At 42.0% G+C, this 57671-nt stretch carries 50 protein-coding genes (2 of these 50 cut by a window edge); 35 read left to right on the forward strand and 15 right to left on the reverse strand.

Features of this window, described 5'->3' with window-relative positions; translation table 11 throughout:
- On the forward strand, positions 1-1442 hold the 3' portion of the coding sequence (locus KO530_RS16800; RefSeq protein WP_216049614.1) for an MFS transporter. 19 nt of this gene lie to the left of the window's left edge; 1442 of the gene's 1461 nt are visible here — the last part of the coding sequence; its start codon lies off the left edge, out of view; the stop codon is at positions 1440-1442.
- 13 nt (positions 1443-1455) lie between these two features.
- On the opposite strand, the gene KO530_RS16805 is transcribed toward KO530_RS16800, so the two are convergent.
- The 5 genes from KO530_RS16805 to KO530_RS16825 all read right to left on the reverse strand — a co-directional run bounded on the left by KO530_RS16805 (position 1456) and on the right by KO530_RS16825 (position 10615).
- Complete coding sequence (locus KO530_RS16805) at positions 1456-2472, reverse strand: cupin-like domain-containing protein (protein ID WP_216049615.1); 1017 nt, start codon at positions 2470-2472, stop codon at positions 1456-1458.
- 5 nt (positions 2473-2477) lie between these two features.
- Positions 2478-3200 (reverse strand): SapC family protein, encoded by a 723-nt coding sequence (locus tag KO530_RS16810; protein ID WP_216049616.1) that lies wholly within the window; start codon positions 3198-3200, stop codon positions 2478-2480.
- 60 nt (positions 3201-3260) lie between these two features.
- Positions 3261-4820: a tryptophan halogenase family protein gene (locus KO530_RS16815; protein ID WP_216049617.1), complete on the reverse strand. Its 1560-nt coding sequence runs from the start codon at positions 4818-4820 to the stop codon at positions 3261-3263.
- 105 nt (positions 4821-4925) lie between these two features.
- Positions 4926-7892: a TonB-dependent receptor gene (locus tag KO530_RS16820; RefSeq protein ID WP_216049618.1), complete on the reverse strand. Its 2967-nt coding sequence runs from the start codon at positions 7890-7892 to the stop codon at positions 4926-4928.
- 107 nt (positions 7893-7999) lie between these two features.
- Complete coding sequence (locus KO530_RS16825; RefSeq protein ID WP_216049619.1) at positions 8000-10615, reverse strand: glycoside hydrolase family 16 protein; 2616 nt, start codon at positions 10613-10615, stop codon at positions 8000-8002.
- A gap of 406 nt (positions 10616-11021) precedes the next feature.
- On the opposite strand from KO530_RS16825, the gene KO530_RS16830 reads away from it, so the two are divergent.
- Both KO530_RS16830 and KO530_RS16835 read left to right on the forward strand, forming a co-directional pair.
- Positions 11022-12404 carry a malectin domain-containing carbohydrate-binding protein gene (locus tag KO530_RS16830; RefSeq protein WP_216049620.1) on the forward strand — a complete coding sequence of 461 codons (1383 nt, stop codon included), beginning with the start codon at positions 11022-11024 and terminating at the stop codon, positions 12402-12404.
- A 73-nt stretch (positions 12405-12477) separates the two neighbouring features.
- Entirely contained in the window at positions 12478-15918 is a 3441-nt protein-coding gene (locus tag KO530_RS16835; protein ID WP_216049621.1) for a hypothetical protein, read from the forward strand.
- 96 nt (positions 15919-16014) lie between these two features.
- Here the strand turns inward: KO530_RS16835 and KO530_RS16840 are convergent, their stop codons facing one another.
- The 3 genes from KO530_RS16840 to KO530_RS16850 form a co-directional block, all read right to left on the reverse strand.
- Entirely contained in the window at positions 16015-17817 is a 1803-nt protein-coding gene (locus KO530_RS16840) for a hypothetical protein (protein ID WP_216049622.1), read from the reverse strand.
- A 155-nt stretch (positions 17818-17972) separates the two neighbouring features.
- Positions 17973-18170, reverse strand: coding sequence for a hypothetical protein (locus KO530_RS16845; protein ID WP_216049623.1), 198 nt, complete (start codon positions 18168-18170; stop codon positions 17973-17975).
- Between the two features lie 273 nt (positions 18171-18443).
- Positions 18444-20015, reverse strand: coding sequence for a sugar porter family MFS transporter (locus KO530_RS16850; protein ID WP_216049624.1), 1572 nt, complete (start codon positions 20013-20015; stop codon positions 18444-18446).
- A 203-nt stretch (positions 20016-20218) separates the two neighbouring features.
- Between KO530_RS16850 and KO530_RS16855 the strand changes: the two genes are divergently transcribed.
- The 4 genes from KO530_RS16855 (at position 20219) to KO530_RS16870 (ending at position 26603) form a co-directional block, all read left to right on the forward strand.
- Complete coding sequence (locus KO530_RS16855) at positions 20219-21394, forward strand: sensor histidine kinase (RefSeq protein ID WP_216049625.1); 1176 nt, start codon at positions 20219-20221, stop codon at positions 21392-21394.
- Complete coding sequence (locus KO530_RS16860; protein ID WP_216049626.1) at positions 21391-22209, forward strand: LytR/AlgR family response regulator transcription factor; 819 nt, start codon at positions 21391-21393, stop codon at positions 22207-22209. Before KO530_RS16855 ends, KO530_RS16860 begins: the two co-directional genes overlap by 4 nt.
- A 249-nt stretch (positions 22210-22458) precedes the next feature.
- Positions 22459-23499: an efflux RND transporter periplasmic adaptor subunit gene (locus tag KO530_RS16865; RefSeq protein WP_216049627.1), complete on the forward strand. Its 1041-nt coding sequence runs from the start codon at positions 22459-22461 to the stop codon at positions 23497-23499.
- On the forward strand, positions 23499-26603 hold the full coding sequence (locus KO530_RS16870) for an efflux RND transporter permease subunit (RefSeq protein ID WP_216049628.1): 3105 nt from the start codon (positions 23499-23501) through the stop codon (positions 26601-26603). Before KO530_RS16865 ends, KO530_RS16870 begins: the two co-directional genes overlap by 1 nt.
- 119 nt (positions 26604-26722) lie before the next feature.
- Here KO530_RS16870 and KO530_RS16875 read toward each other — a convergent pair whose 3' ends face one another.
- Positions 26723-27562 carry a DUF2797 domain-containing protein gene (locus tag KO530_RS16875; RefSeq protein ID WP_216049629.1) on the reverse strand — a complete coding sequence of 280 codons (840 nt, stop codon included), beginning with the start codon at positions 27560-27562 and terminating at the stop codon, positions 26723-26725.
- A gap of 322 nt (positions 27563-27884) precedes the next feature.
- Between KO530_RS16875 and KO530_RS16880 the strand changes: the two genes are divergently transcribed.
- From KO530_RS16880 to KO530_RS16890, 3 genes are all read left to right on the forward strand, one after another.
- Positions 27885-28358 carry a SixA phosphatase family protein gene (locus KO530_RS16880; RefSeq protein WP_216049630.1) on the forward strand — a complete coding sequence of 158 codons (474 nt, stop codon included), beginning with the start codon at positions 27885-27887 and terminating at the stop codon, positions 28356-28358.
- 85 nt (positions 28359-28443) lie between these two features.
- On the forward strand, positions 28444-30381 hold the full coding sequence (locus KO530_RS16885; RefSeq protein WP_216049631.1) for a tetratricopeptide repeat-containing diguanylate cyclase: 1938 nt from the start codon (positions 28444-28446) through the stop codon (positions 30379-30381).
- Between the two features lie 151 nt (positions 30382-30532).
- Positions 30533-32908, forward strand: a complete 2376-nt coding sequence (locus KO530_RS16890) for a DNA polymerase II (RefSeq protein WP_216049632.1) — start codon at positions 30533-30535, stop codon at positions 32906-32908.
- Here KO530_RS16890 and KO530_RS16895 read toward each other — a convergent pair whose 3' ends face one another.
- A complete protein-coding gene (locus KO530_RS16895; protein WP_216049633.1) occupies positions 32909-33136 on the reverse strand; it encodes a YgaP family membrane protein in 228 nt (75 codons plus the stop codon). It lies immediately after the preceding gene.
- Positions 33137-33364: 228 nt separating this feature from the next.
- On the opposite strand from KO530_RS16895, the gene KO530_RS16900 reads away from it, so the two are divergent.
- Both KO530_RS16900 and KO530_RS16905 read left to right on the forward strand, forming a co-directional pair.
- Entirely contained in the window at positions 33365-33733 is a 369-nt protein-coding gene (locus KO530_RS16900) for a response regulator (protein ID WP_216049634.1), read from the forward strand.
- A 52-nt stretch (positions 33734-33785) separates the two neighbouring features.
- Positions 33786-34913: a MalY/PatB family protein gene (locus tag KO530_RS16905; protein ID WP_216049635.1), complete on the forward strand. Its 1128-nt coding sequence runs from the start codon at positions 33786-33788 to the stop codon at positions 34911-34913.
- A 25-nt stretch (positions 34914-34938) separates the two neighbouring features.
- Here the strand turns inward: KO530_RS16905 and KO530_RS16910 are convergent, their stop codons facing one another.
- The gene (locus KO530_RS16910; RefSeq protein WP_216049636.1) at positions 34939-36135 is read right to left on the reverse strand and encodes an Nramp family divalent metal transporter; all 1197 of its coding nucleotides are present in this window, start codon (positions 36133-36135) and stop codon (positions 34939-34941) included.
- 269 nt (positions 36136-36404) lie between these two features.
- Positions 36405-38606, reverse strand: a complete 2202-nt coding sequence (locus tag KO530_RS16915) for a TonB-dependent receptor (RefSeq protein WP_216049637.1) — start codon at positions 38604-38606, stop codon at positions 36405-36407.
- Positions 38607-38757: 151 nt separating this feature from the next.
- On the opposite strand from KO530_RS16915, the gene KO530_RS16920 reads away from it, so the two are divergent.
- Complete coding sequence (locus tag KO530_RS16920; protein WP_216049638.1) at positions 38758-39420, forward strand: UPF0149 family protein; 663 nt, start codon at positions 38758-38760, stop codon at positions 39418-39420.
- On the opposite strand, the gene KO530_RS16925 is transcribed toward KO530_RS16920, so the two are convergent.
- From KO530_RS16925 to KO530_RS16935, 3 genes are all read right to left on the reverse strand, one after another.
- Positions 39417-40046 carry a tetratricopeptide repeat protein gene (locus KO530_RS16925; RefSeq protein ID WP_216049639.1) on the reverse strand — a complete coding sequence of 210 codons (630 nt, stop codon included), beginning with the start codon at positions 40044-40046 and terminating at the stop codon, positions 39417-39419. The genes KO530_RS16920 and KO530_RS16925 overlap by 4 nt on opposite strands.
- A gap of 181 nt (positions 40047-40227) precedes the next feature.
- Positions 40228-40464: a TIGR02647 family protein gene (locus KO530_RS16930; protein ID WP_216049640.1), complete on the reverse strand. Its 237-nt coding sequence runs from the start codon at positions 40462-40464 to the stop codon at positions 40228-40230.
- A gap of 27 nt (positions 40465-40491) precedes the next feature.
- On the reverse strand, positions 40492-40965 hold the full coding sequence (locus KO530_RS16935; RefSeq protein ID WP_303499410.1) for a hypothetical protein: 474 nt from the start codon (positions 40963-40965) through the stop codon (positions 40492-40494).
- A gap of 184 nt (positions 40966-41149) precedes the next feature.
- Here KO530_RS16935 and ubiD point away from each other — a divergent pair, with 184 nt between their 5' ends.
- The 22 genes from ubiD to KO530_RS17045 form a co-directional block, all read left to right on the forward strand.
- Positions 41150-42628: a 4-hydroxy-3-polyprenylbenzoate decarboxylase gene (gene ubiD, locus KO530_RS16940; protein ID WP_216049642.1), complete on the forward strand. Its 1479-nt coding sequence runs from the start codon at positions 41150-41152 to the stop codon at positions 42626-42628.
- Between the two features lie 21 nt (positions 42629-42649).
- The gene (fre, locus tag KO530_RS16945; RefSeq protein ID WP_216049643.1) at positions 42650-43348 is read left to right on the forward strand and encodes an NAD(P)H-flavin reductase; all 699 of its coding nucleotides are present in this window, start codon (positions 42650-42652) and stop codon (positions 43346-43348) included.
- Positions 43349-43459: 111 nt separating this feature from the next.
- Positions 43460-45859, forward strand: coding sequence for a ribonuclease R (rnr, locus tag KO530_RS16950; RefSeq protein ID WP_216049644.1), 2400 nt, complete (start codon positions 43460-43462; stop codon positions 45857-45859).
- 2 nt (positions 45860-45861) lie between these two features.
- Positions 45862-46602 carry a 23S rRNA (guanosine(2251)-2'-O)-methyltransferase RlmB gene (gene rlmB, locus KO530_RS16955; RefSeq protein WP_216049645.1) on the forward strand — a complete coding sequence of 247 codons (741 nt, stop codon included), beginning with the start codon at positions 45862-45864 and terminating at the stop codon, positions 46600-46602.
- 311 nt (positions 46603-46913) lie between these two features.
- Positions 46914-48554, forward strand: coding sequence for an AMP-binding protein (locus KO530_RS16960; protein ID WP_216049646.1), 1641 nt, complete (start codon positions 46914-46916; stop codon positions 48552-48554).
- Between the two features lie 282 nt (positions 48555-48836).
- Positions 48837-50207 (forward strand): DUF4397 domain-containing protein, encoded by a 1371-nt coding sequence (locus KO530_RS16965; RefSeq protein WP_216049647.1) that lies wholly within the window; start codon positions 48837-48839, stop codon positions 50205-50207.
- 297 nt (positions 50208-50504) lie between these two features.
- A complete protein-coding gene (gene rplN / locus KO530_RS16970; RefSeq protein WP_008846203.1) occupies positions 50505-50873 on the forward strand; it encodes a 50S ribosomal protein L14 in 369 nt (122 codons plus the stop codon).
- Positions 50874-50885: 12 nt separating this feature from the next.
- Positions 50886-51200: a 50S ribosomal protein L24 gene (rplX, locus tag KO530_RS16975; protein WP_216049648.1), complete on the forward strand. Its 315-nt coding sequence runs from the start codon at positions 50886-50888 to the stop codon at positions 51198-51200.
- Positions 51201-51216: 16 nt separating this feature from the next.
- Entirely contained in the window at positions 51217-51756 is a 540-nt protein-coding gene (rplE, locus tag KO530_RS16980; protein WP_216049649.1) for a 50S ribosomal protein L5, read from the forward strand.
- An 11-nt stretch (positions 51757-51767) separates the two neighbouring features.
- The gene (gene rpsN / locus KO530_RS16985) at positions 51768-52073 is read left to right on the forward strand and encodes a 30S ribosomal protein S14 (RefSeq protein ID WP_216049650.1); all 306 of its coding nucleotides are present in this window, start codon (positions 51768-51770) and stop codon (positions 52071-52073) included.
- 12 nt (positions 52074-52085) lie between these two features.
- Positions 52086-52478, forward strand: coding sequence for a 30S ribosomal protein S8 (gene rpsH / locus KO530_RS16990; RefSeq protein ID WP_216049651.1), 393 nt, complete (start codon positions 52086-52088; stop codon positions 52476-52478).
- A 13-nt stretch (positions 52479-52491) separates the two neighbouring features.
- Positions 52492-53025, forward strand: coding sequence for a 50S ribosomal protein L6 (gene rplF, locus KO530_RS16995; RefSeq protein WP_216049652.1), 534 nt, complete (start codon positions 52492-52494; stop codon positions 53023-53025).
- 12 nt (positions 53026-53037) lie between these two features.
- On the forward strand, positions 53038-53391 hold the full coding sequence (gene rplR / locus KO530_RS17000; RefSeq protein WP_216049653.1) for a 50S ribosomal protein L18: 354 nt from the start codon (positions 53038-53040) through the stop codon (positions 53389-53391).
- Between the two features lie 9 nt (positions 53392-53400).
- On the forward strand, positions 53401-53904 hold the full coding sequence (gene rpsE / locus KO530_RS17005) for a 30S ribosomal protein S5 (RefSeq protein WP_216049654.1): 504 nt from the start codon (positions 53401-53403) through the stop codon (positions 53902-53904).
- A 6-nt stretch (positions 53905-53910) separates the two neighbouring features.
- Positions 53911-54093, forward strand: coding sequence for a 50S ribosomal protein L30 (gene rpmD, locus KO530_RS17010; protein WP_216049655.1), 183 nt, complete (start codon positions 53911-53913; stop codon positions 54091-54093).
- A 3-nt stretch (positions 54094-54096) separates the two neighbouring features.
- Complete coding sequence (gene rplO, locus KO530_RS17015; RefSeq protein WP_216049656.1) at positions 54097-54531, forward strand: 50S ribosomal protein L15; 435 nt, start codon at positions 54097-54099, stop codon at positions 54529-54531.
- A gap of 5 nt (positions 54532-54536) precedes the next feature.
- Positions 54537-55856, forward strand: coding sequence for a preprotein translocase subunit SecY (gene secY, locus KO530_RS17020; RefSeq protein ID WP_216049657.1), 1320 nt, complete (start codon positions 54537-54539; stop codon positions 55854-55856).
- Between the two features lie 24 nt (positions 55857-55880).
- Complete coding sequence (gene rpmJ / locus KO530_RS17025; protein WP_216049658.1) at positions 55881-55997, forward strand: 50S ribosomal protein L36; 117 nt, start codon at positions 55881-55883, stop codon at positions 55995-55997.
- A 132-nt stretch (positions 55998-56129) separates the two neighbouring features.
- Positions 56130-56486, forward strand: a complete 357-nt coding sequence (gene rpsM / locus KO530_RS17030) for a 30S ribosomal protein S13 (RefSeq protein ID WP_008846192.1) — start codon at positions 56130-56132, stop codon at positions 56484-56486.
- 12 nt (positions 56487-56498) lie between these two features.
- Positions 56499-56891 carry a 30S ribosomal protein S11 gene (rpsK, locus tag KO530_RS17035; RefSeq protein WP_216049659.1) on the forward strand — a complete coding sequence of 131 codons (393 nt, stop codon included), beginning with the start codon at positions 56499-56501 and terminating at the stop codon, positions 56889-56891.
- 24 nt (positions 56892-56915) lie between these two features.
- The gene (rpsD, locus tag KO530_RS17040) at positions 56916-57536 is read left to right on the forward strand and encodes a 30S ribosomal protein S4 (RefSeq protein ID WP_216049660.1); all 621 of its coding nucleotides are present in this window, start codon (positions 56916-56918) and stop codon (positions 57534-57536) included.
- 22 nt (positions 57537-57558) lie between these two features.
- On the forward strand, positions 57559-57671 hold the 5' portion of the coding sequence (locus KO530_RS17045; RefSeq protein ID WP_008846189.1) for a DNA-directed RNA polymerase subunit alpha. It continues 877 nt past the right edge of the window; the window shows 113 of its 990 coding nt (coding positions 1-113); the start codon lies at positions 57559-57561; its stop codon lies off the right edge, out of view.

The following is a 57671-nucleotide window of genomic DNA, read 5'->3' on the forward strand; positions in this document are numbered from 1 at the left end:
CGACTTCTGCCCAAAGCGCTATTCAGGTAACAGCAAATCGAGACAAAATTCCCTTATTGCGCAAGTTCATTTATGGCCTAGGCGCACTAGTTAATAACCTGCTCGGTGCGGCAATTGGCGGAATGGTTATTGTCCTAAATTTAGGTTTAGCCATGAATCCGGCGTTGGTTGGTTTGGTAAGTGCGTTACCGCGGCTAACAGATGCGTTAACTGATCCATTGATGGGATATATCAGTGATAACACCAAAACTAAGTGGGGACGCAGGCGGCCCTATATATTTTGTGGGGCTATCGCGGCTGGGATTATTTATGCATTGATTTGGCAATTGCCTAGAGAACAAAGTGAAATGTTCTATTTCTGGTTTTTTCTCATCGGTTCTTTGTTTTTTTATTTGGCCTACACGGTATTTGCAACGCCTTACATCGCTTTAGGTTATGAATTAACCCCTGACTATCATGAACGCACCCGCTTAATGGCAGTGCAAAACTTCATGGGCCAAATGGCATATCTCATGGCTCCGTGGTTTTTGTGGTTCATGCAAAACGATAAGTTGTTCGATGACATGATTCAAGGCGCGGGGTGGCTGGCTATTATTATTGGTTCCTTTACGATTTTTGTGGGTATTTTGCCTGCGATATTCTTAAAAGAACCTAATTTGGCGATTTTGGATAAACCCGCTCAAACCGACACTGAAATTCTCAGTCCTGGTATTAAGGGGTTTTTCCAAGGGTTTGGCGAGGCCTTGAAAAATAAACCTTTTCTGTGCCTATGTGGCGCTACTTTCTTGGTCTTTAATGGCTTTATGATGGTTTCTTCGTTCCAGTTTTACGTGATTATTTATTATGTTTTTGCTGGTGATACTAACCTCGGTTCAGAGTACGCTGGTTGGGCGGGCACTCTTTCTGCAATCTCTACTTTTTGTGTCATATTCATCACCGCAAAACTCTCTACTTTATATGGCAAGCGTAAAGCGTTTTTCATTGCCATTGGATTTTCCATCGTTGGTTACGGATTAAAGTGGTTCTGTTATACACCTGAAAACCCTTGGTTGATTCTTATTCCGGTGCCTTTTATTTCATTTGGCTTAGGAGGTTTATTCACACTTATGGGCTCGATGATTGCTGATGTATGTGATTTTGATGAACTAAAGACATTTGCCCGTCGCGAGGGGATGTTCGGTTCGATTTATTGGTGGGTGGTTAAATTGGGCATGGCCGTGGCGCTAGCTGCTGGTGGTTTTATTCTGATTGCTACGGGGTTTGATGTTGAACTTGGCGGAGAACAATCGCACACGACTATCACCTTGATGCGTTTGGCTGATGCGGGCATCCCAATTGTATGTTCGCTGATTGCAATAGGGTTAATCCTGATTTATCCAATCACGGAAACCACAGCTAGACAAGTTCGCGACCAGTTAGAAGCACGTAGAGGTAAAGTATAGACTTTTCGTTACACTATCGGTTTAATTTGTTTAATAACTGACTGCGTAGCTGTCTCGCCAAGGTTTCATCTAAGGGGCTTAAAATTCCTTTTCTAGTGGCGGGAATATGCGCGTTTTCTGCAGGATTAAATACGTAGTGTTGAAAAACATCCTGCCACACCTGACGTTGCGATTCAGGTAGATCACGAATGGCTAATATTGCGTGATTGAGTGCATCTAGTGGCGTGCCCATGTAATCCGGAACTTGACGCCACCAGTAGTTCAGTAAAACGTTAAATTCAGTCAGCCCTTCAACATGATGCCACCACATACTGGGAATGAAGATACAATCTCCCGGCTCAAGTTCAACGATAAAACAGTGTTCAATTGCTTCGACAAACTTAGGGTATTTTTCGAAATCTGGATGATGAAAATCCACTAAACTCGCTGATTGTCCTGCCGGCGTATAATCCAACGGACCTATATACAGGTTAGCTAACTGATCGGGGGGGAATAATATAAACCTACGTCGGCCGACTACATTGCATGCAAGGTTATCTGGTATGTCGTAGTGCGCAGCTATACGAGAACGGTTACCAGCCCAAATACTGACTAACGGCGAGTCTTGCAATGGCGGTAATTTGTTATGTTCTGTGAATCCCGGCAAAATATGATTCACCGAGGTTGAGCCTAGATAAGTGGAAGGTGAATCCTTGCTCCCAGCAAGCGCAATAATTTCGTTAATCAGGGTTTTAAAAACGGTGGTTTTGGGCTGAAAATTGAAGCCTTGCAAATCGTCATTATAGAAAAACCGGCCAGCCACTTCTGGCGGTGCCACAAATGCCTGAACGGGATTGTTGTTGGCCCATTGATTTAAATAATCAGCTGCACATTGAGGTGATTCTAATCCCGCTTTTACGGATGGCCAATCTGCCACTAGACCTCTAAAAATACAGGGTAAAGAACTACTTAGTTGTGCTTGATTTAAGTCGGCTATTGTACTGTTAAGCACTTCTTTTAAGCTATTTTTTGAATCGAAAGGCAATTTCATAGGGCTTACAACGACGCGTTTTTCTTTTCAATTAATAGTGATAAGTTCGACATGGACGCCTCCATCATATGCATCATTTGTAAGTATCCTTGTTGGTGTAACTTTTGTAAAACATCCCCTTGAAGGGCTGCTACTTTTTCTTCGTTAACACTGTAAAGACTATTTAACTCATGATTAGAGCCGTCTTTTAACTGTACTTTTATACTAACCGGTTCAATCAGCTCATATTGCATAATGGTGTCTATAAATTCATCAGTTTGAGAATGTCCTTGATGAATGGTTTGCAGTACAGAATTAATATTTTGCAAATAATCACTTTGCCCACCTTGTTCCAGAAATACCTTCTCTCCGGCAGTTTGACTGACTCTTGGGCTGTCCATATCCACAAATACCACGGGATCTTGTTTCAGCACACCATCAACTTGCACGTTTTGGAAGCCAATCAGAAAAGGGCGTCTACGAATAGTTAGCGGAATATAGTTGGCCTGCCAGCCTGAATCGTTTAGATAAAGGTTCTCTAGTGGGGCAAACCCAAAAAGCGCTATAGCTTCGAATTTTCCAGTGTCAGTATGTTTGTGAAAAAATAGTGGATACAAGCCCTGAGCTTCACGAAACTCAGATACAAACACATTGGTAAAACTAATATCATCGCCAAGGTTAGGCAAAAAATCCGTGATTACCTGCAAATCTTTGTGGGTGACATTATCCAGTAGTTGATGGTTGGCCATTAGCTTTTCCTAATTAATATTTGGTGAAGGTGGTTCGCTTTAACAGTTGTGAACTTAAACCTAAATTCGTTGCAATCCATATTGATGAATTTTGTTAATCAGTTCCCGATTGGTGGGTAATCCTCTGAGTAACTTTTCTGTCATTTGCTGGTTTTTTCTAAAATTTTCCAGCGCAATTTGCTGATTATCAGAGCGTCTAATCGTTTTAGACTGCTGAGTTTTAAAGCCCATTCCGTATAATACATATTGATAACTTGCTGACGGGAATACCTCATCGGTTTGGGTAAAATCACTGTGCCATGGTGATTGGTGTTGCCACAATTCCATCAGTTCTGTGAGCCCCTCAGGAATAGTTTCAGCTCGGCAATTGTCAATCCAATAATCAGAATCAGTACGTTTGGTCAGTACATAATGCAATTTTAGAAAATCGATGATTCTGTCCCAGCGATAACGAAATTTATTGTTGAATCGTTTTGCGACTATATCCATTACGTTGCGATTGGCTGGAAGCTGTTCACTGATCATCGCCGCAGATAATTCGACTAATACCAATGCTGAGGCTTCCAGTGGTTCCAAGAATCCAGCCGATAAACCAACAGCAACACAGTTTTTATGCCAGAAGGTTTCACGATGGCCCGGCACAATGGGAATTTTACGAACATCAAGTTCATCAACTTTATTGCCAATACTTTCACGAATATACTGACGCAATTCCAATTCAGCTTGCTCATCACTGATATGTGCTGTGGAATAAACATGGCCAACACCGCGACGCGAAGGTAAACCAATGTCCCAAATCCAGCCGGCGCTTTGTCCAGTCGATATAGTATGCGAGGCAATCGGGCTTTGTTCATCAGGGTAAGGCACATGTACCGCTAGTGCGGCATCATTAAATAAAATGTCCTTTTTGTGTATAAATGGTATTTGATAGTGTTTACCAATTAATAATGCATGGAATCCACTGCAATCGATAAATAAATCACCGTTAAGATCATTATGTTGTTTCGTTGATAAGCTTCGAATATCGCCATTTTCATGGCTATTAATTGCGATTACAGTATCAAGTATGTGTTTGACTCCAAGCTTTTCAGTGCAATGCTGTTGTAGGAACGCCGCAAATTTACCTGCATCTAAGTGATATGCATAGTTGGCAACATGGGCGAATTCTGGGGTAGTGTTTTGTTTTGGTGCTAAGTCTCGCTCACATATTTGCCCCTGAAATGACACTGCATCGGCAAAGGGAATATGCGCAGCTTGCTGTTGCCAAAATGGCGCTAAATTAATTTGTTCATAACCTTGAGGCAAAACCAGTGGATGGTAATAGGCATCATCTTTTGCTCCGGTCACCCATTTAGCAAATTTAGCACCTTGTTTGAATGTGGCATCGCAGCAGCGGATAAAGTCGGTCTCGGTAACACCCATCTTACGCAGGGTTCCGCGCATAGTTGGCCAAGTTCCTTCGCCCACACCCACAGGTTTCACGTCCGGTGATTCAATTAGGGTAACTGATATACCTTGTTCTGAATGAGCCATGTGCTCAGCGGCAATTACGCCAGCGGTGAGCCAACCGGCTGTACCACCCCCTACGATGACAACATTGCGAATTTGATTAGTTGACAAATTATACTCCCAGCCACGCTTTACATTGATTCTATATTAAATGTAAATTTACAAAATAATAACAAAAAGCCGCCACTAAGACGGCTTTTTCTTGCTTATTTGCGCTTAAAATGAATAGCGCGCACCAAAGTTATAACGGGTGCCGTATTGACGAGCAAACAAGAATTGCTCTTCATAACGTCCGTAACCTTCCTCGGTTTCATTGGTTAAGTTAAGCCCTTCAAAGAATACGGTTAGATTGTCGTTAACATCGTAGTTAATGCTCATATCGTACTGCTCATATTCTTTAAAAAACTGTGGAGGCGCTTCAGCTGTGCCTTGTGCCTGACCTATACCAATTAGGTAGGAATCACGCCATGCATAAGTGAGCTTGGCCGATAAACCGTCTTTTTCGTAAAACACTTGGACGTTTGCTGAATCACTTAGCCCATTTAATGGAGACTGTACCGAGAAGTTTTCAGTGTCATAGTTCACGTCACCATCAACTAATGTCATGTTAAAGGCAGCGCCAAAGCCACTTTCACCGAACAAATGTTGAATCGCCAATTCAATCCCGTCTACCATCTTTTTCTCGCCGTTTGACGGCTGACTGACTAGCCATTCAACTAGCGGATCGTCGTCACTCTGGCGAACGATTTGAGTTTCACAACAATCGTCATCTACGCCGCCGCCATTATCAATGATTTGTTGCCAAATCGCGCCATCGGTAGCTTGTATGCCATTAGCCACTAAATCTGCTTCAGCTTGAATAGCCCTTGGTCCAATATACGGGTCTCGGAGGCCATCAACTGTGATAGTAGTGAAGGTATTTTGAATAAAGTTCTTTACGTCTTTGCGGAAATAGCCAAGTGACGCGTAACTGCCTTCTTCATAGTAATATTCAAAACTGAAATCTAAGTTAGTGGACTCAAATGGCAGTAGGTTGGTATTCCCTGAAGAGCCTGTACGACCGCCGGGCTTGGGACTTCCTGATAGAGATCTCGCGCCTATCAAGTTGCCAAGAGGTGCTCGAGTGATAGTTTTACTGGCAGAGAATCTAGCAACAATATCGTCAGTAACTTCTAATTTAATGTCTAAATTAGGTAGCACTACATCATGCTCGCCGGTATAGGTCACAGTACCGCCATCACTTGCACGATAGCGCATTTGCCACTCAGTGGGGTTTGTCCAAACTAGGTAGTCTTCCACGCTATCTTGTAACACTAAGCTGGTAACGTCAGTTTGCTCATAACGTACGCCTATATTCACATCTAAAGGCATATCTGCAATTTCAAAATACATATCTGCAGATAGGTAGGCACTTTGGGTTTCTTCTGTTAAATCTGCACGGCTATTGGTACCAAAATCAGGATTAAGAGGGTCAGTTGAAAATCCAAAATAGTCCTGCATTCTAGCAATCACTTCTGCATAATCGAAGGTATAGTAATAGTTAGTGACGAGGTTACTCCCGCCATTTGAAAATTCATCTAAAAAGTCGCCGGTATCGGTTCGAGTGAACATGCTATCTGGGAAAATGGCTTGGTTTCCATTATAACCATTAGGTCCAACATTACCGTTATTGGCAGAGTATCCACCAAAATATTGGTCCGTGTTGGCTAGACCAAATTGCACTTTTGTCAGGAAGCTATCGTTGGGGTTAACCCACTCAGTATCTAATTGGATTTGTTCAATGGTTGACTTGCCTTCTGCACGTCCAAATTGAGCGAAAAGGGGATCAAAATCACCCGGATCGGCTTCTTCTGCGCCATTCGGCCAGGTGATATCAAACTGCGGGACGCCGCCACCAGAGAAGTCATAGGTTTTTGTCACTATGTTATTCGGCCCTAAAATCACGTTACCAGAGTGACCTGTGCCATTATCTGCGCCGTTATCTGTTGTGGTTTTAGAGTCGTGGTAATCAAGCTCAACATGAAAGTTGTCAGTAGCTTGCCATTCAAAGTTAAAGCCAATGGAGTCGCTTTCTACTAACAGTGTTTCAACGTTAGCTGAGTGGGCAAAATCGTTGCTTGATTCAGTTAAGCTAATTGCCGAACCTCGCTCATCTAACTCGTACGAATTTATGTTTCCGCCGAAGTTAAACCAAATTCCAAATCCTTGACCAGATGTGGCGGTTTCTGATTCAGAGTAGACATAATCTAAAGTGAAAGTCATATCGTCACGTGGCGCATATTGCAGCGTCGCCATGCCGTTTACACGTGTCCGTTCTACATTATTAATATTGTATGAGATTTGACGAGGTAAATAGGTGTGGCCAGCTTTCCCGTCTTCCAATGAGCCGTCTAAGGTATCTTCTTCTAAACTGCTCGCGTCAGGGCGTAAATCAATAAAGTCAGTGGTTGTGCCAAGAGATTGATCCGCTTGCCAGCCCGGAACATTTGCACTTTGTTGCTGGAAGTTACGTTCTTGCATTGATAACGAAATTGCCACACCAAACGTATTGTCAGCAAAAGTATTGCTATAAAGAGCTGATAATTCAGGCGTGATATCATCACCTTCTACATTCGATTCATCGTAAATGCCCTTGGCTGACACAACATACTTTAAGCCTGGACTGCTCAACGGTTTGGCGGTAATAATATTTACTGTTGCACCTAAACCACCACTTGGAACGTCAGCGCGTCCGGTTTTATATAACTCTAGTGCGCTCACACCGTCTGAAGACAAATTCTCTAAATCGTAAGAACGGGTGTTTCCTGTCCCTGGCATTTGTCGACCATTTAAGGTGACCAAGTTAAAATCAGGTCCAAAACCACGAACGGTGATTTGGCTACCTTCACCATTTTTACGGCTGATTGTCACGCCGGGAATACGTTGCAAAGATTCAGCGATATTGGTATCTGGAAATTTCCCCATTTCCTCAGCAGAAATAGCGTCAACTACCCCTTGTCCATCGCGTTTAATGTCCATTGCTCGTAACAATGAACCGCGAATTCCCTTTACTTGAATCACTTCTACATCATCTTGCGAAACCGCAGCGTCTTCTTGTGCATTGGCGGCGGGTACTAAAACCCCACCTAAAAGCATAGACATTGACGCAGCTAAGTATTTTTTCTTGAAGGTCATATGTTTCATAGTTGCCCTACTTAATTGTTCTTTATTCTGTGTAAACCCTTTGGGCTTTATATCTTTTGTGTAGACACAAAACCCAGTAAGCAGTAATTAGTTTTTATTTCGAGCTATCATTCAGACGTAATCTTTACGTTATCAATGCGGTAAATTGCGCCGTCACCGGTGCCCCAAGCTGGGAATATCATTAAGACGTCGATAGCACTGATATCCAGCCCCGCGTCGGAAAGTGTCAGAAGATCAAATGTGTAAGTTTGCCATTCGCCGGTTACCGGAACTTCGCCTTCTTTACTCGCTTCAAGGGCTAATTCCACAGCGGTTTCTGCGCCTAAAGACTCCACTTTAAACACCCAAGCTGTAGTTTCACTTGGTGTAGCAATTACCTTCATATCGAATTGAATAACCCCGCTTGTTAATAGGGTTGTTGCGTCAAACTCTGCGCCATCTTCTGCTAAGAAACCCATTACCGTTGGCGTTGCACCGATTTGGAATTCAGCCGTCGCTCCATGTGCTGCATCCCCATCTATTTCAACAGTTGGTGTTGAACCACCACAGCAATCCCACATTGGCCACTGGGCATTTTCTTGGTCAGCAAAAAGCGTAATTGAGGGAGGTGGTGGGTTGAATATCTTGGCATTATCGACGCGGTAAACAGCGCCTTCTCCTGCACCCCATGTAGGGAATATCATGACCACATCAATAGCGCTTAAGTCAAGGCCGGCATCCGCCAAATTTTGTAAGTTAAAAGTGTAGGTCTGCCATTCGCCTGTTACTGGGGCAACCCCTTCGTTGCTGGCAGATAAGTCCAGTTCTACAGCTTGTGCTGCACCATTACTCTCTACTTTAAACAACCAAGGCGTAGTGTCGCTAGCAGTACCTGTGACAACTTTCATTTCAAATTGGATTACACCAACGGCTTCTAACAAACTGGCATCGAATTTTACCCCGTCGCCAGATAGGAAGCCCATTACCGTTGGCGTTTCACCAATGCTAAATTCTGCAACTGTGCCGTGTTCTTCATCATCAATCGCTTCAACAGGTGTTGATCCGCCGCAACAATCCCACAGGGGCCATTCCATATTGGTTTGGTCCGCAAATAACACCAGTTCAGGATAGTCGATGGCAAATTTTACGTTGTCTACACGATAAGTCGCGCCTTCACCTGTTCCCCATGCAGGGAAAATCATGATGACGTCGATACCAGTTAAATCCAAACCTGCATCTGCCAAATCTTGCATAGAAAATGAATAGGTTTGCCATGTACCTGCAGTCAATGGATTTCCGTCAACGTCCTGTGTGATATCGAGTTCAACTGCCTGACTAGCACTGTTACTTTCAATTTTAAATTTCCACACCGCGTTAGCGTCGCTTGGCAATGAAACAACTTTCATTTCGAAAGTTAAAGCACCAGCGGTTAACATAGGGGATGCATCAAAACGCACAGGCGTATCAAGTAAGGTTGTGTTAAAACCCATCACTGTAGGCGCAGCTCCAATCACAAATTCAGCCACTGCACCATGCTCGGCGTCATCGGTCTCAATAGTAGGAGTAGAGCCACCACAACAATCCCAAATGGGCCAATCCGGATTGGCCGCATCGGCAAAAACGGTGAGTTCTTGAACCACTCCTGTTGAAGGAGGTTCAGGAATCGGAGCCTTGCCTGTTACCAAAGCATCATCTTCATCTTTATAACCACCGCGAACTGTTTCGCAACCTTTACCCGTCATCGGGTTGGTTGAACATTCGTAAACACGAACATAATCAATAATGTAACTTTGTCCGTTGGCAAATGCGGTTTCATCGATACCTAGGTTGTTTACGTTTGAAGGCCAATCTCCACCTACTGCTAAGTTGAGTAGAATGTGGAAATCTTGATCAAATGGCGCAGCGTCCCAATGTACTTCTTTTTCACCAGTGGCAATATCGAAGTATTCAGAGAACCAACCTTGATGAACTAAACCAGAGGCTTCTCCTTTACTGTTGTAACGGACTTCTGAAGCCATTTGAGTTGCATATAAATAGCCATCGACATACCAGCGAATTTCGCCTTCTTGCCATTCTATGGCGTAGGTGTGGAAGTCATCAGCTGGATTGGCACCATCTGGCAGAAGATATTCCTTACCGGATGATTCATTTTGCGGCCAGTCGCGACCATAGTGCAAAGTACCATGGACATATTTTTCTTCGTTACCGTCGGCATCTACTACACCCAAATTAACCGCTTCAATAATATCGATTTCACCTGACTTGGGCCAAGAGCCATAAACTTCGTCGGTAGGTAACATCCAAAATGCCGGCCAACTACCTTGTCCAGAGGGTAATTTAGCGCGCATCTCAAAGCGGCCGTATGTCCAGTCACCCTTATATTTCGTTCTTAATCGCGCAGACGTATAGGGTAGTTCGGCACCTTCTTCGGCAGGTTTTGCGACAATATTAAGCATACCATCTGCGACAAAAGAGTTTTCAGAGGAGTCGGTGTAACATTGTTGTTCATTGTTCCCGCCTCCGCTGCAATTGACTTCATGACTCCATTTGGTTGAATCGATACTATCCCCATCGAATTCATCATTCCAAATCATCACCCAGTCTTCGACTGGCGCGGACGTATCAACTGCTTTTAAATCTGTATCTGAATTAGAACCGCCGCAACCAGTTAAAGATATCGCGATAGCGGCACCTACAGATAGAGACAAGTTGCGCGTCGTGTGCTTTACGCTTTTTATTCTCATTGTGTTCTCCGAAAACAAAACCAAAGTGATTTTGACTGGTTATTAATCCGATGCTTCTGCGTTATGTCGTCACAGTGAATTATCAGATTCCAAACCAGATGTTAATTGCCTGATTTGATATGTAACACAAAGGTTAATAATCTGCGGGCGAAAATCGATAAGGCGGGACTAGTAGGAGATGGAACGGACTTATACACTAATTATACCAATTTTGAGAGCTAGGTATAAATCGAAAATACATTCTAAAGCCGCTATTTTAAAGGCTTTTGGGGTTTTTTATGGGGGTGAGGCCAGTTGGCCGCCTCACTAGTCCGCTTTACCTCGTTTACGTTGCATGCCGCAAAAGTTTGCATACAGTTAGCAACAAATTTTTAATAATTTAACGTTATTTAAACAATGGCTGTGTATGAAAAGTTATCATTTTTCGCGGTTTATCATATTGTGCTTTTCATGCTCCTTTATATGGGTAGGTGCAGGGTGTACAAATTCTCAAGTAACACAAAATAATCTTCAACCAGCATCGCCCAAAGGGGCATCTGAGGTTTTTGCAGCCTCAGTAGTACATGCGATTAATGTTGGCGGTCCTGAGTACCTTGGACAGGACGGGGTTCTTTATCAAGCCGATACGTTTACAGTCGCAAATACTAAAGGACAGTCAAAAGGAATAAAAGGAACTCAAGATCCTAGGTTGTTCGAAACCTATCGTATAGGCGATATGAACCTTCCTCTAGCAGTAAAGAATGGCATTTATGACGTTACCTTAAAGTTCGCAGAGCCGACAGATATGCGGGCATCGGATAGGCTGTTCAACATTAACATCGAGGGGCAAAATCAAATACAAAACCTTGATATAACCGTTGCTAGAGATGGTAAAAAATTATCAGCGCTAGTGCGCACTATACCGAATATTAAGGTACAAGATGGTGAACTGAATATTGTCCTAGAAGGGGTTAAAAATGCACCTGTTTTACATGCCATTATTGTCCGCAGTAAACAACGAGATCCACAGCATTGGCAATTGGTTTGGGGGGACGAATTTAACTATTCAGGCGCGCCAGATACTGAAAAGTGGAATTATGATATTTGGCCTGCTCGTAAAGTAAATGATGAGGATCAAACTTACACTAACAGATTGAAAAATGTGCGGGTAGAAGACGGTGTACTTGTTATTGAAGCCCATAAAGAGCAGTTTGCAAATGCAGAATATACTTCGGGGCGAATTCACGCCAAAGACAAAGGTGACTTCCTATACGGAAAGGCAGAAATTCGTGCTCGAATACCAGCGGGGCAAGGCACCTGGCCGGCAATCTGGATGTTACCTAGTGATGCCTTCAAATACGCTACTAAATGCAGTTCTGATAGCGAATGGCAAGGCAATAACGAATGTGACGCATGGCCTAACTCTGGTGAAATCGACATTATGGAGTATGTTGGTTACGACCCTCACAATATCCACGGAACTGTGCATAACAAAGCATACTATTGGGTTAACTGGGAGCAACGAAAAGCCAGTTTCGACATTGGCCCTGAAGTCAATAACGACTTCCAAATTTACTCTCTGGAGTGGGGACCAGAGCATATCATTATTGCATACAATGATATTCCCTATTTCTACTATTCGAATCAAGGCGAAGGTTGGCAAGCCTGGCCCTTCGATCATCCCTATCACATCATTCTAAACCTTGCTATCGGGGGGGGCTGGGGAAGGGCTGGTGGGCCAATAGATGACAGTATCTTCCCTGTGAAAATGGAAGTCGACTACGTTCGAATTTATCAGCTGGAACACTAATCATAGATCTTCAACTTTTTAATCATGGGTGGCGACACCGGTTAACAATTTACTTAACAAAGCAGTTAAAAATATGAAAAATACGATAAACCAAAAGATTAATGGTTCATTTGTCAATTTGGCCGGTGAACGTTATTACAAAATTGAAAATGTTGATCAAATGCCGGCTTTTTTCATTAGTTTGGTATCCGATAGCGACCATTGGCTTTTTGTTTCATCAACAGGTGGCTTAACCGCAGGGCGCGTGTCTCCTGAAACTGCCTTGTTTCCGTATGTTACAGTAGACAAAATCCATGAAAGCAGTCATCACACTGGGTGTAAAACAGTGTTTAAAATCATTCTGGATGACAAAGTTAATCACTGGGAACCGTTCAATTATCTGCGCGAACACAATTACTCCCTGAGCCGTAACCTTTACAAAAATACCTTGGGTAATAAGCTGTGTTTTGAGGAAATAAATCATACTTTGCAATTGGTATTCCGCTATACCTGGACTACTAGCGACGAATACGGATTCTGTCGCATCGCTGAGATAGAAAACATTTCAGAACAGCAAGTGAACGCTGAAATGCTTGATGGGTTGCTCAACATTTTGCCCGCTGGCACCCCACGATTTACCCAATCTCAGTCAAGTAATTTAGTCGATGCGTATAAGTTTAATGAACTTGACGAACACACTGGAACCGGCATTTTTACTTTATATTCAGGCATTACAGACAGAGCTGAACCTAGTGAGTCGTTGCGAGCTAATGTGGTGTTTTGCTTAGGCTTGCAAGAACCAAATATTTTATTATCGGAAGAGCAAATTAACAGTTTCAAAAATCAACAAAAAATCGTGACTGAATCCTCTTATCGTGGAGTTCGTGGCGCATATTTGGTGAATAGTAAATTTGAACTAATGCCATCTCAGCATAAAAGCTGGATGTTAGTCGCAAACGTTGAACAAGACCAAAAACAAGTTACTGCTTTACTTGAGGAGTTAAATTCTCCCAGTACTTTGCAAAGCAAAATAAGCTCTTCGATTGCCGCAGGCAGTGATGCTCTTGCTAGAATTATGGCCAGTAGTGATGGTTTTCAGCAAACCAACGAAGAAGAAGTGTCAGTTCACCACTATGCGAATACCTTGTTCAATGTATTGCGTGGCGGTATTTTTAATGATCAATATCTGATTACAAAAGACGATTTTATTAAAACGGTGAAAACCTTTAATCAAGGGGTTTACCACGCCAATCAGAATTTCCTCGCAGCTCTGGATGATAAATTCTCTGTGCAAACATTAATAGCGGAAGTAGAGCAGGTGGGTGATCTGCAACTGCAAAGGCTGGCGTTTGAATATTTACCTATTACCTTTGGACGCCGCCATGGTGATCCAAGCCGCCCTTGGAATCAATTTGCGATCAATTTAAAAGACAAACAGGGCAATCCACTGCTTTCCTACCAAGGCAATTGGCGGGATATTTTTCAAAACTGGGAATCGCTCACCTTCAGCTACCCGCAGTTTATTGAAAGTGTCATCGCCAAGTTTTTGAATGCCTCAACAATGGATGGCTATAACCCTTACCGTATTACCAAACAGGGAATCGATTGGGAAGTGGAAGAGCCGGATGATCCCTGGAGCTATATTGGCTACTGGGGAGATCATCAAATTATCTATTTGCTGAAAATGTTAGAGCTGTCAAAGCAGTTCCACCCCGAAAAACTCAATCAACTTTTAGCTGCTGACATATTCAGTTATGCAAACGTGCCATATCGGATTAAGGATTTTGACGCGCTATTGGCGAATGCAAAAGATACCGTTTCATACGATGAAGAGTTAGCTGCAAAGATTGAGCAACGAGTACAGGCGATGGGATCGGATGGCAAATTGGTGTTGACTAAAAGTGGTGAAGTTTACCAAGTTAATTTAGTCGAAAAGTTGTTGGTTCCTTTGTTGTCTAAGCTCAGTAATTTAGTCATTGACGGAGGCATCTGGCTTAATACTCAGCGACCAGAATGGAATGATGCGAATAATGCATTAGTGGGGCAAGGTTTATCCATGGTCACCTTGTATTACATTCGTCGCTACTTACATTTCTTTAAAACGCTTATCGCTGAGCAGCAGCAAGACGTGCAATTATCATTGGAAGTGAACCAGTGGTTATTAGATAGCTGCGATGCTTTACACGCTATCGCGCAACAAATAACCCAAGGTTCGGTTTCAAACACTGCGCGTTTTGAGATGATGCAGCGCCTTGGCTTGGCCGCAGAAGCTTATCGCAAGCGCGTTTATCAAGCTGAGGGATTTACTGGCAAAACGACTCAGGTGATGCGCCGAATCCATGTCCTTATTGATGATGCTTTGTTAGCTATAGACCATAGTATTCAAAGTAATCGTGCTGAAAACGGGCTATATCATGCTTACAACGTGTTGAAACTGGAACCGCAATGTTCACAAGTAGGGCATCTTTATCCTATGTTAGAAGGTCAGGTTGCGGCGCTTAGTAGCGGTGCAATTAAAGGTGAGGAAGCCATAGCGGTATTAGATGCGTTGTTTGATTCAGACATATACCGTGCGGACCAACAAACCTTCATGTTGTATCCCGATAGAGTGCAAAGTCGATTCTTAGATAAAAATAAAGTACCTAAAGGTGCATTAGATAAATCAATTCTTTGCCAACAAATGTTAGCCAACAACGATGAGCGTCTGATTATGCTAGACAATCGAGGGATACTAAGATTTAGTGCAGATCTCAAAAATGCCAATGATGTTGCCGACTTAATTGATACTTTGGTTTTGCAATACGGCGAACAACTAGGGGCTGAAAAAAATCTTATTTTAGCTGTCTATGAAGATGTATTTAAGCACAATGCCTTTACTGGTAGATCCGGTGGTATGTTTGGCTTTGAAGGACTTGGTAGCATCTATTGGCACATGGTTTCGAAGTTATTACTTGCGGTAAAAGAGCAGTTCTTTCAGGCAATTGAAGAGCAGCAAAGTGAGCACCTAATTAAGCGCTTAGGTGAACTTTATTATCAAGTGCGTAAAGGTATCGGCTTTAACAAAACCCCTGAACAATATGGTGCTTTCCCTACCGACCCATACTCACATACGCCAAAACATGCAGGTGCTCAACAACCTGGAATGACTGGCCAAGTAAAAGAGGAAATTCTCACCAGATTTGCTGAGTTTGGCTTGCATGTAGCCGATGGTAAAGTGAGTTTCAATCCGGCTTTATTGCGCAGCCAAGAATTTTCTGCAGATGCCACAAACTTTACATACCTCGATATAGACGGAAACTGGCAAAAGCTGGCTTTACCTTGCAAAAGCTTAGGATTTACCTGGTGTCAGGTACCATTTGTATATCATTTGAAAGAGCAGGGGGAAGGTGAGATTTGCATTCAATACGCAAATGGCAAGATTGAAAGATTGCAGCAAAACTGCCTAACTAAACAACAAAGTCAGATGTTGTTCGATCGTTCAGGGCAAATCCGAAAAATAGACCTGAGTTTAAATAAACAGCAATTGTTTAGCTAAATTTGGATTCACCGCTGTACTTGCGTGATATAGATATCGTGTGTACAGCGGTGATACTTGGATAACAAGTAAACAATATTTTAAATAACTAGCGTGTTATTCACTGTCAGCGGATTGTTGCTCTGCTGCTTGTTTTTGTTTCTCTGCTTCTTTTTCTTGCTTTTCTTTCTCTGCAACAGCAGACAATAAACTTTCGTATTCAGCTTGCATGGCGGCAATGTCCATTTTGACGTCGCTGCTCCATGTTTGACCAAAGTCATCGGTACTGACGATTTGTCCTTGATCGCACAAGAAGTAAATACGCTGCCCGTTAGTTAATTTAGGCAAGGCTATTTCACAATCTGGTTTAGCTGTGCCACGCATAGTCCAGTCTTTTCTTGAAACATCCTCACTATTCGCGGTGGTACTAATAATTTGCAGTTGTTTAACTGTTTTATCTGCTCGTCCAAGGGTAATAAGGGTTTTGTCTTCCAGAACAATGGGTAACGAACGATCTGTAGTATTGTCCCCAAAAGTTTTTAAACTGCGGTTAAGGGATATCCAGCTTTGTCCGTAATCAAAGCTAACGGCCTGATCGCCTATACCATCCCATTGACTAACCTCTAAGCCAACCAATACGCCATTTTCCAGTTGTGAAACTTGCACCATTGGTGAGGATTTCACGCTACTCCACTGGTTAGATTCGACGTCGAAATCATGAAGCTTGTTATCGTTAAGCACTCTGAGTTGACCATCGGCGCTTAAAATCGGAAATAACCCACCGTTTTGCACCCAAAAATCATTCGGGTTTTTCCGTTCAAAATCCCCTATACGCTGCCAAGATAAATCGTCTTTATTGATGCTGTAGAAGTAATGATTTTTTGCCGAAGCGGTCACTGCAAATAGCGCCTCCTTGGCTTTACCAAACCAAATAATGGACTCTGCTGCTGAAACTGGCTGAGTTGCTGTCCAACTTCCTTGCAAACTGTCGCTAACAAATACTTGTCCGCGTTCGGAGCCAACTAAAATTTTGCCGTCTAACTCTAAAACACTGGTTAGTTGTCCGTTTGTCGGTAAATCAATTTGAGACCAACTATTGTCTTGGTTTACAACGTGTAACTGACCGAACTTAGCGGCCACAGCCCGTTGTTTATGGTCTTCTAAAATGAGGGCTTGGCTGCCATAGGCATTGTTGCGTGAGAGGCTACTTAATTTGTCGCGAAATTGGACAAACTTGTCATCTTCCCAACCAAGTGATTGATTGAAATTAACGCTGCTGGCTAAATTGGGGAAATGTTCAATAATAAAATCTTGCAGATTTTCCGCTTCACTAATACGCGTGACATAGGCTTTGCTAGAAGAGCGATTACTCCAAAAGGAGGTTTCTTTAATATTCAACAAAGGTTGGAAAACCAAACTACCTAAATTGGTAAACTCACCGGCTTTTACGTTAAACGTACCAGCTGAAGCATATACGGGCATAGTCAACCAAGAGCTCATATTGCCATCGGAATAAAAACTATAAAGAGAAGCAATTATGTATTGCCCTTCTGGCATGCTGCCGGCAAATAACTGACTATCTACAACACCTTGCGAGTTAGGTGAAAAAGTATAAGCTTCAGGATCCCACTCCACTTCATCTTCATTGAATGCTTTGTTTTTGGCCGCGGCTTTCGCTTTTGCCTCTTCAATCGCGGCCTGCTTAATTTGCTCGTGATTGTCCATTCTAACTGCTATAACTTCGGTCCATCCTGCATGCAGTGGTGCTAACCGACCTGTGTTATTTATTACTTGAAGTGCAACTACACCGTGATTCTGGGCAAGTGGCTGGCTACTATCTAAACGTGTTGATTTGATTTCATAAGTAGCGCATCCATTCAGAAAAGCGCCAATTACAAAAATGAGAATCAATTTTTTCATCGATTTTTCCATTAAAATATTAAAAATGCGACCAGCCACTATCATTCAATAGGTTAGTTGTACTGACCAAAAACTTAGGGAAATGGGTTTTGATAGGAATCAAGCTCCATTTCTACCGCAAGATAGAATGGTGCTTTAGGTGGGGGAGTAAATTCTTATTGTTTCGCAAGCTGCAAAAAGCACTGATTGGTTTGAGCATCTTTATTCGTCAACGTTTGCACTGCTTTACCCTTTTCATCGAGGGTAACCACTAAATCAACATTCTTCTTAGCGCATTTATGCGCGTCCGCATACAATGCCTCGATCTGATAATTATTGCCAGAAGTTTGCTCATAATCTTCGGCGGTTAACAATTGACTTTAAGCTTTCCGTTGTTCATAAGTCTTTAAATAGCGTTATCACCTTCGCTTGGCGGCGTAGAGGCACATCCGTAAATAACAACCGTTAGTAAAGTCAGAATAACTTGTTTCTGCGTAACTCCTTGTTTTGTCTCTAATATCCATAATCGAGAACTATATGAAATGTTAGCTGGTTAGCCTACATCAAGACTTTTTTTAGAAACTAAATTATTATTCTCCTTAATCTGGTTAGGTTTAGCGCAAGGCTCGTCTCTATGTTTTGGCTTTTTAGCGCACCAAAATGTGCTCCAGCTCTTCCAGAGATTTGCCTTTGGTTTCAGGTAAGTAATAGATGATAATCGCTAAGCCAATAAGCGCAAAAATTGCATAAAAAGCAAAGGTATAAGTGACACCTAAGGTGGCTATTTCCCATGGGAAGATGAGTTGCACTAAAAAGCTTACCGCCGAATTAATTAAACCCACAAACGAGATGGCAATGCCGCGAATTCGGTTGGGAAACAGTTCTGAAAATAACACCCACATGACGGGGCCAAGAGAAATGGCAAAGCAAGCGACAAAACCTAATAAACTGATGAGCACCCATTTCTGGTTGACGTTGACCGAAGCAGCAATGAGTTCCGATTCATGTTTCAGTGCTATATCAGCGCCTAAATGCGTAACCAGTGCGGCTTTAAATTGCAAATCGTTCATGTACGTTGTTTGGGTCAGCGCCGTTTGACTTTCGTGGCTAATCTCAACAGGGATTTCGGTTAATGCTTTAGCATCTAACTGATAACTTGCTTGACCAAATTGAAACGCCATCATGGCCATACAAACGGCGATGCCTGATACACCAAATATCAATAACGCCTTCCGTCCCACTTTGTCGATTAGCAATATGGCAAATACGGTAAACAGTAAATTAATTAAGCCCACTAAAACGGCTTGCATAAAGGATGCGTCTGTACCGAATCCACTTTGCTCAAATATCATAGGCGCATAAAAGAACACTGCATTAATTCCGGTAATTTGTTGTAAAATAGCAATTGAAATACCGATGATCATTACCAAGCGCATTTTCGGTTTAAGCAATGTTAGAAGTGAGGTTTGCTGTTGCTGGTTATCCTGTTTTAAGCCTGCTTCTATGCTATTAAGTGTATCTTCTAATTCGGCTTCAGGAACTGTTTTACAAAGCACTTGTTTGGCTTCGTCCGGCCTGTTTTTCAGTAATAACCATCTTGGACTTTCTGGTACAAAATTCAAACAAAAGAAATATAACAACGCTGGGATTGCTTCTAGGCCTAACATCCAGCGCCAATTCCATTGTTGAATATTCCACGTATCTTGTTCCGGTGTTGTTGCGGAACCAAGTTGTAAAATTAAATAATTAGTGAAAAAAGCAGCAGAGATTCCAATAACAATGTTCAATTGATTGAGTGATACCAGTCGACCACGAAACTTGGCAGGGGCAATTTCAGCGATATACATAGGAGCGATTATCAATGCTGCGCCAACACCAAAACCACCTAGCATTCTCGCCAGAACTAAAATCAGAAAACTGGGGGCGACTGCCGACAATACGGCAGATAATAAAAATAGGAAAGCGGCGACTTTTAGTACCGTTTTTCGACCAAACTTATCTGCTAGTGGACCTGAGATCATCATTGCTAAAGTAGCGGTAAGGGTAAGTGATGCAACGGCCCAGCCTAGTTGTAATTTGGTTAATCCAAACTCGGGCTCGATAAATTTCACCACACCAGAAATAACCGATGCATCGAACCCCATTAAGAACCCACCTAATGCTGCAATAAGTGAAATAAAAGCGACGTAAAAAAGTGAAAATGAAGTGTGTTTTGACATATTAATCGCTCTTGTTTTAGGGCTGGATTAGCAAGTATCAATTTCGTGATATTAGTGAATTTAACGATTTACGTTAACTTATTTTTTACTTTTAAAGGTGAATATACGGTAAAGTGGTTCGCCGCTGCGGTAGGGCGGACTGCAAAACTGGCGGTTCGATCGGGCAGAGTGTAAAATTTTGATTCACCTTCGAAAGGTTCACTATGTTGCAAAAAATAACGGATTTTACAAAACGCTTTATTGCTAATCAGCCGAGTCGGAAGTTTTGGTTGTGGCAAGTTGGTTTTTGGTTATTTGTCAGTGTTATGAGTTTTGCGGTACTCACCCTTTGGTACGGTCCATTTTCTTGGCCTCACATCCTGCATATTATACTCCAAGCTCTGTTAGGACTAATGTTGTCCTTGGTGTTGTATTGGGTATTCATGCACATTTGGGACAAAAGTACTCGTTTTCGAGCGCTAGTTGGTTTTATCACCGTCATGCTGGTGTCGTTTGTTTGGACGTTGGCTCGTGTATATGCCTTTATTTCTCTTACTGGCGATGGCACCGAATGGACGCAGTTTGGTGGTTGGCATTTTGCAAGTATTTTCATCTTTCTATGCTGGGCCGGTCTGTTTCATGGCATTCGATATTATGAATTGTTGCAGACTGAACACATTATATTGTTGCAAGCGGAATCAGAAGCCAAAGAAGAGCAGTTGAAACGCATGAAAGCACAAAATGTGGCAAGAGATGCACAACTTAAGATGCTTCGTTATCAGCTCAATCCGCATTTTTTATGCAATACCTTAAATGCAATTAACTCGTTGGTTGAAAGCAACGAAACTGTCAAGGCTCAAAAAATGACAGTCCAATTGAGCAAGTTCTTGCGCTATTCATTGGATAATAATCCAGATACTAAGATTCCGTTGGAAACCGAAGTCAATGCGTTAAATTTATATTTGGAGATCGAGAAGACCCGTTTTGAAGATCGTTTGAGATTAGATTTTGAGATTACAGCTGAAGCCAAATCGGCTTTGTTGCCCAGTCTTTTATTGCAACCCATTATAGAAAACTCAATGAAACACGCTATTGCGCAAAGTGAGTCTGGTGGCACAATCGAGTTTAGAGCCGATGTTGTTGATCATCGTTTAATACTACAATTAAGTGATACTGGCTCTGGGGCTAAAATCGCTAAAAGTAAATTGAAAAGCTCTACCGGACGTGGTGTTGGTTTACGCAATACTGACGAACGTCTCAAAGCACTTTATTCTGATGATTATTCAATGGATATCAAGTTATTACCATCAGGTGGCCTGAAAACCATTATCAATATTCCTTGTGAATACAATCTAGCGGATAAAGTAGACAGGACCAATACCAAGGAAAAAACTGCATGAACAAGATTCGAGCCGTTATTGTCGATGATGAGCCGCTTGCCCTTAATGTACTGCGAGCAAAATTGAACCAGTTACCACAAGTGGAAATTGTTGGTGAAGGTAAAAATGGTCGTCAGGCGATTGAATTGATAATGGACTTAAATCCCGACTTGGTTTTTCTCGATATTCAAATGCCTGGGTTGAATGGTTTTGACGTGGTGAAAAACCTGCAAAGTGAACTGGTTCCTTTGATTGTTTTTACCACGGCATATGAACAATATGCATTAGATGCTTTTGATGTGCATGCGGTTGATTATATTCTCAAACCCATTGATACGGAGAGAATTCAAAGAGCAATTGAACGAGCCCAAGAACGAATGGCGGCAAATGAACAGGTGGATTATAAAATACCAATTATCGGTGCCATTGATACCATTAGTCGCAGAGAAAGCAATTTTGAACAAGACGAAGAACTTGCGGCTAATCATGCAAACAATAACCTAGAACGTAAAATTGTGATTAAAGAGCGGGATGAAATTACCTTGCTCAAACAATCCGATATCGAGTGGATTGATGCCGCTGGGGATTACGTGTGTTTGCATGCTGAGGGAGAAACCCATATCAAGCGTATTACTCTCAAAGAATTGCTAGAAGAGCTTGATGATACAGTTTTTAAGCGGGTCCATCGCTCCACTATCGTCAATCTGAACTTCATTGAAAAAGTCATACCACATACTAAAGGTGAGTTCTTTTTACAGCTCCAAGGGGGCACGGAGCGGATTAAAGTAAGCCGAAATTACAAAGAATCAATTCGTACCTTTCTAACTGAAAAATAACCATTTATTATTTTTATTATAGTGAATTCGACCAACGCCTTTTTTATGCGTTATTCTCAGTTGTATTTGATAACCTCTAATGCTCTTATAACATTCCATTAACGACTGACTACATCAATAACTACAGGTTAGATGAAAAACTCTGTTATTTCAGATATCTAACTGAGTTTTTAATTTTTATGATGAAAATAAAATCAAAATGGCCGTTAGTTACGTAACACTTCAAAACTTTACATGGTGAATAAACGGATGAATTACATCACTACAATACTGTTGCTTCCTATCATACTTGTCACATTGACGATTTTTCATTCTGCTCATGCTCAGCAATTTGGCGCCAAAGGACCAACAGAAGTTATTGTAAATAGCGTTAGTTTAGACACTCAAAGCTCTTCGGTGGAGGCCGTGGGTTCAGCTGAAGCTATAAAATCTGTGGATATCTTTCCGGCTACCGCAGATAGAGTTGTGGCCGTAAACTTTGTACCTGGACAAAAAGTTGTGCAAGGTCAGGTATTGTTAGAGCTTGATTCTCGTCGTCAAAAAGCGGCTTTACAACGGGCCAAGATTCAACTTCATGATGCGACTAGGAATTTAACTAGGTTACAGCAAAGTAGTAGCAAAGGTGCGGTAACAGAAAGCGCACTAGATGTGGCGTCAACTGCTAAAGAGTTAGCAAAAATGGATGTGATTGATGCTGAGATAGAATTACAAGACAGAATAGTCATCGCGCCTTTTACAGGTTATGTGGGACTCACTGATGTGGAAGTTGGCGACCGCATTACCCAACAAACCTTAATTACAACTTTAGATGACCGAAGCCAATTGTTTATCAATTTCCGTGCCCCAGAATCTGCCGCCAATACGCTAGCAAAAGACAGTTTAGTTACCGTACAACCATGGACCAATCGAGAAGCCACACTAGAGGCTGAAATTGCCCAGTTAGATTCAAGAATCAGTGATACTGATCGCACTATTTTAGCTCGCGCTATTTTAGACAATGCACAAGATAATTACCGTCCAGGAATGAGCTTTCGCGTCAACATCAGTGTGCAGGGGCAATCTTATCCAGTTATTCCTGAATCAGGCCTTTCATGGGGCGCAACCGGTGCATACATTTGGAAGATGGTAGATGGTAAAGCGGTGAAAGTAGAGGTGCAAATTAAACAGCGTATGCGCGGTTATCTGCTGGTAGAAGGAGATATAAGCGAAGGTGAGCAATTGATAGTCGAAGGTATTCAACGTTTGCGACCAGGGCAGGCTGTTAAAGTCCGAGCACAGGAGACAAATTAATGAACTCATCTTCCCATCATCAACAAGACTTACCGTCTTTGTCGGTGCGCCGACCCGTACTTATCGTGGTAATCAATTTGTTAATCATGATAGCGGGAATTGCTGCACTAAGCGGTCTTGAAGTGCGTGAGTTACCCGATGTAGACCGTCCTAGGTTAACTGTTTCTGCTAGCTATCCGGGAGGTTCCCCCGAAACTGTTGACATGGAGGTAACGAGTCGACTAGAAGGCGCTATTGCGCGTGTAAGTGGGGTTGACTCCATCAGAGCACAAAGTGAAGAGGGCAATTCACGAACCGTTGTGGAATTTCGTCCCGGTATCAATTTAGAAGACGCTGCCAATGAAACCCGTGAAGCAATTAGCCGAGTGCAACGGGAATTACCCGATGAAGTTGAACGACTTTCTATTATCAAAGCGGATAACGACGCTCAAGCAGTAGTTAGCTTAGCTGTTTCCAGTGACAACATGAGCATGGAAGCAATGACCGAAATGGTTGAAACTGACTTAGCGCCGATGTTTCTGAGTATTCCTGGAGTCGCCGATGTGCGGCTTAATGGTGACCGAGAGCGGGTGTTACGCGTCACAATCGATCCTTTACGATTAACCAGTTTTGGCTTATCGGTAACAGATGTGGCTGATGCCCTCAGACTTGCCCCTTTCGATGTTCCAGCGGGTAGCCTCAGGTCTACCGACCAAACACTGATTGTTAGAGCAGACGCGACCTCGGTGACCACAGATCAAGTTGAAAATATTGTTATTAGAGGCGACACCCGTGTGGCAGATGTGGCAAGTGTGTATTTTGGTCCCGCGGACGCGCAAAGTCTGGTGCGTCTAGACGGTACCCCTGTCATCGGGTTGGGGGTTTTACGGCAAGCCAGCTCAAACACCATTGAAATTTCAAATGAAGTTCTGAAAATGGTCAAGCAACAACAGTTGCGATTTCCAGAGTTAAATATCGTCGTCACCTCAGATGATGCGGAATTTATCCGTGGCTCTGTAGAAGAAGTAATTACCTCGTTGACGTTTACTATTGGCCTAGTTGTATTAACGCTTTGGGTGTTTATCGGCTCCGGTCGGGCAACAATTGTACCTGCACTTGCTATACCTGTGTCTTTAGTCGGTGGCTTGGCGGTGATGTGGATGTTAGGTTTTTCGATAAATATTCTCACACTGTTGGCATTGGTGCTGGCCACAGGTCTGATTGTTGACGATGCTATTGTGGTCTCAGAAAATATACAACGACGGCGCTCGCTCGGTTTAGGGGCAAGAGCGGCGGCGGTTATCGGCAGTCGCGAGGTGTTTTTCGCTGTAGTAGCAACCACAGCCGTATTGGCCGCAGTGTTTATTCCTATTGCATTTTTGCCGTCAACGGCGGGACGTTTATTTCGTGAATTTGGTGGTGTCTTAGCCAGTTCAGTGATTATTTCATCTTTTGTGGCTTTGTCTCTAGTGCCGGCATTAACTGCGAGACTACCAATTAAGAAAAATAGTAAGCATTTTTTGGGCGGTTTTGGGCAATGGTGCTCTCGGGGTTACGAGCGAAGTCTAGCTTGGAGCTTACGCTATGGCTGGTTAATTTTATTACTCTCATTGGCTGCTGGGGCATACGCCGGTTATTTATATCAATCATTAGATAATGAGCTTTTACCCAACGAAGATCGCGGTAATATCCGTATTTTTGCCCGAGGTCCCGATGGTGTAGGGGTTAACTTCATGGATCGCCAAGCCATGCAAATAGAAAATGCATTGATGCCTTATGTTGAAAAAGGTGAGGTTAAATCAATTTATACCGTAGTCGGGCAGTGGGATCCTAATATTGTGTTTATTACGGCGCCTTTGGTGCCTTGGGATGAACGTAGTCAATCGCAACAACAGATTATTGAGCAATTACAAGCTGAAGTTGGCGCAATTCCCGGCGCACCAGGTCGAGCTTTTGGTTCGAATAGTCTAAATTTACGGGGCCAAGGCGGAGGATTGGAACTGGCTTTGACCGGCGAAGAGTATGCTGAAATTTATCAGGCTTCGCTAGATTTTAAAGCAAAAATTGAACAACAGCTTTCAGGGTTTGGCGACATTCAAATTTCCTATCAACCTACGCAACCGCAATTGCGAGTGAATATAGATAGACGTCGAGCTGAAGAATTGGGGGTATCATTTTCGGATATATCAACCACCCTCAGAGCGGCTATCAATGGTGATGACATCGCAGATTTGAATGTGGGTGATCAGGCCATACCAATCATTCTGCAGGCATCTAATGCCAATTTAGCTAATCCTTCTGATCTCACCAACCTTTATGTATCTTCACAAAATGGTGGTTTAGTACCGCTATCTAGTCTTGCTTATATAACCGAAGAAGGTGTTGCATCAGAACTTGAACGTCATGCTCAACGCCGCTCGATTAAATTGGAACTAGAATTGGTTGATGACTCTTCGATGCAAACATCGGTAGAAAGTATTCGCCAATTAGCCCAAGAAACCTTGCCGCCAGGAATTGGCTTAGTGTTTCTTGGTGAAGCTAAAACATTCGAAGAGACCTCTCAACAAGTGCTGATGACCTATGTGTTGGCGTTTATTATAGTTTTATTAGTACTGGCGGCTCAATTTGAAAGTGTGAATAGTGCTGTGGTGGTGATTTTAACCGTGCCTTTTGGTATCGCATCTGCCTTATTCGCTCTTTATATCACTGGAATTTCGATTAATATTTATTCGCAAATTGGTTTGGTGATGTTGATAGGCCTATTGGCTAAAAATAGTATTTTGCTGGTGGAGTTTGCCGACCAAATGCGTGACCAAGGCTACAGTGTTTATGCTGCCATTATAGAAGCCGGCAAAGTTAGATTACGGCCGATTATGATGACCTTAGTGTCTACCATTTTAGGTGGTTTACCTTTAATCCTCTCTACCGGTGCTGGAGCTGAAGCTAGAAACGCTATTGGTTGGGTCGTTTTTGGTGGGCTTGGAATTGCAGTGGTGTTCACCCTTTATCTAACTCCAGTGCTGTATTTAGGATTAGCCAGATTCACTAAACCAAGAGCAGACGAAGCCAAACGTCTTGATGAAGAACTAGATAAAGCCAGTGCCGCGGGGATCGCCGTAGAATAGGTTTTAAATTTGCCAATAAATTATGCTGGCAGACAGTACAAAGTGCCTACTGTCTGCCTAGCCAAATAGTGTTAGATTTACTGCTATAGTCGCTAAAAACTAACCTATAAATAATTAACTTAGTTGGTTGTAATGTCTAAATGGTACCCTGAGTATTTACGCATATTAATCACCCTATCATTATCTAACATCCAGTATTGTCCCTTGATGCCATTTAGCACACCTTCAAACTCGAATTCTTTATCCAAATTAATTGACTTGATTTTACTTGGGTACTCAGACACAGGGTATTGAATGTCAATTGCGGGCATATCGATTAGGCTGATTGCTTGTAGCCCATATTGTGAGCCAATATCATCTAATTCCATTTCCACTAAACCAAATAAGTGTTCTCGCATGGCAATTAAGTCAGCTTCTTTAGGGTGCTCTTTTAGCATCGCTCGCCAATTCGTTTTATCGGCAATATGTTGCTTAATTACCGTTTCAACTAAGCCACTGAGCAACCTGTTCTTTACCCGTAAGATAGGTATTGCTTGAGTTGCTCCTTGGTCGATCCAGCGGCTTGAAACACCATCGCTAACGTGCCTAGTAATCCCCACTTTTAAGGTGCCGGTATTGGCTAGATACACAAAATGATCGTTCATGCAGTTGTCTTCCCCCCATTGGGGTTCACGACAAGTTCCTTGCTCATAATGGCAAGTTTCAGGTTTGATTATACAAGTATCGCACTGAGCTAGTTTCATTAAACAGCGATAACAATAGCCTTGATTAAAGCTTTTTTTGGTTTTTGTATTGCAATGGACACAATTAATCACGCCCTGATAGCTTACTTTCAGCGCGGTTCCAATTAATGGATTCATGCTGATGTGCGAATCACCAATAGGTAAACTATATTCAACCGTAGAGCCAATTTCAGCTTGACCGCGCATTTTGCGAATATTTCCAGAATAAGTGGGCATTAACGTTACTTCTTAGGTTATTGGGCGTTATATATCGCCGTCAAAATAGTGAATCTACATATTATGATGTGGCACTAGTTAATTAAGTTTTGTTGTTTTTTTTGTTGTTTAATTAGCACCGTCATGTTTTAGGCTAGATAGTTTCCATTTGAAGATAATCTAGTACAAGTTGCGAATGCTAATTGAATCTCTGCTTGATATCAAAAATCAGAGTAAATTTTGTGTGGAAACAAACTTTTTGCACATTTTCCGTCTATGTTTCACTTTAGATTAGCATTTGAGATATATTTGACTTGGGCAAATTACCGATGCGGGATCCATAATGATAAAATTGTTGTATGCAGTGTTACTTTTATTGCCACTAAATGGCTACTGTTATGACTTGTATCTGGTTCGCCATTTTGAAAAACAATCTGGTGGCATTGATCCTGGATTGACTCAACAAGGTCAGCTTCGTGCTGAAGCCCTTGCTGATTATTTAATGCCGAAAAATATTCAACACATTTATTCAACTAAGTATCACCGAACCAAGCAGACAGCCCAGCCTTTCTCACAACGATCAGGACTAGATGTGCAATTCTACTCGCCTAAGCAACTGACAGCTTTTGTTCAGAGTATCAAGGCACTGCAAACTAATGTGCTGATAGTCGGTCACAGTAATACGACTCCTGAGTTAATTTCTGCGTTAGGGGGCGTTGCTACTAAAATTGATGAAAGTGAATATGGTGAACTGTTTATTTTGCAAATCTGTGATGATCGTGTAAACACCAAAAGTATATTTATCTCAGCGCCTTAAGCTATTTTTAAAGTTTTTCGAATCGTTTAATAAGCATAGCTAAGGTATGAATTAATATAATTTCTTGGATGAAAAATGCACTACAATGAAAACTCAGTTTTCATCAGTGATGGTTAGAGGAAAATTTTTGTATCAGTTTATTCGACTTATTGTCGCCTTTATCACGATAGGGTTAACAAGCTTGCCGTCAGTTGCCGTACCTATCAGTATGTGGCAATCGCCCTATAATGAATTGATTTCACAAAAAGCCAAGGAACCGGCGACAACATTACAAAAATTGCTTGAAAACCCGCCATCAGTGGGACAAGACAGTTTGCAACATGCTCAGCATCATTCTGCTTTGAGTATGGTTTACTACTCGTTGTCTTTTCCTGCTAAAGCATTAAAACACGCTAGAACCGCCCTTAGCTTTATCGATGCAAAAACCCAACCTTGGTTATTTCATATGACGAAGCTCAACGAAGCACAGGCTTTGGATTTTGTGGGCAGACCTAAAGAGGGTTTAGTCGGCAGTAGTGCCGCGCTAGTTTGGGCCGAATTAAACAACGACGTTAATCTGCTAGTGAGTGCTTTATATGTAAGGGGCATAATTTTTAATTCATTAGTGGATTATCAAGGCGCATTAGTAGACCTGCAACGAGCTTACGAACTTGCGCCGCAATCTGTACTGCTAAGCCGTGGAGACGTTGCTGGCATTTTAGCTTTGGTATATGAATATCGACGGGAAGATGCCCTTTCTATCCCATTTTTTGAAGAAGCCGCAAACTTTCATCAGCAAAATAAAAACTATTTGGAGCTGAGTATTGCGTTATATGGTTTGGGCAGAGCGAATAAGAACGTCGGTAACCGTGAACTAGGTCGCTCTCAATTAGAACAATCACAAGACCTAGCCGAGCAAGTGGGGGACGAGCAGGGAGTGGCATATGCTTTGAAAGAAATCGCGGGTATTTCTTTGATGGAAAATAATTTTTTAGAAGCAAGGTCGAAATTACAACAGGCATTCAATATTTTCGAGAAAAGTCAAAATATTTACATGCTTTTAGATACCAGTTTATCTTTGTTAAAAGTCGCTATAGCAGAAAAGAATATTGAAAACGGAAAACAATATTTAGCAGCCGCCAAATCTTACATCGATCCAGATAATATGCCGGTACAAAATATCTCGCTTGAAGAAATGCATGCCCGTCTATTGGCATTAGAAGGTAAGTACCCAGAGGCATTTGAAAAGCTAGAAGCAACAGTATCTTGGAAACAACGAGTTTTGAGTCAACAAAGTACCCAGCAATTACACAGTTTACGGTCTAAATATGAAATCGAAATTAAGGATCGGGAAAATAAACTATTAGAACAAGAAAACCGCACACAGCAAATTAGCATCAACGATGTGGAAACTAAAAATTTACAGTTATTAATGCTATTTGGAGCAACTCTAATCATATGTGGTTTATTGATTGTATTGGTGTATCGCACTATCCAAAATCGAAGCAAATTGGAAAAGTTAGCGAATGTAGACGGTTTAACTGGATTGGCCAATCGTCGCCATGCTTTTGAGTTACTGCAACAACAAATTGAGTTGGCCAGTCGACATAAATTTAAATTGTCAGTGGCTATTGTTGATATCGATTTGTTTAAAAAAATAAATGACACCTTTGGTCATGCTGCTGGTGACGAGGTGTTAACCAGTTTTGGTGGCTTATGTTTAGATACTTTCCGTCAAACTGATGTAATAGGTAGAATTGGCGGTGAAGAGTTTATGATCGCATTGCCCCATACATCCCTTGGTGATGCTGAAAAAACACTTAAAAGTTTATCCCATAAGGTTAAACAACTACCGATTTCATTTGATCTAAATGGACTCAGTCTATCTATCTCTACCGGTTTAGCCGAATATGCTCAAGGCATGACACTAGAGTGTTTAATGGCGCAATGCGATAAAGCCCTTTATCAAGCGAAACGAGGGGGGAGAGATAAGGTTGTGATTTTTGATGAGCAAGATCCATCACTACTGCAATTAGAACTATAATAATTAACCAAAAGCGCATTTTACATCTAATCTAGAGTAGTGAATCAATTCACCAAAACACTTTTGCCCAGCAGACTTTTAATCTGGATTGGTATTCTTCAAAGCTGTACAATTTGGTTTTTCCTTTGATTCCAACGGAGCGCCTCCGCTATTGCAACATATCCCGCAGAAAGGGTTCATACTCACTCGTAAAGTGGTTGAACGAAATGGTTGTGCCTGTATCGAATTTTGGTTGAGCACCGAACAAGGACCGGTAAAAATCATTACTGATCAACAAAAACCAGTGATGTTCATTGCAAATCACGATGTATCGCGCGCTAGGGCTTTGTTAAATCAATCGGGGATTGCGCTTGAATTCAAATCAGTAAAGTTAAAAACATTCGAACACACTTCTGTGAACGCCCTGTATTTTGCAACTACTGGGCCTTTTTATCGCGCCAGAGATATTCTTGCCGCCGCAAAAATCACTGCATTCGAAAATGACATCAGGTTGCCCGATAGATACATGATGGAGCGTTTTATCTGTGCTGGTGCTTATTTTACCGGCGAGGTTCAAAATGAGCAGAGCAAGGCAACGTCTGGCTATATTTCGTTGAAAAATGCTCGCCTCAAACCCGCTGATTACATTCCGAAACTAACCTTAGTGTCTCTTGATATTGAGTGCAGTATGGACGGCGAACTATATTCAATTGGACTATCTAGCGGCGATTTTAAACAAGTCATAATGATCGGGCAGCCGGAAGATAATCAGGATTGGCTGATATGGGTTGAGGATGAAAAACGTCTCATTGAACAATTGAATCTATCTATTACCCACTTTGATCCAGACCTTATTATTGGCTGGAATATCATTAACTTCGATTTCAAAGTGTTGACCCAAAGAGCCAACAAATTGAACGTGCGATTGCGTCTTGGGCGAGATGGAAGTGACGTTTACTGGCGTGAGTCGCGAAATGATAGTAACCAGGCGTTTATGAATATTGCTGGACGAGTGGTCATTGATGGTATCGATAGTTTGAAAACAGCGACTTACCATTTTGATAGTTTTAGTTTGGAAAATGTCGCTCAAGCATTACTTGGAGAGGGAAAAGACACCACTGATGTGGATAATCGTGTTGCCGCTATTACCCATGATTTTAATCATAACAAACTAAAATTAGCTAAATATAATCTGCAAGATTGTGTGTTAGTGGAAAGAATCTTTGAGCATACCAACTTAATTAGTTATTTACTGTTACGAAGCCAATTAACTGGGCTGGAACTGGATAAAATTGGTGGTTCTGTAGCTGCCTTTATTAATCTCTATCTGCCTAAACTCCATCGTTCTGGGTATGTATCGCCCAATCGACCCGCAAATGGCGGGTTAGCAAGTCCTGGCGGATATGTAATGGACTCATTTCCTGGCTTATACAAAAACGTATTGGTACTCGATTTCAAGAGTCTTTACCCTTCTATCATCCGTACTTTCAAAATCGACCCACTAGGTTTAGTGGAGGGGTTACTTGAGCCGGAAAACGCTATTCCGGGCTTTCGTGGCGGTTTATTTTCGAGGGATAAACACTTTCTTCCCGATATTATTACCAGCTTGTGGCGACAAAGAGATGAGGCAAAGCGTCAACAGGATACGGCTCGCTCGCAAGCAATTAAAATCATAATGAATTCGTTTTATGGTGTTCTGGGATCTGGTGGCTGTCCCTTTTATGACACACGCTTAGCAAGTTCAATCACTATGCGCGGCCATGAAATTATGCAAACCACCGCTGCATGGATTGAAGAAAAAGGTTACAAAGTCATTTATGGAGATACTGACTCTACTTTCGTTTGGCTAGAAAATACTAAGGGAGTAGAACAAGCGTTGGATATAGGAAAGACTCTTGAGCGAGAGATTAACCAAATGTGGCAACAAAAAATTCAACAGCAACTCGATTTGCCATGTCACCTAGAAATAGAGTTTGAAACCTTATTTTCAACCTTTTTGATGCCGACCATTCGGGGCGCTGAAACGGGCAGCAAAAAGCGCTATGCAGGTTTGAAGTATGCTTCAGGTAAACAACCTGAACTCATATTTAAAGGTTTGGAAACGGTTCGTTCTGATTGGACCAAACTCGCTAAAGAATTTCAACCAACCTTGTATAGAATGGTGTTTGCTAATCAGGATGTAAGTGCTTACTTGCTTAATGTGATAAGAAAAATAAGGTCAGGGGAGTGTGACGAACAACTAGTATATCGAAAACGACTACGCCAACCTTTGCTCCAATACACGAAAAATGTGCCACCTCACGTAAAAGCTGCCCGTATTGCCGATGAGCAAAACAAACAGCTCAACAAACCACTTCGTTATCAAAACAAAGGCTGGATAAGTTATGTGATTACCTTAGATGGTCCTCAGCCTGTAGATTACATTCATTCAGCCTTAGACTATGAACATTACATTGATAAACAAATTAGGCCCATCGCAGAAGGTATTTTACCTTTCATAAATGTCTCCTTTGAAGACATCACTAGCGATCAACTGGGCCTGTTTTGATCATTCTGGATGATAAGAGTCATCTTTGAAGTCAGGGTATGTATCAATTCCAAGTAATTTATACAGTAAGCAAAATCCAAAACTGCTGGTATAAAATAATGCTGCGCCAATTACACCTAATACAATGCTTATTGTGGTACCGTATAAACCTTCAACCGCCATTGCCAAAAATGCAAGTGCTAAAATTGAACGAATTGCTGTATCTAATATGCCAACATTTTGTTTCATTTTTCTATCTCCTAATCCGATGTACTTATCTTAGGCTTATGGCATAAATTGATGTTGATCTGAATCAACTTAACAACACCTTTGTGAGTTATTTGCTTTGTGAAGCTGACGAATCATTAGCGCCGCACAGATAACGAAAGCTTCGGTGTTAGACTTTTTTACAATATAAAAATTGGCGCATACAGAGTATATTAGCGCCCATATGTTTTATGAAAATAGGTTGGATTGATGCACAGAATACTTGTAATTGACGATGATCAAATTACCTTGGAATTAATACAGCTGATTTTAGAAGAGTTTGTTGAAGGTGAGGTTATTACCATAAACAGTGCCGTTGATGCTGTGCGTTATATAGATAAAAATGACATGAATAAAATTGATTTAGTTATCTGTGATTGGCAAATGCCGGAACACGATGGTATTGCGTTGTTGAAAACGGTTCGTTCGAAACGTCAGGACTTGCCATTTTTAATGGTGACAGGAACAGCAACCAGAGATCTTGTTATGTCTGCTAAAAAAGCCGGCGCCTCAGAATTTATTGCTAAACCATTTAAAAATCATGACTTAACCGATAGAGTAGCGAAATTGCTAAAATAAATAGATTCTTACACTATCCGCTTTACTAATTAACATTGTTAAAGGAACAATCATGCAGTTTGATGATGTCATCGACAGGTCCGCTACTCACGCATTCAAATGGGAAAAATACAAAGGGACAGATATCTTACCTATGTGGGTTGCAGATACTGAATTTGCGAGCCCTAAGGCGATACAAACAGCTCTTGCACAACGTGTGGAGCACGGCTTGTTTGGGTATACTTTGCCAGCACAGTATACGCCGGCAAATGACGCTGTTGTGCGTTGGTTAAAAGAGCAACACGATTGGCAAATTGATCCTCAGTGGATTGTCTGGACACCAGGTGTTGTGCCTGCTTTCAACGTAGCGTGCAAAGCTTATTGTGAGGCGGGGGATTCGGTGATGATTCAAACACCTAATTACCCACCTTTAAGAGCTGCTCCGGGAATTAGTGGACTAAACAGAATTGAAATCGATAGCGTTGAGATTGACGGTCGATGGACTCTGGATTTTGCGCAATTAGAAGAACAGGCGAGTGATCCTAAGTGCAAGTTGTTTATCATATGTAACCCTATGAATCCTGTTGGCTCGGTATTGAGTGAAGCTGAACTCACTAAAATTGCGCAAATTTGCAATAAATATGACGTCAAGTTGTGTTCAGATGAAATTCATTGTGATTTAGTCCTAGATGAATCGAAAAAGCATTTTCCTGCTGGGAACTTCGCTGGATTAGAGCACAACTCAATTACGCTGATGGCCGCGAGTAAAACCTTTAATGTTGCAGGTTTAGGCACATCGTTTGCGATTATTCCTGATAGTAAATTACGCGCTGAATTTGTAGCGGGTATGCAAGGGTTTATCCCTTGGGCAAATGTTATGGGACTGGTAGCAACCGAAGCTGCATTTACTTTATGCGACCAATGGCATTCTGAATTACTCGATTATTTGCGCGCAAATTTAGCCTATGTCGAGCAACAGGTAGAGCAAATTGAAGGGCTTAGATTGTTAAAAGTGGAAGCGACCTTTTTGGCTTGGATAGATGCCAGTGGGTTAGGCTTAGACAACCCACAATCTTATTTTGAAAGTAAGGGAGTAGGACCCTCACCAGGCGTTGATTTTGGCAATAAACAATTTGTTAGAATTAACTTCGGTTGTCCAAAAAGCATGCTTGAAGAAGTATTTAATCGACTAAAATCTTAATTTCTCCAGCTGGGGCGTAAAAATATCAGATAAAAACACTGACTATTTTATACAGCCCCAAAGCTGAAACGAATGCGACTATTAAACCTCCAAACAGGTTGGCTAAGATTCCGTTTTTATGCTGACCCATTAGTTTTTCACTGTTTAAAGTCCAGATTAAGAAGATGGCAATAACCGGTAACAGCAAACCGTTAGCCGCTTGCGCAAATAAAATCGCCGCTAAGGGTTTTATGCCAATGCTGGCAAAGAGCACACCAACAATCATCACTGTAATCCAAATACACTTAAATCGCTTATCGGCAAGTTCGGTTTTCCAACCCAGCGCGCCGCTAACAGCGTAAGCTGCGGCTAAAGGGGCGGTAATCGCACTAGTGAGTCCAGCTGCAAATAAGCCAATTGCGAAGAAAACATTGGCATAGCTACCCAATAAGGGGGCCAGTTGTTGACCTATGTTAGCGGCGTCTACTTGAGTTTGTGTGGCAAAAAAGGTACTTGCTGCACAGGATAAAATTGACAGTGTAATTAACCCACCTAAACCAATGGATAAGGTGCTATCAATCCGATTATTTGTTAATGCAGAGTCTAGATTATCTTTATCAGGGGCGTTTTTGGACACAATACTGGCGTGTAAAAATAGGTTATAAGGAACAACTGTTGTCCCTATCAAAGCCATTATCATTAAACTGCTACCATCAGGAAAATCAAATGCCAAAGCACCCCGAACAATGTCTTGTAAACTTGGTCCAGCAATAAACATAGTGGCAATAAATACGGTAGACATGGTTAAGACTAAAGTGATCAGCGACTTTTCTACCCACTTGTATTGGCCGGTTAGCAGTAGGCCACTTGAAATTGCAGCCAGTAACCATACCCAGTGAGTTAATTCTCCGCCAGATAAACCAGATAGACCTATAGCAGCACCTGTTAAGTTGCCACCTTGATAGGCCGCATTGCCTATACCTATCGCACTTACGACTAACAGGCAGGCTAGCATTTTTTTGATACCACTGAATTGTTGACTAATAGCTTCAGCTAAGCCACTACCTGTAACCAACCCTAAGCGCGACGCCATTTCCTGTAATACAAAAGTGGCGATAACTGAGAACAGTAACGCCCAAACCAAGGCAAAACCAAAGTTTCCTCCTGCTAGCGTGGCAGTGGTCACAGTTCCAGGACCAATAAATGCAGCGGTTACCAACAGCGCAGGGCCGAATTTTTTCATAATGATACCAATTTTATCTTAAACCCTGTTCACACTGACTTTTTGGGTAATTGAGATGGACGAAATGAGTGATAAGTCAGCTTAACGCAGAGTAAGATTGTTGTCACTTGCTTGGCTCTACATTGGCATGCAAAGTGTCGCAGATGGTGCTGATTTTTAAATGAATTGTTTTAAGACAGGTGGCATGGGAGTTCGATTACTTGAGTGGGAAAAATGACGTTACAGCAAGTGATTGGTGCAACGTCATTTATATTAGAATATGAATTATCTTAGAAGTTTAATCTTGCTCCGACTACCACTGAGCGACCCGGTAAAGGGGCGACATCTTTGATAAAGGACGCATGAACCCGAGCTTCTTTATCGAGTAGGTTATTGCCTCTAACAAATAACACCAATTCATTGTCGGCTACCTCGGTGTAATAATTATACGCCGCATTTACTAAGGTATAACCTGCAGTTTCAGTTTCATAATCAGCGATATCGGTTTGCTTAGCGTTGTAGGTTGCACCTACTTCAGCGTGCCAATAATCACTTTCAAAGTGCAATCCAAAACCAATTCTTGCTGGTGGAATACGAGGCAAGTTTTCACCACTGGTGAGTTCTGCTTTTGTTATATCGGCAAAAGTTTCCAAGCGAATTTGCTCAGTTATGTGCCAGTCTATTTCCGCTTCGAAGCCATAAATTTCAGCATCTTGCTGACGGAATAAATATATTGCCAGACCTTCATCTTCATGATCATGGTCAGCATCAAGCTCTTCGTCACCTTCTTCTTCACTATGAATATGACCATCTTCAGATACTAATCCGGTATTTTGTTGGAACAGGTAGTTGTCGATTTGATTGTAAAAAATACTAAAGGTCGCCTCTACGCTGTCGCCGGAAGTGTGATAAGTCAGATCTAGGTTGTTTGATATTTCCTTTTCTGCGTCTTGTTGGTTCTGGACTATATGGTATTCACCAGCTTCGTCACTGGGTTCAATATCAAATCCAGCACCAAGTTCGTATGTGCTAGTTGCGATATGCAGACCGTTTGAATACATCTCAGCGGCAGAAGGTGCTCTTTCAGAACGAGCATAATTAAATGACAATGTAGCGTTGTCTTGAACGCTCCACACCACACCTGCCGATAAACTTAATGCAGAATAACTTGCATCATCAAAGAAAATCTCATCAGTGTGCTCATCTTCCGTTGATTCGAAAAAGCTGTTATCTACAGAAATATCACTTTTTTCATAACGGAAACCCAATTGCCATAAAAATTTATCGACATGTTTCTCTTCAAGCACAAAGAGCGCAAGTGAGTCACTTTCTGAAGCAGGGGTAAAAGCTTCATCACCCAATGCTGAAAAATCACTGTTGGTGTAATTGAGGCCGATTACCCCTTCCCAACCATTGATACTGCGATGTTTTCCCCACAAACGGGACTCGATGGATTCATTATTAAACGTTGTACCTATAGCGCCATCTTCAATTTCACTATGACTGTAATCGGTGTAAGCACTGCGGAATTTAAATTCACTGAAAAAGCCATCTAGATCATGCAGATCGACTAACATTTGGTAACGATCTTGGTCTAATCTAGCAAAGACTTCCTCTTCTTCATGCTCTTCTTCATCTTCCTCATGCTCTTCTTCATCTTCCTCATGCTCTTCTTCATGAGAATGACCAGGTATACCATAATCACTTTCTAATTGGCCTAACGAGAATGCTACATTGAGATTATCTGAAGCCCAACCTAAACCTGCGGTAAAACCGTTTGAATCGATAAACGAATTATCTAACTTACCACTGTCTTCGGTGCCATCAATATCTGCGGAACCTGGAATGGAATAGTTTTCAGTTTCTCTATCAAATGCATCAAAATGCCACATTACTGTGTCATTGCCGCCATCCACATTCAGATTAAGTAAATCTTCACTCGAAACAGAGTCATGTAAGTAACTAACTTTACCTTCAATCTCATCTCGTCTTTGCACAGGTAAACGATTGTCTACGATATTTACCACACCACCAATTGCGCCGCTACCGTACAACAGCGTTGCAGGTCCTCGTAACACTTCTATTTGAGTGGCGTTAGCTGACTCTGTGGATACTACGTGATCTGGTCCTACTCTAGATGCATCTGACGCATCTAGACCGTTTTGTAGAACTTTAACTCTTGGGCCATCAAGGCCTCTAATAATGGGGCTACTTGAAACCGGTCCAAAATAGGTGCTATGAACACCGGGAACGTTTTTTAATGTTTCACCTAGAGTTGGGGCAATTCTCGATTCTAAATCCTCACCTGCGATAATTGAAACTGGCGTAGCAGACTCGAGCACAGTAGGATTAAGGGGATTTGACGTAATGACCAATTTTTCTATTTGTTGTTCATCTTTTTGAATTGGTTTGGTTTGCGCGTTAACTTGGTTAGAAACACTTAGTGCTAGTATAATGGTACTGGCGAGTAAAGAGTATTGTTGCGATAGCACGACGAGCTCCTTTATTTAGAATGTTAATGCAATGTTATACTGTATCAATTGATATATTATAACGTTCTAAGTGGTTTTTTTGTCAATGTTTTTTTCAGTAAATTTCAATGTTAAATGAATCTAAAATCTGAAATGCCAATAGGAATGAGTTTTGCCATTCGTAAAACCTGACGCTTTACAACAGCTTGAAAAAATATGCAGGCAGTATCCAACACTATTACATTCACCACATTATGTGACGGGAATTGTCTTTGCTGTTAGCTCTGCACCCGAGATACCTATGCCTGATGTTTGGCTTAGCTGGGCATTTCAGCAGAAGCGCGGTGGCGTTTCAGAGTCGGAAGTGGATCATATCGCTGAAGTTTTGATGGCTTTATTGCAACATGAATTAGCGCAGATGCGCACAAATAATATTGACTATCCAGGCAAAGGCCAGCCTCTGCCTGATAACTTAACCGCAGATATTCCTGTTAGCCAATGGCTGCAAGGTTTATTGACTGGGCATAGTCAGTTGGAATCGGTTTGGCAGGGATGTTGGCAACAAGTGCAAGTAAAACAACCAGAAAAGCTGAGTGTATTCCAGCGTGACTTAAAACATTGTTTATTGATGTTTAGTTCGTTTGCCAATATTCCTATTGCACTTGAACAAGCTAAAAGAGTGAATAACCTGAAGTTACTTGAAAACCTTCCCAAGATTTACGCATCTTTGCCAGCCGCTTTGAAAACTTATGTGGATTTATCAGGCCGGCTTGCGGAGTTTTTACCCGACCAATTTGAGACCTTTGAGCAGCCTACGAAGCCTTCCTCAGATTAACTATCTAACGGACGTTTGGCTTTTCTGACGGCCTTTGGATGCATTAACTTTTCTAAATCATGCATACAATTGGCAATTCTTGCATGAGTTTTTTTGTCATTTGTGATGGCGTTATACAACCAATGATAAGCGTCTTCATAATCATAAGGGCTGCCAAATCCATCGATGAATAAATCGGCAAGTTGAATTTGAGCTTTGAGGTTTCCTAGGGCGGCGGCCTCTCGTAAATAGATAACTGCACGCTGCTTGTCTTGTTGAACTAGTTTACCTGCAGAATAGTATCGACCTAACTGCTCCAAAGCGGCAGGTAGTCCCTGATCGGCAGCTTCTTGCATATAACTAATGCCTCTAGTTGGTTCTGCATCAACACACACCCCCCAGGCTAACATATCGCCCCACAAAAATTGAAAAGAAGGAATCTTTAGGGTTTCCGCGCGTGCTTCAATGTCTTGCACAAGTTGACATCTGTCGAGCACCACACGGTCGAGGTGTTCATTGCGATTTATCAATCCAATCAATTCATCTTGAGTGTATAATTCAACCGCTTTTATCGGTTCTGCACCGTGCAAATTAAACGACAACAAAGCCAATGATGTAATAAATGAAGTAAACTTAAACAGGCGCATATCAAATTTTCCGCAGAGTCAAAAAATTAACCAACTATAGTGATTGTATCGACATTTACGCAAAATACTAAATACAAAAGCACATTTAGGCACGGGGCACCCAAAGAGCTGCCCTTAGAATACAACTAGATGACAGCGACAACAGTCGATACAACCGTTGCCTGCCGTATTTATCCAAATTCTATCGGGAAGTTAGGGCGGACTGAATAATTTGCGCGTGTTCTGCTAAATCATGTCCTAAATCAGTTAGATAGCCGCCATCTGGTTGACTAACCACGCCTTTGTCAAATAACCTTTTTGCTGCATCTACCATTGACTGTTCAGCATCGTGATGGATTTTTAGTCCTTGCATTAAACTTTTGTTGGGGAATTTTAAGATTAGATTAAGTTCTTCGGTGAGCTCGTTGTTAAAAGGCATAATTTACTCTTCTTATAATGTTGAATGTTATTTTCGTTTTACATATTTTCCGTCAAACAGGGTTGTCCAAGTTTTGCCATTATTCTGGCTGGACTCCCAATGTTGACGTACGCTTTTGCCGGCTGATGGCGTCCAAGTAATTCTGTGCACAATATTTTCTCCTTTAGGTGTTTTTCCCGGACCTTCAAGTACCATAGATTGCCCGTCAAATTTGCCATTCAAAGACAGAAGTAAACCGCTATTATCTACCCAAGTTTGATGCCATTGTTGGTTGCTAACATCAAATATATTGATGCTTTGACCTTGGTAGCCTGAAGGCGTTTGGTATTCTTCTGTTAAAATACATCCGTTTAGTTGTGAGGTGATTTTATTTATTCCAACAATTTTGTGTTGTGGAGAATATACGTCCCAAGTTCCTAGCCAGAAATCAAATTGCCTATGGGCAGGGCTATCACATGCTGCTGACGCGTGAAAACTCATTATCGAGATAATTAATAACACACTGCATCTAATGTTCGATTGCATAGCTTTTGTACAATGGAAGATCACCTGTGTTTAGATTATCCCTGAATTGATAAAATTACAAAAATTTAACAATTTATTTTTACAACTAAATTCTCACATCTCTCGTATAAAGCTTCCCACGGGTTTATACTTATTAGTTCTGAATAGATAGCGGTTCAACATGAAATACAAAGACTTACGAGATTTTATAGCGCAGTTAGAAAGCAGAGGTGAACTTAAGCGAGTTTCCCTTGAGGTAGATCCTGACTTAGAAATGACCGAAATCGCCGATCGTACGTTACGTGCTGGTGGACCCGCTATATTATTTGAGAATCCAAAAGGCTATTCGATTCCTGTTTTAGCGAACCTTTTTGGTACTCCTGAACGTGTAGCCTTAGGTATGGGCCAAGAAAGTGTTGGCGCCCTACGGGAAGTTGGAGAACTATTAGCCTACTTAAAAGAACCCGAGCCGCCCAAAGGTTTAAAAGATCTGTGGGAGAAACTGCCGGTGTTCAAGCAAGTGTTGAATATGCCAGCCAAAGAAGTGCGTAAAGCCGTTTGTCAGCAAGTGGTGATTACCGGCGAAGATGTAGATTTGTCGACACTTCCCATTCAAAGGTGTTGGCCAGGTGATGTGGCTCCTTTGATTACTTGGGGGTTAACTGTTACCCGAGGTCCAAACAAAAAACGACAGAATTTAGGCATTTACCGACAACAAGTGATAGCCAAAAATAAAGTGATAATGCGCTGGTTATCCCACCGTGGTGGCGCCCTGGACTTTAGAGAGTTTTGTCAGCAAAATCCCGGTGAAAACTATCCGGTATCAGTGGCTCTTGGGGCTGATCCAGCAACCATACTTGGCGCCGTAACACCGGTTCCAGACAGTCTGTCAGAATACGCATTCGCAGGCTTATTGCGGGGAGATAAAACCGAAGTAGTTAAATCTATCAGTAATGACCTTCAGGTACCGGCCAATGCTGAAATTGTATTAGAAGGATACATTGCGCCCGGTGAAACTGCACCAGAAGGACCTTATGGTGACCATACTGGGTATTATAATGAAGTGGATGAGTTTCCGGTCTTTACAATAACCCATATAACTCATCGAAAAGATCCCATATACCATTCAACTTATACTGGCAGACCACCTGATGAGCCAGCAATATTGGGCGTTGCGCTAAACGAAGTGTTTGTACCCATTCTACAAAAGCAATTTCCTGAAATTGTTGATTTTTATCTTCCTCCAGAAGGCTGTAGTTATCGGTTAGCAATAGTGACCATGAAAAAACAATATCCTGGTCATGCCAAACGGGTAATGATGGGAGTTTGGTCATTCTTACGTCAGTTCATGTACACCAAGTTTGTGATAGTTTGCGATGACGATGTGAACGCCAGAGATTGGAAAGATGTTATCTGGGCAATCACAACGCGAATGGATCCATCCAGAGATACAACGTTAATCGAGAATACGCCAATCGATTATCTTGATTTTGCGTCCCCCGTTTCAGGATTAGGTTCGAAAATGGGAATGGATGCTACCAATAAAATGCCGGGTGAAACCGATAGAGAATGGGGCGAGCCGATTGAGATGGATGCCTCAGTTAAGTCCTATGTAGACGAAATCTGGGACAGCTTAGAGCTGTTACCTAAATCTGATTAATAAAGAGAAGCTAGCGTTTTTATGTCACCAATAAGTTGTAAAGTAGAATCAATTGAGCCGTTAACCGACATTGTTAGTCGAGTAAAGTTGGCTGCATCAAGTCCAGTGTCGTTTAAAGCCGGACAATACGTGAAAGTTATTATGGGTGAAAACGATTCCCGACCTTTCTCTATAGCCAACTCGCCGGATGGTAGTAACCAAATCGAGTTACACATAGGGGCAGGTGTTGGCAATGATTATGCCGGTCAAGTGTTAGAAAAAATGAAGACCAAGGGTGAAATCGATATCGCTGGTGGACATGGTGAAGCATATTTACGAGACGAGAATATTAAACCCACTATTTTATTAGCTGGCGGAACGGGGTTTTCATATACATATTCTATTCTCCAACAACGATTAAAAATCGCCGATACGCAACCTGTATTTTTATACTGGGGAACTCAGACGTTAGCTGATATGTATGAATACGAAGCGCTGATTGAACTGGAGAAAGAGCATTCGAATTTTCGATTTATTCCGGTAGTAGATGCACCTGATGAAGATTGGCAAGGTAAATCCGGTTGGGTTCACCAAGCCATATTGGCTGATTTTGTCAGTTTAGAACCCTATCAAGTGTATGTTGCAGGTCGATTTGAAATGGCCGGTGTGGCTCGAGACGATTTCCAAAAACAAGGCTTATTGTTGGAAAACCTGTTTGGAGATGCTTATCAGTTTATTTAAAGTGTATGCCTAAACACATATTGCAGGGCTATTTGGCTGCTTTTGAATAAAATTTGCCCAAAATTTCAAAAAAACATAGTTTAGTAACAATCAATGACTATAATGCCGAATATGAATATAAAAAATAAACAAAATTTAGAAAAAAACGATCCTCATTTCCTGCGTGAAAAAGACAAATATGAAAACCCTGTAGCAAGTAGAGAATATTTGCTGCAGGTGATGGTAGAGCAAAAAACTCCCCTTACATTTTTAGAAATTTGCCAGTTAGTCAAAGCCTCAGACGAAGATAGCCGCATAGGTGTTCAACGGCGCTTAAGAGCCATGGAGCGCGAAGGTCAAATAGTCTTCAATCGTCAGAAAAAATATGGCGTGGCCGATAAAATGGAACTCATTAAAGGCCGGGTAATAGGCCACCGAGACGGTTTTGGCTTCCTTAAACGCGATGATGGCGAAAAAGATTTATTTATCCATCAAGCGCAAATGCAAGCGCTACTTCATGATGATGTAGTGTTAGTCAAAGAAAGTGGCACTGATAATCGTGGCCGCAGAGAAGCGAGAATTGCACGAATCATTGAGCCGCGCTCAGAGCCCATTGTGGGACGATATTTTGTTGAGCATGGCGTCAGCATGGTGATCCCCGACGATAGCCGGATCAATCATGAAATTATGATCCCAGCTGAGCATGTTAATGGTGCTCGCCAGGGAAACGTTGTTGTAGTGGAAGTCATACAGCGTCCCCGCAAACGCGTAAATCCTATTGGCAAGATATTAGAAGTACTTGGCGAGCATATGGCTCCAGGTATGGAAATCGAAATGGCATTGCGCACTTTTGATATACCTCATGAATGGCCAAAGGCTGTCAGTAGACAAGTTGCTAGTTTACAAGAACAAGTTCCTGAAGAAGCAAAGCAAAATCGAATTGATTTGCGTCAATTGCCACTGGTTACTATTGATGGTGAAGACGCGCGTGATTTTGATGATGCGGTATTTTGTGAGCCTCTTGACGAAGGAGGTTGGCAGCTTTGGGTTGCTATTGCTGATGTCAGTTATTATGTGAAAACCGGCACCGCATTGGATGATGAAGCACAACAGCGCGGTAATTCAGTTTACTTTCCTGAACAAGTAGTTCCTATGTTGCCTGAAGTATTGAGCAACGGGTTATGTTCCCTTAATCCTGAAGTTGATCGTTTGTGCATGGTCTGTGAAATGACGATTAGTGCGCACGGAAAGCTGCAAGATTACCAGTTTTATGAAGCCGTTATGAATTCTAAGGCTCGCCTTACGTATACCAAAGTGGGTGCTATTTTAGACGGCGATCCAGAATTACATAAACGTTACATTGAGCACGTTCCCCATTTGCGTAATTTGCATGATATGTACCGTGTGCTGAAAAGAGCACGTAATAAGCGGGGCGCGATTGAGTTTGAAACTCAAGAAAGTAAATTTGTGTTCAATGCACAACGGAAAATAGATCACATTGTTCCAGTGGTGCGCAATGATGCCCACAAGCTGATTGAAGAATGTATGATTTTGGCAAATGTGTCGGCGGCTCAATTTTTAGAAAAAAATAAAGCGCCAGCATTGTATCGAATCCACGATGAACCGAATGAAGACAGATTGACTTCTTTTACGTCTTATTTGAAAGAAGTCGGCATTGAACATCGCATAGGTAAAGAAGCTAAACCGCAAGATTTCACCGATTTAGTGGGAAAAATACAAGGTCGTCCAGATCAAGAGTTGATACAAACTATGCTGTTGCGGTCAATGAAGCAAGCGGTATATGACAATGACAATATTGGTCACTTTGGATTGGCTTTAGAAGCTTACGCTCATTTTACATCGCCAATTCGGCGCTATCCTGACTTAGTGGTGCACCGCGCAATTAAAGCGGTTCTTGATAAGCAAGCCAGCCGTAAAAGTAAAACCGGTGGTAAGTCATACAGCGAAGAAGAGGTAGAGGCGCTAGGCGAACAGTGTTCAATGACTGAGCGCCGAGCAGATGATGCGACAAGAGACGTGGCTGATTGGTTAAAATGTGAATTCATGTTGGACCACGTAGGCGATGTATTTGAAGGCGTTATTGCGTCTGTTACCGGTTTCGGCTTTTTTGTGCGCTTGAGTGAGTTTCATATCGATGGATTGGTACACATCTCATCATTGGAAAATGACTACTATCATTTTGATGAAGTGAAACAATGTCTGGTTGGTGAAGCTATGGGTAAACGTTACCGTTTAGGTGATCCCCTCAAAGTTAAAGTGGCAGCGGTTAATCTGGATGAACGAAAAATTGACTTTATCTTAGATGAACCTAAGGGCCGCGGAGCTCGCAAAGCTGCCGGAAGCAAGCCTAGAAAGGCGACCGATAAAACGCAATCAAAAGGCGAACCCAAGGAGTCGGCCAAACAAGGTGCGGCGAAAAAAGGGGCTGGTAAACCAAGCAGAAGAGCCACAGATAAATCATCGACTAAGGCTGCAAAGTCTAAACGTCGTTCAGCAAAAAGGAATAAATAGGCATGGCTCAGCAAGAGTGGTTATATGGTATTCACGCTTTAGAAGCAGTTGTTCAGCGCGAACCCGAAAGACTCATAGAGTTGTTTGTGCTCAAAGGTCGTGAAGATGATCGATTGTTCAACATAATCAATCAAGCTCGACGTTTTGGGATTGCTGTGCAATTTTGCCAACGCAAAACCTTAGACGATAAAGTGGATGGTGAACAACACCAAGGAGTCGTTGCTCGAGCTAAACCTGGTAAGCAATACAGTGAAAATGACTTAATGGCGATAGTTGAAAGCAATGATAAGCCGTTTTTGCTTATCCTTGACGGAGTAACCGATCCTCACAATTTAGGTGCTTGTTTACGTACTGCAGAGGCAGCTGGCGTTCATGCCCTAGTGGTGCCCAAAGATAAGTCAGCGGCATTAACACCTACAGTACGCAAAGTTGCCAGCGGAGCTGCTGACGTAATTCCATTAGTGCAAGTCACCAACTTAGCAAGAACCTTAAGGGAACTGCAAAAAGCTGGAGTATGGATTGTTGGCACTGCAGGCGAAGCAAAACAGAGCCTTTATGAGTGCTCGTTTAATGGCCCTATTGCTCTAGTCATGGGGGCTGAAGGCAAGGGCATGAGACGATTAACCCGAGAACATTGCGATGAGCTTATCAAACTGCCAATGGCTGGCACCGTTACTAGTTTGAATGTTTCAGTTGCAACTGGGGTTTGCTTGTTTGAAATAGTCCGCCAAAGACAAGTTTAGTCATTCTACAATATGGTTTATTCACTTACCTCAAGCTTTCAATGTCAGTGAATAAACCATCAGCCCAACCTCTGTTTACCTGCGCTAATACTAAGTTAAAATTCATTAATAACTCGCTGCATTTTTCAGTAAAAATATGTTGAATAGTTTTCTATCATCAAAAATGATTATTGATTCATCGAAAATAAGGTTCATTCAGCCGCAAGCAGTGTTCTAATAGTGTTATCTTTTTGTTAATTTAAAGACTTAGACGGTTTATTCATTCAATCAATGAGTAAATTTAACCTAGTCGGAACGAATCAGGTATCCAAATGACCACTAAAACGCCTCTAGAATTATTTTACGAAAAAGTAAAATCACACCCCAATAAAATATATTTAACTCAACCTCTAAATGGCAAAGTAACTGAATATAGTTGGCAGCAAGTGGATCAAAAAGTACGTCAAGTGGCGCAAGGTTTGACCAACTTAGGGTTACCAAAAGGCAGCCATATTGGACTTATTTCAAAAAATTGCGCCGAATGGTTCATCACTGATTTAGCCATAATGATGGCCGGACACATTTCAATACCGATTTTCCCAACCGCCGGCCCTGACACAATATCCTACGTGTTAGATCATGCTAAATGCCCAGTCGTTTTTGTGGGTAAGTTGGAACATGCGGCGGAGCAAATTGCTGCAATTCCTGATGGTATTAAGAGTATTGCTTTTCCATATGCTGGGAACATGTGTGACGTCGATTGGGAAACTTTCACCGCAGGCGGTGAGTTCGAGGGATATCCCGTACCCGATATGAAAGATGTTATGACCATTATTTATACATCAGGAAGTACTGGTGCGCCTAAAGGTGTTGTACAAACCTATGAATCTGTTAGCTGGACTGCGAAATCGTCGTTATCTGCATTAAGTGTCAATGAACAAGACAGAATTCTAAGTTATCTACCCCTTGCTCATATTACTGAGAGAATATTAGTCGAGATGGCGAGTTTATATTCTGGGCTACACATATTTTTCATCGAATCGTTGGACACGTTTAAAACAGATATTCAGCGCTGCCAACCTACATTGTTTATATCTGTTCCAAGACTCTGGACTCGTTTTCAAATGGGGGTTTTGGCGCAAATGCCCCAGAGGAAACTTGAGCGTTTATTACGGATACCTATTATTGGAGGTATTGTCGCTAAGAAAATTCGTAAAGGCTTGGGGTTAGATAACGCCCGTCTGTGCGCCAGCGGGTCTGCACCAATTCCTCCCGCCACAATCCACTGGTTTCACCGCATCGGCATAGAAATCTGTGAAGGCTGGGGCATGACAGAAAACTGTGCTTATGGAACTAGCAGCGTGCCTTTCCGTGAAGACAAAATTGGTTGTATTGGTAAAGCCTATGAAGGTGTCGATATTCGTATTGCTGAGGATGGGGAAATTCAAGTTAAAGGCCCCTGTAATATGAAGGAGTACTATTTAGAGGCTGAAAAAACTGCCGAAGTCTTTACTGAAGATGGTTATTTGCGAACCGGTGATAAAGGCGAATTAGATAATGAAGGGTATATTCGTATCACTGGACGCTTAAAAGATATTTTTAAAACCGCCAAGGGTAAATACGTAACGCCGGTGCCGATTGAATCGTTAATCATGGAAAATGAAATAGTCGAACAGGTTTGTGTAACGGGCAGTGACCTCAAGCAGCCTATCGCATTGTTGATTATTTCCGAAATAGCGAGAAAACAAAGCGCCGAACAAGTGATTAGGTCTCTCGAAGAAACCGTACATAAAGTGAACGCCAACTTAGAAAGTCATCAAGTTTTAGATAGATTAGTAGTTGTTGAAGATGATTGGACGATTGAAAACGACTTATTAACGCCAACTTTGAAAATAAAACGGCATGTTTTAGAGAAAAAATACAAAGATGTGATTAATGCACCTTACAAAGAAAAGGTGGTTTGGTTATCATAGGCGGATATTTCCATCTCACTTAATCTGATTTGGATATAAACTACTAGCGAAATGGTGGGCGGTAATTAACAGTTTTCATTTTCAGTAGGGGCGGTTGAATTAGGTAGTTGTCATTTTTTATTGGCATACTTAAAGTCACTGCCCATTGTTTTCTATTGGAGTTTACGAGTTTTTTGAAAAGATTATCTAAAGATTTGAACTTTTATTTAGTGTATGAATCGTAACTTCGTTATAGAATCCCTGCAATTAGGTTTTGCGCTTGTTTTTAAGGAAAGTGTTTTAATGCGAAGTAAAGTTAGTTTTGCCCTGATGGGTGTGTTATTGGCCACAGGGTTAACAGCCTGCAGTAGCTCAGATGACAATGATACTGAATTCAGTTCTTCTGGTTATATTCAATTTTACAATGGTTCCACAAATAGTGCTTTAACCACTATGCGCGGCACTGAAGAAACGCAAGTTCTAGCATCTGCGTCTTACGGTGATGTCACTAGTATGATCCAGACCGATACGGGATTTACTGAAATTGAGTTTTATCGGACAGATTCAGATGACCAAGAAGTGATTCTTGAGACTCGCGATATTGATTTACCAAATGGTCAGAAAACGTTGGTAATGCTAACCGGTGATTTCACCGACCCAACGTTCAATGAATATCGCTTTGAGCGCGAAGAGCTTGATGACCATTTTAGATTATTTGCTATTTCGGTTGTTTCTGACCAAAGCAGCTACGATTTGTATATGAGTGATTCAGGTTCTCCGTTTAGTGAAGCTAACTTGTTATCTACCATAAATTACGAAAGCTTGGATGAGATGGTTTACTGGGCTCCTGATGACGATGACGAAAACTTCGACGAAGGTAGCTATACTATTTACCTAACTGAACCTGGTTCAACTGACGTCATTTTTGAGTCTAATACAGTTTCATTCCAATTTGCTACTGAGTATGTTCTAGTCATTCGCAGCAGCAGTGGTGCGATTCAAGATGATATCGAAATTGATTTAGTGCTTAACTCTTCAACAGTGTCGAACCTTGATGATGTTAATGCGAGCGCTCAATACCGTCTTTACAACAGTCTAGACAATGGCGCCGTTGAATTTACCTTAGAAGGAAATGAAGTAACTGATCCTTTGCAAGTAAATGCAAATGAAAAAACTGACTTTAATGATATCGAATTCGGTGATTATCGTTTATCTGCTGAGCTAACAACTGACGGTACTATTAACTTTAACAATCGCTTAGTAACGTTAAACCAAGGTGAAAGTAAGGCTATCATCATCTATCAAGATGCTAACGATAAGCTAACTTCACTATCTTTCGATGAGAGTGATCAACCTCAGGTTTACGATAAAGAAGTGGTAGCTGCTAACTTAGTTTCTGATTTCATCGACGTTGACTTATATTTTGTACGTAAAGACGAAACCATTGAATCTGCTGAGTACCTAATATCAAGTATCGACTTTGGTGAATCTAAATCGGTTACATTGCCAAGTGATTTCTATGAATTGGTAGCGGTATTCGATGACAATGAAGATACCCAAATCTTATTGGATAGAACTGAACTACTAGGTTTAAATGAAGAAGCAAATTATATAATTACTATTGAAGAGTCGTTAGATTCTCCAACAGGATATAAGATTTCACTTCTATATTAACCAATTGATTCAGTAAAAATCGGCTCCTTAGAGCCGATTTTTTTATCCAACAAGTTATTTTCCCACAGCCGTTAAACCTTCCTTTGTAAATCTATATTTACTGATTACCACTTATTCTACAATTATTTTGAAATTGCGCTATCACACAGCTTTATTTTCTGTTATAGTTTCGCGCCCTTTTTATAGGGGTATGTATGAATTTTCAGCAAGCGAAAAAGCATTAAACTTTTAGTTTGTTAGAATTTTTGTAGCTTAAACGACCCGTGAGGGTCTTAATTTAAACAGCGGAGCACTAACATGATCCAAATGCAAACTAACCTGGATGTTGCCGACAACTCCGGCGCTCGCAGGGTTCAGTGTATTAAGGTTCTTGGTGGCTCGCATCGCCGTTATGCACATATCGGTGACATCATCAAAGTTACTGTCAAGGAAGCAATTCCTCGTGGCAAAGTAAAAAAAGGTGACGTTCTGAATGCAGTGGTGGTGCGTACTAGGAAAGGCGTTCGTCGAGCTGATGGTTCTACTATCCGTTTTGATAATAACGCAGCTGTTTTGCTTAACGCAAACAAGCAACCTATTGGTACGCGTATCTTTGGCCCGGTCACTCGTGAGCTTCGTGGAGATTCATTCATGAAGATCATTTCATTGGCCCCAGAGGTACTATAAGGAGTCACGATAATGGCTAGAAAAATTCGTCGTGATGATGAAGTAGTCGTATTAGCAGGCAAAGACAAAGGAAAACAAGGCAAAGTCCTTAAAGTACTAGCGTCTGATGACAAGCTAATAATAGAAGGTGTGAATTTGGTGAAGAAACACCAGAAGCCTAATCCTCAAATGAATGTCCCTGGCGGCATCATTGAAAAGGAAGCAGCAATTCACGTATCAAATGTAGCGGTTGTTAACCCAGCGACGGGTAAAGCAGATCGCGTTGGTTTCCGTTTCGAAGATGAGAAGAAAGTTCGTTTCTTCAAATCTAACGGCGAACTAGTTTAATTAATTGGAGAGTACGATGGCGAAACTGCATGATTTCTATAAAGAAACAGTAGTGGGCGAACTTGCGAAGCAGTTCAACTACAAAAGCGTCATGCAAGTCCCTCGGATCGAAAAAATCACCTTAAACATGGGTTTAGGTGAAGCGATAGCGGACAAGAAAGTTTTGGAAAACGCGCAGGCTGATATGGCTGCGATTGCTGGACAAAAACCAATTGTTACTGTTGCTCGTAAGTCTGTAGCGGGTTTTAAAATCCGTGAAGGTTATCCGATTGGCTGTAAAGTAACCTTACGTGGTGAGCGTATGTGGGAATTCTTGGAACGTTTGATTTCAATCGCAATTCCTCGTATCCGTGACTTCCGTGGCTTGAATGCAAAATCATTCGACGGCCGTGGTAACTATAGCATGGGTGTACGTGAGCAAATTATCTTCCCTGAGATCGACTTTGATAAAGTTGATAAGATTCGCGGTATGGATATTACTATCACTACTAGCGCAAACTCAGACGATGAAGCAAAAGCGCTTTTAACCGCTTTTAACTTCCCGTTTAGAAAATAAGGTGTAGGGTTATGGCAAAAGAATCAATGAAAGCGCGCGAAGTAAAACGCGCCAAGCTAGCAGCAAAGTACGGTACTAAACGTGCTGAGCTAAAAGCGATTATCAGCGATGTTAACGTTACTGATGAAGAACGTTGGGATGCTGTTCTTAAGCTACAACAACTTCCACGTGACTCTAGTCTATCACGCAAGCAAAACCGCTGCCGTGTAACTGGACGTCCACATGGGTTCCTACGCAAATTTGGTCTTAGCCGTATAAAGTTGCGTGAAGCAGCAATGCGCGGTGAAGTCCCTGGCCTTAAAAAAGCCAGCTGGTAAGGAGTAGCCAATATGAGCATGCAAGATCCTATCGCGGATATGTTTACCCGCATTCGTAACGGCCAATTGGCAAGCAAAGTAACAGTTGCTATGCCTTCTTCTAAACTTCGCGTTTCAATCGCTAAAGTTTTAAAAGATGAAGGTTATATCTCTGACTTCGCTGTGTCTGGTGACGTTAAGCCTGTAATTGAAGTAGCACTTAAATACTTCGAAGGCAAAAAAGTAATTGAGAGCATTGAACGAGTCAGTCGTCCTGGTCTGCGCATCTATAAGAAAAAAGATGAGCTTCCTAAAGTGATGGGTGGTTTGGGAATAGCTATCGTGTCTACCTCAAAAGGTGTGATGACTGACCGTGCAGCTCGTAAAGCTGGCATGGGCGGTGAGATCATCGGTTATGTAGCGTAACGGGAGATAGAATATGTCACGTATAGCAAAAGCTCCTGTCGATATCAAATCTGGTGTAGAAGTAACTATCGCTGGTCAAGATGTCACAGTTAAAGGAAAAAACGGTACTCTAAATCGTTCATTCAACGACGCAGTTGAAGTCGTACAAGAAGAGAATCAATTGAAAGCACTTCCTCGTGAAGGTTTCGCTAACAATTGGGCTCAAGCTGGTACAGCTCGCTCTTTATTGAATGCAATGGTACATGGTGTATCTGAAGGGTTCGAAAAGAAATTACAACTAACAGGTGTTGGTTACCGTGCTCAAGCACAAGGTAGCAAACTTAACCTAACGTTGGGCTTCTCTCACCCAGTAGTTTATGAAATGCCTGCTGGTATTTCGATTGAAACTCCTACCCAAACTGAAATCGTCGTCAAAGGCGCTGATAAGCAAGTGGTAGGTCAGGTTGCAGCTAACATCCGCGCTTATCGTCCACCAGAGCCTTATAAAGGTAAGGGTGTTCGTTATGCTGATGAAGTTGTGCGTCGTAAAGAAGCTAAGAAAAAGTAGGTAGGTGATACGATGGATAAGAAATCAGCTCGCTTGCGTCGCGCTACCCGCGCCCGCAAAAAAATTAGTGAACTGGCCGCGCATCGCTTGGTTATTAACCGCACACCTCGCCACATATACGCGCAGTTAATCGCGCCTAGTGGTTCAGAAGTGTTAGCGGCGGCTTCTACTGTTGAAACAGAACTTCGTAATTCCCTTAAATCTACGGGTAATTCTGAAGCTGCTGCAGCAGTAGGCAAAGCGATTGCAGAACGCGCTATTGAAAAAGGCATCAAAGAAATTGCTTTTGACCGTAGTGGTTTCAAATATCACGGTCGAGTTAAAGCATTAGCTGACGCTGCACGTGAAGCAGGCCTTCAGTTCTAGGAGTTAATTATGGCTAAAGTAGAAGTTCAACAACAGGGTGACCTGTTAGAAAAGCTGATCGCTGTAAACCGTGTATCAAAAGTAGTTAAAGGTGGTCGTATCTTTAGCTTTACTGCTTTGACAGTAGTTGGTGACGGAAATGGTCGTGTTGGTTTTGGTTACGGTAAGGCACGTGAAGTACCTGCTGCAATCCAAAAAGCTATGGAAAAGGCACGTCGCAATCTTGTGAACGTAGACCTTAACGGCAACACGCTACAGCATCCAATTAAAGGACGTCACTCAGGCTCCAAGGTTTACATGCAACCAGCATCAGAAGGTACTGGTATTATTGCCGGTGGTGCAATGCGTGCAGTTCTTGAAGTTGCAGGTGTACAAAACGTACTTTCAAAATGCTACGGCTCAACAAACCCAATCAACGTTGTTCGTGCAACAATCAATGCTTTAGTAGAGATGAACTCTCCTGAAGGGATTGCTGCAAAACGTGGATTGCCTGTTGACGAAATTTTGGGGTAATTGAACATGGCTAAGATGATTAAAGTAAAGCAAACTAAAAGCTCTATTGGTCGTCTACCTAAGCACAGAGCTACATTGACTGGTTTAGGTTTGCGTCGCATCGGGCATGTTCGTGAGTTGGAAGACACCCCAGCCGTTCGTGGCATGATCAACCGTGTATATTACATGGTCGAATTAGTGGAGGAGTAAGAGATGAAATTAAATACTATTGCTCCTGCACCTGGAGCTAAAAATTCTGGTAAGCGCGTAGGTCGCGGTATCGGTTCAGGTCTTGGAAAAACTGGTGGCCGCGGTCACAAAGGTCAAAAGAGTCGCTCTGGCGGTTCTGTTAAGCCTGGTTTTGAAGGCGGACAAATGCCAATCCAGCGCCGTCTACCTAAGTTCGGTTTCACTTCTCGTGTATCCTTTGTTTCTGACCAAGTTACATTGAGTGAAATTGCTAAAGTAGAAGGTGATGAGGTTTCACTAGTAACTTTGAAAGCAGCAGGTCTTATCAAAAAAGAAATGCTAAACGTCAAAGTTATGAAAAGTGGCGAAATCTCTCGTGCAGTTACTGTAAAAGGTTTAAAGGTATCTAAAGGCGCACTTGAAGCAATTCAAGCAGCTGGCGGTAAAGTAGAGGAATAAGCTAGATGGCAAAACCAGGACAGGACTCAAGCGCTAAAGGCGGCTTGAGCGAGCTTAAATCAAGACTATTGTTCGTACTAGGTGCGATCATTGTATTTAGACTCGGTTCATATGTACCTATTCCTGGTATTGATGCCAATGTGTTAGCTCAGTTATTTGAGCAGCAAAAGGGCACTATCGTGGAAATGTTTAATATGTTTTCAGGTGGTGCACTTGAGCGCGCATCGGTTCTTGCCCTAGGTATTATGCCATATATTTCGGCTTCAATTATCATGCAGTTGCTTACAGTTGTGCATCCGCCGATGATTGAGTTGAAAAAAGAAGGCGAAGCCGGACGTCGTAAAATAAGTCAGTACACACGTTACTTTACGTTGGTGTTGGCAACTTTCCAAGCAATTGGAATAGCGACTAATTTACCTAACTTGATTTCAGGTTTGGTGATTGCCCCTGGTTTCGGTTTTTACTTTACAGCGGTAGTGAGTTTGGTTACTGGTACCATGTTTTTGATGTGGTTAGGTGAGCAAATTACCGAAAGAGGTATCGGTAACGGTATCTCCATTTTGATCTTTTCTGGTATTGTTGCCGGTCTGCCTACAGCGATTGGTCAGACTGCGGAGCAAGCCAGACAAGGTGACCTGAATGTACTATTGTTATTGTTGATTGGTGTAATCATTGTAGCCATCACTTACTTTGTAGTGTTTGTTGAACGTGGTCAACGACGTATTGTTGTTAACTATGCGAAGAAACAGCAAGGCCGTAAGGTTTTTGCAGCACAAAGTACGCATTTACCTCTTAAGGTAAATATGGCCGGTGTTATTCCTCCTATCTTTGCATCTAGTATTATTTTGTTCCCTGGAACTATCGCAAGTTGGTTCGGTCAAAATGAGTCATTCTCCTGGTTACAGGATGTGGCTTTGATGTTGTCCCCTGGGCAGCCTTTGTACGTAATGTTATACGCTGCGGCGATTATCTTCTTCTGTTTCTTCTATACTGCGTTGGTATTTAACCCACGTGAGACAGCAGATAACTTGAAAAAGTCTGGTGCTTTTGTACCTGGTATTCGTCCTGGTGAGCAAACGTCTCGTTACATCGATAAAGTAATGACACGCCTTACTTTGGCAGGCGCACTTTACATAACCTTTATTTGTTTGGTGCCTGAATTCATGTTGATCGCTTGGAACGTTCAGTTCTATTTTGGCGGTACATCACTACTTATTATCGTGGTGGTAATCATGGATTTCATGGCGCAGGTGCAGACTCATTTGATGTCACATCAATATGAATCTGTTCTTAAGAAAGCGAATCTTAAAGGCTACGGTCGTTAAGATAAGCGTTTACGGAGTGGTGATATGAAAGTTCGTGCATCCGTTAAAAAGATTTGCCGTAGCTGCAAAGTCGTAAAACGCAATGGCGTGGTACGTATAATTTGTAGTTCTGACCCTAAGCATAAGCAAAGGCAAGGTTAATCGAAATGTGGTATTTGGGTGAAATCGGTCATACTACCGACTCACCCAAGCTTAATTTGCAATTTGGTCATCGGGTAAGTATCCTATCGGGCTTTTTAGGCTGATGACAATAATTTAAGAGGAGTGCTGTTAATGGCCCGTATCGCTGGCATTAACATCCCTGAACACAAGCACGCTGTGATTGCTATCCAATCAATCTATGGCGTAGGCGCGACACGTGCGAAAAGCATTTGTGAAGCTGCTGGTGTTACAGAGTCAACCAAGATTAAAGATCTTGATGAAACAACGATTGACAAGCTTCGTGACGAAGTCGCGAAATTCATGGTAGAAGGTGATCTTCGCCGTGAAGTGTCAATGAACATCAAACGTTTGATGGACCTAGGTTGCTTCCGTGGTATACGCCACCGTCGTAGCTTACCTCTACGTGGTCAACGCACTAAAACAAATGCGCGTACCCGTAAAGGTCCTCGTAAGCCAATTAAAAAGTAAGCGAGGTTAGTTATGGCTAAAGCACCTACAAAAAGCACGCGTAAGCGCGCAAAACGTCAAGTTGCAGACGGTATGGCTCATATCCATGCGTCTTTCAACAACACAATAGTGACAATTACTGACCGTCAAGGTAACGCCTTGTCTTGGGCAACGTCAGGTGGTTCAGGTTTCCGTGGTTCACGTAAATCTACCCCTTTTGCTGCACAGGTTGCTGCTGAGCGCGCAGGTATTGCTGCTCAGGATTACGGTTTGAAAAACTTAGAAGTATTCGTAAAAGGTCCAGGTCCAGGTCGTGAATCTGCAATCCGTGCTTTGAATGCAACTGGTTATAAAATCACTAATATTACCGATGTGACACCTATTCCTCACAACGGTTGTCGTCCACCGAAAAAACGTCGCGTTTAATCGACGGACAGTTGGAGAAAGATCATGGCTAGATATTTGGGTCCAAAACTCAAACTTAGTCGTCGCGAAGGAACAGATTTGTTCCTTAAAAGTGGCGTTCGAGCAATTGACTCGAAATGTAAGATAGATACTGCCCCAGGTCAGCATGGAGCCCGTCGTGGCCGTTTGTCTGATTACGGTGTGCAGCTACGTGAAAAGCAAAAAGTACGTCGTATGTATGGCGTATTGGAAAAGCAGTTCCGTAACTATTATAAAGAAGCAGCGCGTTTAAAAGGCAACACAGGTGAAAACTTGCTACAGCTTTTAGAACAGCGTCTTGACAATGTTGTTTACCGTATGGGTTTTGCTAGTACACGTGCTGAAGCTCGTCAGCTAGTAAGCCATAAAGCTATTATGGTTAACGGTAAGGTTGTTAATATACCTTCTTATAATGTTTCTGCTGAAGACGTTGTTTCCGTTCGTGAGAAATCTAAAAAGCAAGCGCGTATCGTTGCTGCTTTAGAGTTGGCGGACCAACGTGAGAAACCAACTTGGATTGAAGTAGACAGCAAGAAGATGGAAGGCGTTTTCAAACGTGTTCCTGAAAGAACTGATTTGTCTGCTGAAATTAACGAACAGTTGATCGTCGAACTTTACTCTAAGTAAAGCATAATCAAGAGAGGAAACAATGCCGGGTTCTGTAACTGAATTCCTAAAACCAAGGTTAGTGGAAATAGAAAACTTATCACCAACACGCGCTAAAGTGACACTTGAGCCATTAGAGCGTGGTTTTGGTCATAC

The organism is Aliiglaciecola lipolytica (assembly GCF_018860635.1).
GTDB lineage: Bacteria > Pseudomonadota > Gammaproteobacteria > Enterobacterales > Alteromonadaceae > Aliiglaciecola > Aliiglaciecola lipolytica_A.

Coding starts and splice junctions, on each gene's coding strand:
- KO530_RS16960 (WP_216049646.1), top strand. CDS start 46,914: ATGACCACTAAAACGCCTCTAGAATTATTTTACGAAAAAGTAAAATCA.
- rpmJ (WP_216049658.1), top strand. CDS start 55,881: ATGAAAGTTCGTGCATCCGTTAAAAAGATTTGCCGTAGCTGCAAAGTC.
- rpsM (WP_008846192.1), top strand. CDS start 56,130: ATGGCCCGTATCGCTGGCATTAACATCCCTGAACACAAGCACGCTGTG.
- rlmB (WP_216049645.1), top strand. CDS start 45,862: ATGGCTCAGCAAGAGTGGTTATATGGTATTCACGCTTTAGAAGCAGTT.
- KO530_RS16880 (WP_216049630.1), top strand. CDS start 27,885: ATGATAAAATTGTTGTATGCAGTGTTACTTTTATTGCCACTAAATGGC.
- secY (WP_216049657.1), top strand. CDS start 54,537: ATGGCAAAACCAGGACAGGACTCAAGCGCTAAAGGCGGCTTGAGCGAG.
- ubiD (WP_216049642.1), top strand. CDS start 41,150: ATGAAATACAAAGACTTACGAGATTTTATAGCGCAGTTAGAAAGCAGA.
- rplO (WP_216049656.1), top strand. CDS start 54,097: ATGAAATTAAATACTATTGCTCCTGCACCTGGAGCTAAAAATTCTGGT.
- KO530_RS16910 (WP_216049636.1), bottom strand. CDS start 36,135: ATGAAAAAATTCGGCCCTGCGCTGTTGGTAACCGCTGCATTTATTGGT.
- KO530_RS16875 (WP_216049629.1), bottom strand. CDS start 27,562: ATGCCCACTTATTCTGGAAATATTCGCAAAATGCGCGGTCAAGCTGAA.
- rplE (WP_216049649.1), top strand. CDS start 51,217: ATGGCGAAACTGCATGATTTCTATAAAGAAACAGTAGTGGGCGAACTT.
- rpmD (WP_216049655.1), top strand. CDS start 53,911: ATGGCTAAGATGATTAAAGTAAAGCAAACTAAAAGCTCTATTGGTCGT.
- KO530_RS16860 (WP_216049626.1), top strand. CDS start 21,391: ATGAACAAGATTCGAGCCGTTATTGTCGATGATGAGCCGCTTGCCCTT.
- KO530_RS16885 (WP_216049631.1), top strand. CDS start 28,444: ATGAAAACTCAGTTTTCATCAGTGATGGTTAGAGGAAAATTTTTGTAT.
- KO530_RS16840 (WP_216049622.1), bottom strand. CDS start 17,817: ATGAAAAAATTGATTCTCATTTTTGTAATTGGCGCTTTTCTGAATGGA.
- KO530_RS16930 (WP_216049640.1), bottom strand. CDS start 40,464: ATGCCTTTTAACAACGAGCTCACCGAAGAACTTAATCTAATCTTAAAA.
- KO530_RS16805 (WP_216049615.1), bottom strand. CDS start 2,472: ATGAAATTGCCTTTCGATTCAAAAAATAGCTTAAAAGAAGTGCTTAAC.
- KO530_RS16900 (WP_216049634.1), top strand. CDS start 33,365: ATGCACAGAATACTTGTAATTGACGATGATCAAATTACCTTGGAATTA.
- rplX (WP_216049648.1), top strand. CDS start 50,886: ATGGCTAGAAAAATTCGTCGTGATGATGAAGTAGTCGTATTAGCAGGC.
- KO530_RS16870 (WP_216049628.1), top strand. CDS start 23,499: ATGAACTCATCTTCCCATCATCAACAAGACTTACCGTCTTTGTCGGTG.
- KO530_RS16965 (WP_216049647.1), top strand. CDS start 48,837: ATGCGAAGTAAAGTTAGTTTTGCCCTGATGGGTGTGTTATTGGCCACA.
- KO530_RS16895 (WP_216049633.1), bottom strand. CDS start 33,136: ATGAAACAAAATGTTGGCATATTAGATACAGCAATTCGTTCAATTTTA.
- rpsK (WP_216049659.1), top strand. CDS start 56,499: ATGGCTAAAGCACCTACAAAAAGCACGCGTAAGCGCGCAAAACGTCAA.
- rplF (WP_216049652.1), top strand. CDS start 52,492: ATGTCACGTATAGCAAAAGCTCCTGTCGATATCAAATCTGGTGTAGAA.
- KO530_RS16835 (WP_216049621.1), top strand. CDS start 12,478: ATGAAAAATACGATAAACCAAAAGATTAATGGTTCATTTGTCAATTTG.
- KO530_RS16825 (WP_216049619.1), bottom strand. CDS start 10,615: ATGAGAATAAAAAGCGTAAAGCACACGACGCGCAACTTGTCTCTATCT.
- KO530_RS16830 (WP_216049620.1), top strand. CDS start 11,022: ATGAAAAGTTATCATTTTTCGCGGTTTATCATATTGTGCTTTTCATGC.
- KO530_RS16810 (WP_216049616.1), bottom strand. CDS start 3,200: ATGGCCAACCATCAACTACTGGATAATGTCACCCACAAAGATTTGCAG.
- rnr (WP_216049644.1), top strand. CDS start 43,460: ATGAATATAAAAAATAAACAAAATTTAGAAAAAAACGATCCTCATTTC.
- rplR (WP_216049653.1), top strand. CDS start 53,038: ATGGATAAGAAATCAGCTCGCTTGCGTCGCGCTACCCGCGCCCGCAAA.
- rpsH (WP_216049651.1), top strand. CDS start 52,086: ATGAGCATGCAAGATCCTATCGCGGATATGTTTACCCGCATTCGTAAC.
- rplN (WP_008846203.1), top strand. CDS start 50,505: ATGATCCAAATGCAAACTAACCTGGATGTTGCCGACAACTCCGGCGCT.
- KO530_RS16905 (WP_216049635.1), top strand. CDS start 33,786: ATGCAGTTTGATGATGTCATCGACAGGTCCGCTACTCACGCATTCAAA.
- rpsN (WP_216049650.1), top strand. CDS start 51,768: ATGGCAAAAGAATCAATGAAAGCGCGCGAAGTAAAACGCGCCAAGCTA.
- KO530_RS16850 (WP_216049624.1), bottom strand. CDS start 20,015: ATGTCAAAACACACTTCATTTTCACTTTTTTACGTCGCTTTTATTTCA.
- fre (WP_216049643.1), top strand. CDS start 42,650: ATGTCACCAATAAGTTGTAAAGTAGAATCAATTGAGCCGTTAACCGAC.
- KO530_RS16925 (WP_216049639.1), bottom strand. CDS start 40,046: ATGCGCCTGTTTAAGTTTACTTCATTTATTACATCATTGGCTTTGTTG.
- KO530_RS16820 (WP_216049618.1), bottom strand. CDS start 7,892: ATGAAACATATGACCTTCAAGAAAAAATACTTAGCTGCGTCAATGTCT.
- rpsE (WP_216049654.1), top strand. CDS start 53,401: ATGGCTAAAGTAGAAGTTCAACAACAGGGTGACCTGTTAGAAAAGCTG.
- KO530_RS16855 (WP_216049625.1), top strand. CDS start 20,219: ATGTTGCAAAAAATAACGGATTTTACAAAACGCTTTATTGCTAATCAG.
- KO530_RS16865 (WP_216049627.1), top strand. CDS start 22,459: ATGAATTACATCACTACAATACTGTTGCTTCCTATCATACTTGTCACA.
- rpsD (WP_216049660.1), top strand. CDS start 56,916: ATGGCTAGATATTTGGGTCCAAAACTCAAACTTAGTCGTCGCGAAGGA.